The organism is Microlunatus sp. YIM B11417 (genome assembly GCF_059617205.1).
On record NZ_JCAMPJ010000002.1, the window covers coordinates 780300 to 837970 of the forward strand.

44 protein-coding genes (1 of these 44 only partly in view) are annotated in these 57671 nt (G+C 70.5%); 29 read left to right on the forward strand and 15 right to left on the reverse strand.

Annotated features, from left to right (window positions below; genetic code table 11):
• Positions 1 to 53: 53 nt before the first annotated feature.
• Together AC6CCG_RS14065 and AC6CCG_RS14070 are read left to right on the forward strand one after the other, a co-directional pair.
• Positions 54 to 1544 carry an arylsulfatase gene (locus AC6CCG_RS14065; RefSeq protein ID WP_496655162.1) on the forward strand — a complete coding sequence of 497 codons (1491 nt, stop codon included), beginning with the start codon at positions 54 to 56 and terminating at the stop codon, positions 1542 to 1544.
• 94 nt (positions 1545 to 1638) lie between these two features.
• Entirely contained in the window at positions 1639 to 2034 is a 396-nt protein-coding gene (locus tag AC6CCG_RS14070; protein ID WP_496655163.1) for a VOC family protein, read from the forward strand.
• Between the two features lie 6 nt (positions 2035 to 2040).
• On the opposite strand, the gene AC6CCG_RS14075 is transcribed toward AC6CCG_RS14070, so the two are convergent.
• Positions 2041 to 3228: an enolase C-terminal domain-like protein gene (locus tag AC6CCG_RS14075; RefSeq protein ID WP_496655164.1), complete on the reverse strand. Its 1188-nt coding sequence runs from the start codon at positions 3226 to 3228 to the stop codon at positions 2041 to 2043.
• Between the two features lie 147 nt (positions 3229 to 3375).
• On the opposite strand from AC6CCG_RS14075, the gene uidA reads away from it, so the two are divergent.
• Both uidA and AC6CCG_RS14085 read left to right on the forward strand, forming a co-directional pair.
• Positions 3376 to 5163, forward strand: coding sequence for a beta-glucuronidase (uidA, locus tag AC6CCG_RS14080; protein ID WP_496655165.1), 1788 nt, complete (start codon positions 3376 to 3378; stop codon positions 5161 to 5163).
• The gene (locus AC6CCG_RS14085; protein WP_496655166.1) at positions 5160 to 6140 is read left to right on the forward strand and encodes a glycoside hydrolase family protein; all 981 of its coding nucleotides are present in this window, start codon (positions 5160 to 5162) and stop codon (positions 6138 to 6140) included. The genes uidA and AC6CCG_RS14085 overlap by 4 nt, the downstream gene beginning before the upstream one ends.
• Here AC6CCG_RS14085 and AC6CCG_RS14090 read toward each other — a convergent pair whose 3' ends face one another.
• Positions 6141 to 9203 carry an exo-alpha-sialidase gene (locus AC6CCG_RS14090; protein WP_496655167.1) on the reverse strand — a complete coding sequence of 1021 codons (3063 nt, stop codon included), beginning with the start codon at positions 9201 to 9203 and terminating at the stop codon, positions 6141 to 6143.
• Positions 9204 to 9228: 25 nt separating this feature from the next.
• Positions 9229 to 11973: an FG-GAP-like repeat-containing protein gene (locus AC6CCG_RS14095; protein ID WP_496655168.1), complete on the reverse strand. Its 2745-nt coding sequence runs from the start codon at positions 11971 to 11973 to the stop codon at positions 9229 to 9231.
• A 142-nt stretch (positions 11974 to 12115) separates the two neighbouring features.
• On the opposite strand from AC6CCG_RS14095, the gene AC6CCG_RS14100 reads away from it, so the two are divergent.
• The 11 genes from AC6CCG_RS14100 to AC6CCG_RS14150 all read left to right on the forward strand — a co-directional run bounded on the left by AC6CCG_RS14100 (position 12116) and on the right by AC6CCG_RS14150 (position 23360).
• Positions 12116 to 12829, forward strand: coding sequence for a FadR/GntR family transcriptional regulator (locus tag AC6CCG_RS14100; RefSeq protein WP_496655169.1), 714 nt, complete (start codon positions 12116 to 12118; stop codon positions 12827 to 12829).
• 201 nt (positions 12830 to 13030) lie between these two features.
• Positions 13031 to 14647: an ABC transporter substrate-binding protein gene (locus AC6CCG_RS14105; RefSeq protein ID WP_496655170.1), complete on the forward strand. Its 1617-nt coding sequence runs from the start codon at positions 13031 to 13033 to the stop codon at positions 14645 to 14647.
• Positions 14644 to 15597: an ABC transporter permease gene (locus AC6CCG_RS14110; protein WP_496655171.1), complete on the forward strand. Its 954-nt coding sequence runs from the start codon at positions 14644 to 14646 to the stop codon at positions 15595 to 15597. The genes AC6CCG_RS14105 and AC6CCG_RS14110 overlap by 4 nt, the downstream gene beginning before the upstream one ends.
• Before the next feature lie 12 nt (positions 15598 to 15609).
• Positions 15610 to 16521, forward strand: a complete 912-nt coding sequence (locus AC6CCG_RS14115; protein WP_496655172.1) for an ABC transporter permease — start codon at positions 15610 to 15612, stop codon at positions 16519 to 16521.
• Complete coding sequence (locus AC6CCG_RS14120; protein ID WP_496655173.1) at positions 16518 to 17537, forward strand: ABC transporter ATP-binding protein; 1020 nt, start codon at positions 16518 to 16520, stop codon at positions 17535 to 17537. The genes AC6CCG_RS14115 and AC6CCG_RS14120 overlap by 4 nt, the downstream gene beginning before the upstream one ends.
• A complete protein-coding gene (locus AC6CCG_RS14125; protein WP_496655174.1) occupies positions 17534 to 18529 on the forward strand; it encodes an ABC transporter ATP-binding protein in 996 nt (331 codons plus the stop codon). The genes AC6CCG_RS14120 and AC6CCG_RS14125 overlap by 4 nt, the downstream gene beginning before the upstream one ends.
• The gene (locus AC6CCG_RS14130) at positions 18526 to 19617 is read left to right on the forward strand and encodes a pyridoxal-phosphate dependent enzyme (RefSeq protein ID WP_496655175.1); all 1092 of its coding nucleotides are present in this window, start codon (positions 18526 to 18528) and stop codon (positions 19615 to 19617) included. Before AC6CCG_RS14125 ends, AC6CCG_RS14130 begins: the two co-directional genes overlap by 4 nt.
• Positions 19614 to 20585 carry a succinylglutamate desuccinylase/aspartoacylase family protein gene (locus tag AC6CCG_RS14135; RefSeq protein ID WP_496655177.1) on the forward strand — a complete coding sequence of 324 codons (972 nt, stop codon included), beginning with the start codon at positions 19614 to 19616 and terminating at the stop codon, positions 20583 to 20585. Before AC6CCG_RS14130 ends, AC6CCG_RS14135 begins: the two co-directional genes overlap by 4 nt.
• Positions 20582 to 21559: a dihydrodipicolinate synthase family protein gene (locus AC6CCG_RS14140; protein ID WP_496655178.1), complete on the forward strand. Its 978-nt coding sequence runs from the start codon at positions 20582 to 20584 to the stop codon at positions 21557 to 21559. The genes AC6CCG_RS14135 and AC6CCG_RS14140 overlap by 4 nt, the downstream gene beginning before the upstream one ends.
• 10 nt (positions 21560 to 21569) lie before the next feature.
• Positions 21570 to 22553 carry a Gfo/Idh/MocA family protein gene (locus tag AC6CCG_RS14145; protein WP_496655179.1) on the forward strand — a complete coding sequence of 328 codons (984 nt, stop codon included), beginning with the start codon at positions 21570 to 21572 and terminating at the stop codon, positions 22551 to 22553.
• A gap of 18 nt (positions 22554 to 22571) precedes the next feature.
• Positions 22572 to 23360, forward strand: coding sequence for an SDR family NAD(P)-dependent oxidoreductase (locus tag AC6CCG_RS14150; protein ID WP_496655181.1), 789 nt, complete (start codon positions 22572 to 22574; stop codon positions 23358 to 23360).
• On the opposite strand, the gene AC6CCG_RS14155 is transcribed toward AC6CCG_RS14150, so the two are convergent.
• The 7 genes from AC6CCG_RS14155 to AC6CCG_RS14185 all read right to left on the reverse strand — a co-directional run bounded on the left by AC6CCG_RS14155 (position 23326) and on the right by AC6CCG_RS14185 (position 31134).
• Positions 23326 to 23964, reverse strand: a complete 639-nt coding sequence (locus tag AC6CCG_RS14155) for a hypothetical protein (RefSeq protein WP_496655182.1) — start codon at positions 23962 to 23964, stop codon at positions 23326 to 23328. The genes AC6CCG_RS14150 and AC6CCG_RS14155 overlap by 35 nt on opposite strands.
• Positions 23965 to 24011: 47 nt before the next feature.
• Positions 24012 to 24788 (reverse strand): SDR family NAD(P)-dependent oxidoreductase, encoded by a 777-nt coding sequence (locus tag AC6CCG_RS14160; RefSeq protein WP_496655184.1) that lies wholly within the window; start codon positions 24786 to 24788, stop codon positions 24012 to 24014.
• 81 nt (positions 24789 to 24869) lie between these two features.
• On the reverse strand, positions 24870 to 25997 hold the full coding sequence (locus AC6CCG_RS14165) for a glucuronyl esterase domain-containing protein (protein ID WP_496655185.1): 1128 nt from the start codon (positions 25995 to 25997) through the stop codon (positions 24870 to 24872).
• 46 nt (positions 25998 to 26043) lie between these two features.
• Positions 26044 to 27981 (reverse strand): alpha/beta hydrolase family protein, encoded by a 1938-nt coding sequence (locus AC6CCG_RS14170; RefSeq protein ID WP_496655186.1) that lies wholly within the window; start codon positions 27979 to 27981, stop codon positions 26044 to 26046.
• A gap of 25 nt (positions 27982 to 28006) precedes the next feature.
• A complete protein-coding gene (locus tag AC6CCG_RS14175; protein ID WP_496655187.1) occupies positions 28007 to 29695 on the reverse strand; it encodes an extracellular solute-binding protein in 1689 nt (562 codons plus the stop codon).
• A gap of 53 nt (positions 29696 to 29748) precedes the next feature.
• On the reverse strand, positions 29749 to 30363 hold the full coding sequence (locus AC6CCG_RS14180; protein ID WP_496655188.1) for a 2'-5' RNA ligase family protein: 615 nt from the start codon (positions 30361 to 30363) through the stop codon (positions 29749 to 29751).
• Between the two features lie 9 nt (positions 30364 to 30372).
• Positions 30373 to 31134 (reverse strand): phytanoyl-CoA dioxygenase family protein, encoded by a 762-nt coding sequence (locus tag AC6CCG_RS14185; protein ID WP_496655190.1) that lies wholly within the window; start codon positions 31132 to 31134, stop codon positions 30373 to 30375.
• 128 nt (positions 31135 to 31262) lie between these two features.
• On the opposite strand from AC6CCG_RS14185, the gene AC6CCG_RS14190 reads away from it, so the two are divergent.
• Together AC6CCG_RS14190 and AC6CCG_RS14195 are read left to right on the forward strand one after the other, a co-directional pair.
• The gene (locus tag AC6CCG_RS14190) at positions 31263 to 32126 is read left to right on the forward strand and encodes a helix-turn-helix transcriptional regulator (RefSeq protein ID WP_496655191.1); all 864 of its coding nucleotides are present in this window, start codon (positions 31263 to 31265) and stop codon (positions 32124 to 32126) included.
• A 38-nt stretch (positions 32127 to 32164) separates the two neighbouring features.
• On the forward strand, positions 32165 to 33328 hold the full coding sequence (locus AC6CCG_RS14195; protein ID WP_496655192.1) for a glucuronyl esterase domain-containing protein: 1164 nt from the start codon (positions 32165 to 32167) through the stop codon (positions 33326 to 33328).
• Between the two features lie 32 nt (positions 33329 to 33360).
• On the opposite strand, the gene AC6CCG_RS14200 is transcribed toward AC6CCG_RS14195, so the two are convergent.
• Entirely contained in the window at positions 33361 to 34098 is a 738-nt protein-coding gene (locus AC6CCG_RS14200; RefSeq protein WP_496655194.1) for a FadR/GntR family transcriptional regulator, read from the reverse strand.
• Between the two features lie 129 nt (positions 34099 to 34227).
• Between AC6CCG_RS14200 and AC6CCG_RS14205 the strand changes: the two genes are divergently transcribed.
• The 9 genes from AC6CCG_RS14205 to AC6CCG_RS14245 all read left to right on the forward strand — a co-directional run bounded on the left by AC6CCG_RS14205 (position 34228) and on the right by AC6CCG_RS14245 (position 48851).
• Positions 34228 to 36360, forward strand: coding sequence for a dipeptide ABC transporter ATP-binding protein (locus tag AC6CCG_RS14205; RefSeq protein WP_496655195.1), 2133 nt, complete (start codon positions 34228 to 34230; stop codon positions 36358 to 36360).
• On the forward strand, positions 36357 to 37250 hold the full coding sequence (locus tag AC6CCG_RS14210) for an ABC transporter permease (RefSeq protein ID WP_496655196.1): 894 nt from the start codon (positions 36357 to 36359) through the stop codon (positions 37248 to 37250). Before AC6CCG_RS14205 ends, AC6CCG_RS14210 begins: the two co-directional genes overlap by 4 nt.
• Positions 37247 to 38194 carry an ABC transporter permease gene (locus tag AC6CCG_RS14215; RefSeq protein ID WP_496655197.1) on the forward strand — a complete coding sequence of 316 codons (948 nt, stop codon included), beginning with the start codon at positions 37247 to 37249 and terminating at the stop codon, positions 38192 to 38194. Before AC6CCG_RS14210 ends, AC6CCG_RS14215 begins: the two co-directional genes overlap by 4 nt.
• A 26-nt stretch (positions 38195 to 38220) precedes the next feature.
• Positions 38221 to 39774 (forward strand): ABC transporter substrate-binding protein, encoded by a 1554-nt coding sequence (locus AC6CCG_RS14220; protein WP_496655198.1) that lies wholly within the window; start codon positions 38221 to 38223, stop codon positions 39772 to 39774.
• Between the two features lie 9 nt (positions 39775 to 39783).
• On the forward strand, positions 39784 to 40713 hold the full coding sequence (locus tag AC6CCG_RS14225) for a dihydrodipicolinate synthase family protein (protein WP_496655199.1): 930 nt from the start codon (positions 39784 to 39786) through the stop codon (positions 40711 to 40713).
• The gene (locus tag AC6CCG_RS14230; protein WP_496655200.1) at positions 40713 to 42215 is read left to right on the forward strand and encodes a sulfatase family protein; all 1503 of its coding nucleotides are present in this window, start codon (positions 40713 to 40715) and stop codon (positions 42213 to 42215) included. The genes AC6CCG_RS14225 and AC6CCG_RS14230 overlap by 1 nt, the downstream gene beginning before the upstream one ends.
• A complete protein-coding gene (locus AC6CCG_RS14235) occupies positions 42212 to 44206 on the forward strand; it encodes a LamG-like jellyroll fold domain-containing protein (protein WP_496655201.1) in 1995 nt (664 codons plus the stop codon). Before AC6CCG_RS14230 ends, AC6CCG_RS14235 begins: the two co-directional genes overlap by 4 nt.
• 358 nt (positions 44207 to 44564) lie before the next feature.
• Positions 44565 to 46685, forward strand: a complete 2121-nt coding sequence (locus AC6CCG_RS14240) for a DUF6351 family protein (protein WP_496655202.1) — start codon at positions 44565 to 44567, stop codon at positions 46683 to 46685.
• Between the two features lie 42 nt (positions 46686 to 46727).
• Positions 46728 to 48851 (forward strand): sialate O-acetylesterase, encoded by a 2124-nt coding sequence (locus tag AC6CCG_RS14245; protein ID WP_496655203.1) that lies wholly within the window; start codon positions 46728 to 46730, stop codon positions 48849 to 48851.
• Between the two features lie 3 nt (positions 48852 to 48854).
• On the opposite strand, the gene AC6CCG_RS14250 is transcribed toward AC6CCG_RS14245, so the two are convergent.
• Complete coding sequence (locus AC6CCG_RS14250) at positions 48855 to 49562, reverse strand: FadR/GntR family transcriptional regulator (RefSeq protein WP_496655204.1); 708 nt, start codon at positions 49560 to 49562, stop codon at positions 48855 to 48857.
• Between the two features lie 141 nt (positions 49563 to 49703).
• On the opposite strand from AC6CCG_RS14250, the gene AC6CCG_RS14255 reads away from it, so the two are divergent.
• Positions 49704 to 50582 (forward strand): amidohydrolase family protein, encoded by an 879-nt coding sequence (locus tag AC6CCG_RS14255; protein WP_496655205.1) that lies wholly within the window; start codon positions 49704 to 49706, stop codon positions 50580 to 50582.
• Between the two features lie 90 nt (positions 50583 to 50672).
• Here the strand turns inward: AC6CCG_RS14255 and AC6CCG_RS14260 are convergent, their stop codons facing one another.
• From AC6CCG_RS14260 to AC6CCG_RS14270, 3 genes are read right to left on the reverse strand one after another with little or no spacing between them, the layout of a single operon-like run.
• A complete protein-coding gene (locus tag AC6CCG_RS14260; protein ID WP_496655206.1) occupies positions 50673 to 51644 on the reverse strand; it encodes a hypothetical protein in 972 nt (323 codons plus the stop codon).
• 21 nt (positions 51645 to 51665) lie between these two features.
• Positions 51666 to 52841, reverse strand: a complete 1176-nt coding sequence (locus tag AC6CCG_RS14265; protein WP_496655207.1) for a hypothetical protein — start codon at positions 52839 to 52841, stop codon at positions 51666 to 51668.
• Positions 52838 to 53431, reverse strand: a complete 594-nt coding sequence (locus AC6CCG_RS14270) for a SigE family RNA polymerase sigma factor (RefSeq protein ID WP_496655208.1) — start codon at positions 53429 to 53431, stop codon at positions 52838 to 52840. The genes AC6CCG_RS14265 and AC6CCG_RS14270 overlap by 4 nt, the downstream gene beginning before the upstream one ends.
• A 421-nt stretch (positions 53432 to 53852) precedes the next feature.
• On the opposite strand from AC6CCG_RS14270, the gene rpoB reads away from it, so the two are divergent.
• Positions 53853 to 57335 (forward strand): DNA-directed RNA polymerase subunit beta, encoded by a 3483-nt coding sequence (rpoB, locus tag AC6CCG_RS14275; protein WP_496655209.1) that lies wholly within the window; start codon positions 53853 to 53855, stop codon positions 57333 to 57335.
• Positions 57336 to 57423: 88 nt separating this feature from the next.
• Positions 57424 to 57671: the 5' portion of a DNA-directed RNA polymerase subunit beta' gene (locus tag AC6CCG_RS14280; protein ID WP_496655211.1), read on the forward strand. 3610 nt of this gene lie beyond the right edge of the window; 248 of the gene's 3858 nt are visible here — the first part of the coding sequence; the start codon lies at positions 57424 to 57426; its stop codon lies off the right edge, out of view.

The window sequence follows — 57671 nt, forward strand, 5'->3', positions numbered from 1 at the left end:
GGTGATCAATTGACAGGGGGCCGGCGGTCCGCCTTCAATGGCACCAACCAATAATGCGTTTTATCACTCCCGGGGTGGTGATCCGGCTGACGACGACTCGGCCGAACCTTCTGCTCGTGATGGTCGACCAATGGCGTGGGGACTCGCTCGGCGTGGCCGGTCACCCGGTCGTCCGGACTCCGTACCTCGACGCACTCGCCGCCTCCGGGTCCCGGTTCACCAGGGCCTACTCGGCGGCGCCGACCTGCACCCCGGCCCGGGCGTCGCTGCTGACCGGGCAGCGGCCGGCGACCCACGGCCGGGTCGGCTACCAAGATCACGTTCCGTGGACCTACCCGGTCACGCTGGCTTCTGAACTCACTCGCCAGGGTTACCAAACCCAGGCGGTGGGAAAGATGCACTTCTTCCCGGAGCGCGCCCAGCTGGGCTTCCAGAACGTGATCCTGCACAGCCCGCTCGGCATCATCCGGTCGGCCCGGCGGCGGGGCCTCGATCCGGACCTGGTCGACGACTACCTGCCGTGGCTGCGGCAACGGCTCGGCCGGGACGCGACGTTCCATGATCACGGACTGGACAGCAACTCGTGGGTGGCCCGGCCGTGGGACAAGCCGGAGTCGGTCCACCCGACCACCTTCGTCGCCGAGCAGTCGATCGACTTCCTGCGCCGGCGCGACCCGACGAAGCCGTTCTTCCTGTTCACCTCCTTCAACGCGCCGCACCCGCCGTACGACCCGCCGGCCTGGGCGTTCGACCAGTACCGCGACGTCCAGGCGCCCGAGCCGCCGGTCGGCGACTGGGCCGACACGTTCGCGCCGGTGGCGACGCCGCACGACTCGCGGTCGTTCCACGGGCGGATCGCGCCGGACGACCTGCGCCGGGCCCGGGCCGGCTACTGGGGCCACATGTCCCATGTCGATCAGCAGCTGAACCGGCTGCTCGAGGAGCTGGTGCATTACGGGCTCCGCGACGACACGTACGTCTGCTTCGTGTCCGACCACGGTGAGCTGCTCGGTGATCATCTGCTGTTCCGGAAGGGCTTCCCGTACGAGGGATCCGCGCGGATCCCGCTGCTGCTCAGCGGGCCGGGTCTGCCGTCCGGTGGCGTTCATGATCAGCTGGTCGAGCTGCGCGACGTGATGCCGACGCTGCTCGACTGCGCCGGGCTGCCGGTCCCGGACGGCGTGGAGGGCCGCTCCCTCCTGCCGCTGGCCCGCGGCGAGGCTACCGAAGGACGGCCCCGGCTGCACGGGGAGCACACCATGCTCGGCCAGTCGTTCCAGTGGTTCACCGACGGCCGCGAGAAGTACGTCTGGCTCAGCGGCGACGGCCACGAGCAGTTGTTCGATCTGGCCGCCGATCCCGAGGAGCGGTGCGACCTCGCCGGCCGGCCTGATGCTGCCGACCGGCTGGCCCACTGGCGCTCCCTGCTGATCGAGGAACTGACCGGCCGCGAGGAGGGCTTCACCGACGGGCACCGGCTGATCCCCGGCCGACCGGTCCGGGCCACGCTGAGCGCTCCGGCGGCGCCGTCGGACCGCCCCTGAAGAGATTTCCCAAGAAAGTTCTCGGGGGCTGTCGATCGGGATGCGGTCGGGTCGTCATCCCGGTGTAAGCAACCACACCGAGGAGGAAACGATCATGAACGAATCGTCGAAGGCGCGGCTGGAGAGCGTACGGACCGTGGGCATCCCGGTCACCGACCAGGACCGGGCGCTGGCGTTCTACACCGAGGTGCTCGGCTTCGAGAAGCTGCTCGACACGCCGATGCCGCAGCTCGGCGGCCGCTGGATCGAGGTGGGGCTCCCGCGCTCCGCGACCACGGTGGCACTGATCCCGGCCGGCGAGGGCAAGCCCGCCGGAGTGGACACGGGGATCCGGTTCACCAGCGGGGACGCGACCGCCCTGCATGCCGACCTGACCGGTCAGGGTGTCTCGGTCGACGAGCTGCTGGCCTGGCCCGGCGTGCCGCCGATGTTCGACTTCCGCGATCCCGACGGCAACACGCTGTACGTCAGCGAGGCCCGCTCCGCCTGATCATGGTCACTCGACGACGAGCTGGGCCGAGGCGTGGCTGCGGATGTAGTCCCAGTCGTAGCTCACGCCGAGGCCCGGCCCGGTCGGCACCGGGAAGGTGCCGTCCGGAGCGACGTCGTCCAGGTGATCGGAATACCCGCAGGTGTAGACCGGTGCACTGAAGTGGGCGCCGGACGGGCCGACCATGGACAGTTCGTAGTAGTTCGTGTTGCGGATGGCCGCCATGCAGTGCCGCTGGGCCGGGCCCGGAGCGTGCAGCTCGACGTCGAGGCCGAGGGCCTCCGCGAAGTGCGCGATCTTCATGGTGCCGGTGATCCCGATGTCGAAGTCCGGATCGGCCCGGACGAAGTCGGTGCCGTCGGCCAGCACCAGGTTGGCCAGCGACTCCAGGCCGCGGACGTGCTCGCCGAGCAGCAGCGGGGTCTTGATCAACTCGCGGAGCCGGCGGTGCGAGTGCGCGGCCAGCCCGCCGTCGCTGTACGGATCCTCGTACCAGAAGAAGCCGGCCTCGTCGCAGGCCCGGCCCACGGCCAGGGCGTCGGCGAAGGTCCGGAAGCTGCAGCCGGAGTCGTGCATCAACGCCATCCGGTCGCCGACCCGGCGGCCCAGTTCGAGCACCGCGGCGCTGTCCCGCTCGATGCCGCCGTCCTGCCAGCCGTGGATCTTGAAGGCCCGGTAGCCCTTGTCGTAGCAGGCTTCGGCGAAGTCGGCGTACGCCTCCGGGCTGGCCAGGCCGCCGGTGTCGCCGCCGAACCAGGTGCTGGCGTAGGCCTTCAGCCGGTCCCGGCCGCCGCCGAGCAGGGCGGAGACGGACGCGCCGAGCCGTTGACCGGCCAGGTCCCAGAGGGCGATGTCGATCACCCCGGCACCCATCCGGTCCTCCTTGCGGAGCTGCCGTCGGATCCGTTCGTACGCGAGCTCGCGGGCGAAGCAGTCCAGGCCGATCACCGCCCGGGCGCAGGCGGCGGCCTGGGCCATCGAGTTGGCCTGGCCGCCGACGTAGCTGCCGACCGCGCCGTCGGCGGTCTCGATCGTCACGGCCATCCGGCTGCGGTGACTGGTCACGCCGGGCTGGTCGACGCCGCCGGCGACCCCGACCATCGGGTAGCTGAACATGATCAACTCGACCCTGGTGATCTTGGTTGCGGGCGATGCCGCCGTGTCGCGGGCCGTGGTCTGCTCTGACTGCGCCATCGGGGCCTCCGGGGTCTGGGATCTCCGCAGCATCGTAGGCAGGCCGTCCCGGCCGCGACCGGTCTCGTCCTTCCTGCCGGGACATGGTGGTGATCATCGCCGGTCACGTACCTTGTCCTGGACGCCCACGACGAGGAGGACGCGACGATGCTCAAGCCCCGGGACACCGCGACCCGCGAGACGATCAAGCTGGACGGCCTGTGGCGGTTCGCCCTCGATCCGGGCGACGGGTCCGAGCCCTGGCGCGGGCCGCTGGACGGCACCCTGGAGGCGGCGGTCCCGGCCAGCTACAACGACCTGTTCGTCGACCCGGCGATCCGTGATCATGTGGGCTGGGTCTGGTACCAGCGGTCGGTCCGGGTGCCGCGCGGCTGGACCGGCGAGCGGGTGCTGGTCCGGGTCGACGCCGCCACCCACGCCGGCCGGGTCTACGTCGACGACACCCTGGTCGCCGAGCACACCGGCGGCTACACGCCGTTCCAGGCCGACATCACCGACCTGGTCCGGCCGGGGTCGGAGTTCCGACTCAGCATCGCAGTCAGCGGGGAGCTGACCAACACGACCATCCCACCCGGCCGGGTCGAGACCACCGCGGCGGGCCGGCGCCGGCAGACCTACCTGCACGACTTCTACAACTACGCCGGACTGCCGCGTTCGGTCTGGCTGCACAGCGTGCCGCCGGTGCACGTCGACGACGTCACGGTCACCACGACGATCGAGGACACGACGGGAGTGGTCGGCTACTCGGTCGAGGTCGACGGTACGGCAGCGGTCCGGGTCCGGCTGTCCGACGCGGCCGGTGATCAGGTGGCCGAGGGGACCGGTGCGACCGGTGCGTTGCGGGTGCCGGACGCGACCCTGTGGCGGCCCGGCGCGGGCTACCTGTACACGCTGCTGGTCGAGCTCGTCGAGGGAGCGGAGGTGCTGGACAGCTACGCGCTGCCGGTCGGGATCCGCACCGTTGAGGTGCGGGGCACCGAGTTCTTGATCAACGGAGATCCGTTCTATTTCACGGGATTCGGCAAACACGAGGACTCGGCGGTGCGCGGCAAGGGCCACGACGACGCCTACCTGGTGCACGACTTCCAGCTGCTCGACTGGATCGGCGCGAACTCGTTCCGCACCTCGCACTACCCGTACGCGGAGGAGGTGCTGGACTACGCCGACCGGCACGGGATCGTCGTGATCGACGAGACGGCTGCGGTCGGGCTGAACCTGGCGATGGGCGGCGGACTGACCGGCCGGCCGCCGCTGCCGACGTTCTCGCCGGAGACGATCAACGACGAGACCCGGGCCGCCCATGCACAGGCGATCCGGGAGTTGATCAACCGGGACAAGAACCATCCGAGCGTCGTGCTGTGGTGCCTGACCAACGAACCGGCCTCCCAGGAGGACGGTGCCCGGGCCTACTTCGAGCCGCTCGCCACGCTGGCCCGGGAACTCGACCCGACCCGGCCGATCACGTACGCGAACGTGATGTTCGCCGGGCCGGACCAAGATCAGATCGCCGACCTGTTCGACGTGATCTGCCTGAATCGCTACCACGGTTGGTATGTGGCCAACGGCGACCTGGCCTCCGCGGAGGTCAGTCTGGAAGCGGATCTGCGGCGCTGGGTGGAGCGGCACGGAAAGCCGATCATGATGACCGAGTACGGGGCGGACGCGATGCCTGGGCTGCACTCGGTCTGGGACGTGCCGTGGACGGAGGAGTACCAGGCCGATCTGCTCCGGCTGTACCACCGGGTCTTCGACCGGATCGACGGCTTCGTCGGGGAGCAGGTCTGGAACTTCGCCGACTTCCGGACCGCTCCCGGCATCCATCGCGTGGACGGCAACAAGAAGGGCGTCTTCACCCGGACCCGGGACCCGAAGGCGGCCGCCCATATCCTCCGGGAGCGCTGGACCGCGCCGGGCGGGCGCGGCACACCGCGATGATCAGCTACCCGGACGGGCGGCCCGGTTGCCGACTCCGACTGCCGGCCCGTGATCATGGCGTGGTGCTGCGGCACGGCGACGCCTGGGACGCCCTCGGCGCGCGGGAGGCCTCGATCGCGATCGAGGACGGTGTCTTCCACCTGTTCTACGACGGTGCGGGCCCGACCGGTTGGCTGGCCTGCCTGGCGACCAGCACCGACCTGGTGCACTGGACCAAACGCGGCCCGGTGCTCGAACTCGGACCGCCCGGGTCCGACGACTCGGCCACCGCCTCGTCACCCTGGGTGATCAAGGACGGCGGCCGCTGGCACATGTTCTACGTGGGTTCGCCCAACGCCACGCCGCCGCCCGGTCGGATCCCGGCGTTCCCGTACCTGACCTGCGCGGCGACCAGTGATCAGCTGGCCGGTCCGTGGCGCAAGGAGCCGGAGCGGATCCCGTTCCGCCCGGCGCCCGGCACCTACTACGCCGACACGGCCAGTCCCGGCGCGATCATCGCCGTCGACGGTGAGTTCCTCCAGTTCTTCTCCGCCTCCGCCGGCGGCGATCGGCCGCTCCGTACCCTCGGGCTGGCCCGGACCCGTGATCTTGCCGGCCGCTGGGAGATCTCGCCGGAGCCCATCCTGCCGCCGGCCGAACAGATCGAGAACTCCACGCTGCACTACGAACCCGGCAGCGAGACCTGGTTCCTGTTCACCAACCATGTCGGCATCGACGAACGGGGCGCGGAGTTCACCGACGCGATCTGGGTCTACTGGAGCCGCGATCCGCGATCATGGAATCCCGACCACAAGGCGGTCGTCCTGGACGGGGCGAACTGCTCCTGGTCGCACCGGTGCATCGGCATGCCGACGGTGATCAGGTACGGGGAGCGGCTGGCGCTCCTCTACGACGGCCCGGGTGGCGACGGCCGAGATCACCTGCACCGCGATCTCGGCCTGGCCTGGCTGGACCTGCCGCTGGCCCCGCCGCGTTGATCACCCGCCCTGGGCCGGCGGCCCGATCCGGGTGATCGACGGCAGCCCGCGGGTGGTGTCCTGCACGAGGAACTCGGCCACGCACACCTCGGTGCGGCCGCCGGTCTCGGTCAGCAGCAACAGGTGGGTGAGCGTCTCGGCGGCCCGGAGCACCGGGAGTTCCGCGACGGTCCGGCCGTTGATCATGGTGGCCACGCTGCCGTCGTCGAGGTCGACGTCGAACCGGAACGTGTGCCAGACGTCCGGCGTCAGCGTGGTCGGCTCGGGCAGCGGGCCGAAGTCCTGCGGGTGTTCCAGGTCCGGCCGTTCCGGCAGCACCCGGACCAGCTGTTCCAGGTCGTTGGCGTAGGTGAACGCCTTGTCCGCGTACGGCTGGGTCAGTTTCAGATACCGGGTGCTGAAGGCGGGTCCGGTGAGGGTGATCACCAAGCCGTCCTTGGTGCCGGACCAGCCGGTGATCTCGCGCCAGTCGCCGCGGTTGGTCTCGGACGCCCAGACCCGTACGTCCGCGGGCTCCAACCTGGTCGAGGTGCCGCCGGTGGCGAACCGTTCCAGTCCGGTCAGCACGATCGAGGCGACCTCGCGGGGCTGCTGAAGATCAAGTCCGACGCTGCGCCGGTTGTAGTCGAAGGCGACCGGGAGGATCTTCAGCAGACCCAGGTTGCCGGTCGCGGGGTCGACGTCGTTCTCCAGGAACCCGCCGATCGGGACGGCGTCGTAGACGTCCTCGGTGGTCACCCGGACCTCGCCGTCGGCGGCGAGCCGGAACTGGGCGATCGTGCCGCGGGCGTTCGCGCCGACGTTGGGCACGTCGGGCGCAGCGAACCCTTCCTGAAGGGCGATCCGCAGGCCGGAGCCGAGCTCCGACCAGCGCAGCCGGAACCGGAGCCTGGCCTTCCGCGCGCCCGGGAACAGCCGTGACGCAGCCGCCGGCAACGCCGGCTCGCTGGTCCGCAGCCGGACCGCCCGGCCGGCCGCGTTCGGGCCGGGCACCAGGTCGAGTTGACCGCCGCGGGTGCTGCGCCACCACCGGGACTGGGCGAGTTCCCGTCCGCCGTCGACCACGGTCGGATCGAGGTGGCGCGGCACGTCCAGGGCTCCGTGGCTGCGGTACAGGAAGCGGTCCAGGTCCTCGATCAGCAGAGTCGACCCGGCCGTCACGGGCCCGGAGGCCCAGCCGAGGAGCAGATCGTGATCACCGGCCGGAACGATGAACGACTCGACCATGAGCCGTTGCTCCCGGGTGTCCTTCCAACCGGGCGTGGACAGGCTGGTCGCCCCGGTCACGTCCTGATGGCCGAGGAGGGTCCGGCCGTCGTCGCGGGTGGCGGCGAGCGTGAAGTTGTTGCGCCGATAGCTCTTCTGGCCGAACGCGTTGTGCCCCGGCCAGCCGATGATCACGTCGTCCCCTCGGTTCAGCGTGGTCGGCTGGGTGTTGCTGGCCAGGATCCGGCTGTCCGTGAGCTCGGCCCAGGTGATTCCGTCGTCGGTCGAGGTGCTGGTGCCGAAGTGGTACTTGGTGTCGGTCTGCTGCCGGGCGTAGATCACCAGAGTCCCGGACCGCAGCTGCAGGATCGTCGACTCGCTGACGCCCTCCTCGAACCCGGCCACGCTCAGGGTGAGCGGCGTCGCGCTCTGCCGCCAGGTCGCGCCGCCGTCGGTGGAGCGCAGCACGGCCAGGGCGAACTGCCCATCGGGCCGGAAGATGTAGGGCACCGGAACCACGTAGGCGCCGGAGGCCGTCTTGATCGGATCGGTGTACGTGATCGTCCACGAGGCGGGCCGCCCGGTCTCGTGATTCATGATCACCTGCGGCCGCGGCGTGCCGAAGACCGGCTTCCGGTCGACGTAGCGGTCGGCCTGGGCGACCCAGACCTGGCACAGATGCTGGCTCGGGTCGGTCCAGTCGTTGCCGTTGGAGACACCGACCGAGTAGAGGATCGCGGTCAGCACGCCGGTGTCGGGGTCGACCAGGAAGCCGCCGGCCCGGTCGGTGCCGCGGGCCGGGTCGCCGGCGGTGATCATCGGCTCCGGTGTGGTCCAGGTGCGGCCGTCGTCGAAGCTGTAGCGGGCGTGGATGCCGCCGGCCGCGGTGGTGTTGGACGCGATCAGCAGGGTGCCGTCGGGCAGCCGGACCGGATGGAGTTCGCCGCCGAAGGACAGTCCGGCGGCGGACTTCGCCGACTGCGGCTGGAACGTGCGATGCCCGTACTCGACCTGGAGTGCGGTGGCGTCGGCGAGCACGCTGGTCGCGTCCGGATTTCCGCTGTGGAGATGGAGGGTGCGGGTCTCGCCGGCCTCGAGGCGCGGCACCCGGACGAAGATCCCGCGGCCGTCGCAATAGGCCGGCAGTTGTCGGCCCTCGACGGTGGCGAAGCGCAGGTCGGACAGGTCCGCGGCGGCCTTGCGGGTCTTGATCATGGCCGGTACGCCGAGCTGGGCCAGCGACACATAGCCGGCCCGGTCGTCCAGCGCCTCCGGCCCGTCGTTGATCACTCTGAGCTCGGTACGGTACGGCCAGCGGCCCGAGCCCGCGATGAAGGAGCCGGCCGGGATCCGGTGGACGGTCATCAGCCGTTGCAGGTTCGTGTTCGCGAAGGTGGCGACGCTGCCGGGTCCCTCGCGGTGGCAGTGCACGGCGACGTAACGGGCCTCGGCGTCGAGGTTGTAGAGCCAGATCGCCGTCCCGAGGTCGAGGAAGTCGGCGTCGACCTTGCGCCAGGCGGCGTTGTCGTCGCTGACGTACACGGCGAGATCACGGGGGTTCAGCCGGTGACTCGGCCGTTCACTGATCAGCTCGACGGCGTTGATCAAGGTCCGGTTGCCGAGGTCGGCGCCGACGGTGCGGTGGAGGCAGTCCAGGGCGAAGCCGCCGCTGTGGCCGAAGTTCCGCAGCGGCCCGGTCCGTGGATCGAGGTCGTTGTCGGCCCAGCCGACGGAGCCGGGCAGCGCGGTCGCGGCCGCCGCGCCGGGCGTCGCGGCCGCCGGCGAGGTGACGGTGAGGCCCAGGGCGGCGGAGCCGGCGGCGACGCCGCCGGTCTGAAGGAATCGTCGTCGATCCATGATCACTCCTGCGGGTTTCGGTCGGTCAGGGTGCGGGCGAGGAGACGGTGAGCTCGACTCCGGTCAGCCGTGGGGTGGCGACGCTGTTGGTCGCGCCGAGCGCAAGGCGGTACTGCACGAAGCGCTGCACCGGGATCGATGGCTCCGGACCGACCGGAACCCAAGGTGCCTGAGCAAGATCAGCCGGCGATCCGGCCGAGCGGAGCCAGGCGGTGACCCAGGTCTTGGCCGGCACGTCACCGGTCCAGTCGATCTTGGTGCAGTGGCCGGGTCGAGTCAGCTCGAAGACGCGGGATTCGAAGTATTCTTCGGGTCCGCGGTCGTAGACGTTGCCGAAGTCGAGATGGCTCAGCCCGTGCGGACCGGCGGTCGGCAGTGCCGTCCGGCGTTCCGGCGAGAAGCCGTCCGGCCCGTTGTGCCAGACATAGGACTCGCCCGGATGATTGCCGTACGTCTTGTGGTTGGCGATCGCCAGGTCGACGTAGCCGTCCTCGTCGAAGTCGCCGAGCAGGACGCCGCACGCCGAGTGGTGGAACAGCCGGGTGATCCGGTGCGGATGGAAGTCCCCGTCCGGGCCGCCCCAGTAGATGTAGCTGTCCAGGTCGCGGTTCTGGTGCCCGTGATAGTTGGTGACGACGAGGTCGAGCCGGCCGTCGTTGTCCAGGTCCGCGACCCCGACGTCGACCGGGAAGTTGGCCGGCAGCTGGGTCCGGCGGTCGTTGCGGAACCCGTCCGGCCCGCCCCAGTAGACGTAGACGAAGGTGCGGTAGTCGTCCCGCGGGTCGTCGCCCTTGAAGCCGCCGATGATCAGATCGAGCCAGCCGTCGCCGTCCAGGTCGGCGACCCGGGAGGAGACCGCGGTCCCGCAGTCGAGCACCGTGGAGCGTTCCGCGTTGAAGCCGTCCGGGCCGCCCCAGAGGATGATCACGCCGCCGTGACGGCCGAGCTCGGGAATGATGAGATCCAGCCAGCCGTCCCGGTTCAGGTCGGCCAGGCTGAGGTAGCGCGGCTGATCGTAGGTCCGGCCGTCGAGGGTGAGCTTGATCCGTTCCGGCGCACCGAAGCCGTCCGGGCCGCCGCGGAAGATCACGATCTCGTCCTGGCCCCAGCCCGTCGTGATCAGGTCAAGGTAGCCGTTCCGGTCGAGGTCGGCGATCACGCCGGACATGTTGTGCTCGGTCGGTAGTTCCACCCGGTCGGTGAGCGGGAACGCGTCGCCGTTGCGGTAGTAGACGAACGAGCCGTTGCTGACGTCCAGCCAGTTCTCGTTGGAGTTGGCGACGTAGACGTCCGGGGCGCCGGAGTCGGTGAAGTCGACGAACTTCAGCTCGGTCGCCGCCCAGCCGGGGAACTCCAGCCGCCGGTCGGCCGCGTAGCCGTCCGGGCCGCCCAGATAGACCACACTGTTGACGTTGCCGCGCACGGTGTTGCTGAGATGGTTGACGAAGACCGGCTTCGGCCGGCCGTCCCCGGGCCAGCGGATGATCATCACGTCCAGTGCGCAGTGGGTGAGCAGCCGGCGCGGATCGGCCGCGGGTCCGTCCGGTGTGCCGGCGAAGATCAACGACTCGTGCGTGTACGAGTCCGGCAACTGGTCCTGGCAGACGATCACCTCGCCGCGACCGTCGCCGTCCAGGTCGGCGATCACCACCTCGTTGGCGGACCGGGTGGCAATCATGATCGGCTCGGTGGCGAACCCGCCGTCCACCGTCCCGGCATGGAACCTCGACTGCTCGACCCCTTCGGTGACCTGCCGGGTCGCCAGCACCAGGTCGGGCCGGCCGTCGCCGGTGACGTCGCCGACCGCGGCACTGATCACCGGGCCACTGTCCAACCGCAGCGTGACGGCCGGCTCCCGTACCGCATCGAAGGCGATGAACGACGTCGTCGCGTCGGGGCACAGGAAGAGCTGCGTCCGGCCGCCCATCTCGATGATCTTGAGCCGGCTCGCCGTCGGCGGCCGGTAGACGAACAGTCCGGTTGCGCCGAGCCCCTCGCCGGCGGCCGCGGCGCCCATGGCGGCCGTGTCGATCCTGGTCTCGATCGGCGGCCCGTCGGTGAGCTCGGCGGGCAGCAGGGAGTGCCGGTCCGGATCGAGACCACCCGGTCCGCCCCAGAAGACCCGGACCCGGCCGTCCGGCGCCCGGACCACGAGGTCGTCGACGCCGTCGCCGTCCAGGTCACCGGCCACCACCGACTCGATCCCTCCCGGCAGCGCAAGATCATCGAACCGGCGGGCGGCGAAACCTCGATCATCCTGAGTGAACCGGCGCAGCCGCTCCCGGGACACGAACAGGATCGACGGCCGGTCGCCGGGCGCGAAGGTGCCGAGCACCACGTCCTTGCTGGACGGCGCCCACAGCTGCAGCATCCGCTTCCGCCGATAGCCGTCCGGGCCGCCGAAGTAGACCTGGCCGTACAACTCGTTGGTCGCGCCGTCGTACTGGTTGGCGATCACCAGATCGTCGTAGCCGTCGCCGGTCAGGTCGCCGGCCGCGCCCGCGTACGCGCCGAAGGTGTCCAGTTCCAGCCGTTCGTCGGAGTTCAGCGGATCGAGATAGACGTACGCCGGCAGGCTGACCCCGTCGTCGTGGGAGTTGGCGAACGGCAGATCGACGTAGCCGCTGCCGGTCAGGCTGGCGTACGCGATCCGCTGCAGCACGCCGGCCCGCGAGACATAGAGGTTCTGGCCGGCGTTGCCGAGCGTGCCCCGGCTGAGATCGGCGAAACCATGATCACGAAGGATCGTCGGTTCGGTGGGTGAGGCCATCGACGGCTCCTGAGGATGGTTCATTCAGTGGAATGAACGTTTCTTTACCTGCGACACGGTAAGCGTGCCGGCTCGGCGGTGTCCATGATCGGGACCACTTTGTGGGACGTGGTACCTCCGACAATGGTGTTAGGGTCGTGCTGTGTCTGGTGCAGCCGCAGAGGAGCGTTCGTACCGACGGCCCGCGCCGCCGAAGGTCGAGGACCTGCTCAAGGCCTACATCATCGATCACGGCTTCCAGCCCGGTGACCGGCTGCCGACCGAGGCCGCCTTCGGCGAGGCGCTCGGGGTCTCCCGGAACGCGATCCGCGAGGCCATGCGGTCGCTCCAGTCGCTCGGCATCCTGGAGATCCGGCACGGCTACGGCGCCTACCTGGCCGAGGTTTCCCTGCCCAGGCTCGCCGACGGGCTCGCGTTCTGGGGCAAGCTGCTCAGTCGCGACGGTGGTGATCATGTGATCCGCCGGATCGCCGAGGTGCGCAGTCTGGTCGAGGCGAGCCTGGTCACCGAAGTGGCCGGCCGGCTCACCGAGGCCGACTTCGCCGACCTGCGGGAGAGCATCGAGGAGATCGAGGCGGCTGCCGAGCAAGATCAACGGGCCTATGACGCCGACCGGCGGTTCCACGAGATTCTCTATCGCCCCTTGGACAACTGGGTCCTGATCGGCTTTCTGCGTTCGCTCTGGGACAGCACCCGGGAGATCACCCAGGAACAGCCGCCGGGGCCCGATCTTGCGCTGGCCCCGCGGCATCACCGCGCCATCCTCGAGGGGCTCGAGGCCGGCGACGGCGCGGCCGCGGCCGAAGCGATGCGGGAGCACTTCGGGCCGATGCTCCGCGGCGACTACGACACCTGATTCCGCTGAATTGCTCTCTTGACCGGGATTGACCCGGCTCGTAGCATGTACAACATCCTACAATCCTAGGTACGGAAGCGACGGCCACCGCCGGCCGTCGCGGGACCGTCCCGATCCGGCTCGACCAGAGCCGTTGCCTGCTCGTTGCCGTACCCGGCCGCCGTGGCGTTCGCCCGTCCGGCCGTTCTCGAAGGAGCTTCCATGATCGGAACCGCGCGCCGGGGCAGAGGCATCGCCGCCCGCCTGGCGACCGCGCTGGCCCTCGCCGCGCTGGCCCTGACCGCCTGTGCCCCGCCGGGGGCCGAGCCCGACCCGGGGCCGGGCGCCGGCTCGTCGTCGGCCAGTCGTGATCTTCGCTATCACCTCTACCAGGCGCCGACCAGCTTCGATCCGTTCAATGCCCTGCAGGGTGCGGACGGTGAGATCTCGGCGCTGCATTTCCGGCCCCTGGTCCGCAGTGAGCAGGCCACCTTCGTGCCGGGCCTGGCCAAGTCCTGGGAACCGTCGGAGGATGCGAAGACGTACACGCTGACGCTGCAGGACACCCGGTGGAGCGACGGCACCCCGTTCACCTCGGCCGACGTGCTGTTCAGCCTGGAGAGCTATGCCGACCCGAAGACGAAGTCGATCTTCAGCGGCCAGCTGTCGCCGGTGGCCGGGTTCGCGGAGTTCCAAGCCGGCAAGGCGAAGGAGCTGTCCGGGATCACGGCGCCGGACGAGCACACGGTGATCATCGAGCTGGCCGAGCCGAACGCCGCGTTCCTGGCCAACCTGGTGCCGCTGCTGATCGTGCCGAAGCACGTGTACGGCTCGTTGGATCGCGCGAAGTTCAAGGGAGCGAAGGAGTTCCGGGAGCCGAAGGTCGGCATCGGGCCGTACGTGTTCAGTCGGTGGGTGACCGATGATCAGATCGAGTTCGTGCCCAACCCGGAGAGCGACGAGGCGCATCCTCTTGATCATGTGTACGCCCAGTACCTGGCCGGCGACGTCGCCCGGGCGCAGCTGGAGACCGGCGAGATCGACATCGCCCAGGTCGCCTCGGCCGATGTGGCCTCGGTCCAGAAGACCGGCAAGATCACCGTCCAGAAGGCACCCGGTACCGCCGTGATGTCGCTCTACACGGCGCTGAACAGCGGCAAGCTGGCCGATCCCAAGGTGCGCCAGGCGGTGCTGTACGCGATCGACCGGCAGTCCATCGTCGACAACGTGCTGGCCGGCAACGGAACGGTCGCGCAGTCGATGCTCTACCAGCCCGACTGGGCGGTGCCGGACGACCTGATCACGTACGACTACGACCCGGCCAAGGCCAAGCAGTTGCTGGCCGAGGCGGGCTGGAAGTCCGACACCGTGGTGAACCTCGACATCGTCCCCGGCCAGGCTGACCGTGACGCCGTGATGAACATCATCGCCGGCCAGCTGCAGGCGGTCGGGATCAACGCCAAGCTGCATCCGCTGCAGCCGGCCGAGCTGACCAAGCTGGTGGAGCAGGAGAAGTTCGACCTGTTGATCACCGTGTTGGCACTGGCCCCCGGCGAGCCGGGAACGATCAACGTCCGGTTCACCTGCAAGGGTGCGCTGAACCTCTCCAAGTACTGCAATCCCCAGCTGGACAAGGAACTGCAGGCCGGCATCGCGACCACCGACCAGGACGGGCGGGCCAAGCACTACCAGGCCGCGGCCCGGATCCTCAACACCGACCAGCCGGCGCTGCCGCTCTTCGTGGCCAACCAGCCGTGGGGTTCGACGACCCGGGTCAAGGGCTTCGACCCGGCGCTCGGCGGACTGGCCGCGGCGCACCACTGGGACCTCGCCTCGTGATCTTGTTCGTCGCCCGGCGGCTCGGTGTCAGCGCGGTCACGCTGGTCGGGATCAGCGTCGCCCTGTTCGCGCTGACCCGGGCGATCCCTGGTGACCCGGTCAGCATGTACTTCGACCCGCTGAACTTCGCCGGGGACCGGGAGGCGGCGATGGCCGCGCTGCGCCGGGAGCTCGGCCTGGACCAGCCGCTGCCGGTGCAGTACCTGGCCTGGGCCGGCCAGGTCCTGCAGGGCAACCTCGGCTACTCGATCACCACCGGCCGGTCGGTCAGCGAGCTGATCGCCGGCCGGCTCGGGGCGACCGCGTACCTGATGCTGGCCGGGACCGCCCTCTCGCTGTTGATCGGGATCACCGGCGGGATCATCGCGGCCTTGCGGAAGAACACGGTGACGGACTACCTGATCCTGCTGTTCAGCCTGATCCTGATCTCGGTGCCGAGCTTCTTCGTCGCCATGGTCTGCATCTACGTCTTCGGACTGCAGCTCGGGATCCTGCCGACCGCGGGGATCAACACGCCGGGCGGCGGTTGGGGCGAGGCGTTCCGGCACCTGGTCCTGCCGGCCGGGATCCTCGGCCTGGCCGGGGCGGTCGGCTACGTCCGGTGGGCCCGGTCCAGCATGCTCGACGTCCTCGATCAGGACTACTTGATCACCGCCCGGTCCAAGGGCCTGTCCCGGCCCCGGGTGGTGCTCCGGCACGGGCTGCGCAACGCGCTGATCCCCCTGGTCACGGTCGTCGCGATGAGCATCCCCGGGCTGTTCGGCGGTGCCGTGATCATCGAGCAGCTGTTCGCCTGGCCGGGCACCGGCCGGATGGCCGTCGACGCGATCGCCAATCGGGACTATCCGGTGCTGATGGGCTTCGTCCTGCTCACCGCCGTGCTGGTGCTGGTCTGCAACCTGGTCGCCGACCTCACGTACGGACTGATCGATCCACGGATCCGGCTCTAGGAGGTGTTGATCATGAGCGATGCCGTCGTCGATGCGGGAACCGAACCGGACCTGGAGGCGCTGGCGCCGCCGGCGGTGCGGCCGGCGCGGGCCGCCTGGCAGCGGTTCCTCCGGTACCGGCTGGCGCTGCCCGGCGCCGTCGTGCTCGCGGTGATGATCGTCGTGTCGTTCGGCGGTCCGCTGCTCCACGGGATCGACCCGAACGCGGTCGATCCGGCCCAGTACCGCCGGCCGCCGACGGCCGAGCACTGGCTCGGCACCGACTCCGCGGGCCGCGACGTGCTGGCCCGGTTGCTGGTCGGCGGCCAGGTGTCGTTGCTGGTCGGCCTGGCGGCCGCGCTCACCGCGACCGTGGTCGGTGTCCTGCTCGGCGCGCTGGCCGGCTTCCTGCGCGGCTGGGCGGACGCCGTGCTGAGCCGGATCGCGGAGGTGGCGCAGGCCTTCCCGACCCTGATCGTGATCATCACCGTGGCCGCCCTGATCGGGCCGAGCCTGCCGGCCATGATCATCGTCATCGCGCTGATGGACTGGACCGGCGGGTTCCGGGTGGTGCGCGGGCTGACCCTGGCGCTGCGGGAGCAGGACTCGATCCTGGCCATCACCGGGCTCGGGGCCCGGAACAGCCGGATCATCGGCCGTCATGTGGTGCCGGCCGTGCTCGGACCGGCCACGGTCGTCGCGACAGGGATGGTGGGCACCGTGATCATGCTGGAGGCGGCCCTGTCGTTCCTCGGCCTCGGGGTGCCGCCGCCGACATCGAGTTGGGGTTCGATGCTGAACCAGGCCCAGTCGTTGGCGATCCTGGAGAGCATGCCCTGGATGTGGCTGCCACCGGGGCTGGCCATCGCGGTCACGGTGCTGGCCGTGAACTTCGTCGGCGAAGGCCTGCGCAACGCCGTCGATCCCAAGCAGGGGCAGCGATGACGGGCGGGGCGATCGCGCAGCCGGTGCTCCGGGTCGAGGACCTGACCACCGAGTTCGACACCGCGGGCGGCACCGTCCGGGCCGTCAACGGGGTCGGGTTCGCGGTCGGGGCGGGGGAGACCCTCGGTGTGGTGGGCGAGTCCGGCTCGGGCAAGAGCATCACGCTGCTCTCGCTGCTCGGGCTGCTCCCGGCCAACGGCCGGGTGGTGTCCGGGTCGGTCCGGTTCGGCGACCTGGAGTTGATCAACGCCTCGGAACGGAGGCTGCAGCAGGTCCGCGGCGGCGGCATCGGGATGATCTTCCAGGATCCGATGACCGCGCTGAACCCGGTGATGACCATCGCGCAGCAGATCGACGAGAGCCTGCGCCGGCACTCGCGTGGACTGGGCCGCCGGGCCCGGCGGGCACGGATCGTCGAGCTGCTGGACCAGGTCGGGATCCCGCGCGCCGCGCAGCGGGCCGATCAGTTCCCGCACGAGTTCTCCGGCGGCATGCGGCAGCGGGCCATGATCGCGATGGCGATGGCGAACCGCCCCGCGGTGCTGCTGGCCGACGAACCGACGACCGCGCTCGACGTCACCGTGCAGGCCCAGATCCTCGACCTGCTGCAGGATCTGCAGCGCGAGACCGGCACCGCCCTGGTGTTGATCACGCACGATCTCGGCGTGATCGCCGAGGTGGCCGACCGGGCTGTCGTGATGTATGCCGGCCGGGTGGTCGAGGAGGGTACGGTGGCACAGTTGTTCCACGCGCCGCGGCATCCCTACAGTCGGGGGCTGTTGCGCTCCCGGCCGACGCTGGCCCGGGCGACCGGGACTGAGCTGCCGGCCATTCCCGGCCAGCCGCCGAACCCGGCCCGGCTGCCGGACGGCTGCGCGTTCCGGCCGCGCTGCGATCGTTCGGGCAGCCGGTCGGAGTGCCTGGTCCGGCCTGAGTTGATCATGATCGGGGACGGGCAGGCGGCGGCCTGTCACTTCGCCGCCGAGGCCGAGTTGGAGGGGCTGAGCGCCCGATGACCGAACCCTTGCTCGAGGTCGCCGATCTGGTGGTCCACTATCCGGTGAAGCGCGGCGCGCCGTGGCGGCCGCGCCAGTTCGTGCATGCCGTGAACGGGGTCTCGTTCGCGATCGGCCGCGGCGAGACGCTGGCCCTGGTCGGCGAGTCCGGCTGCGGCAAGTCCACCGTCGGCAAGACGATCATGCGATTCCAGCGGCCGACCGGGGGCACCGTGCGGTTCGCCGGCCAGGACGTGCACGCGCTGGACGCCGGCTCGCTGCGGCGGCTCCGCCGCGACCTCCAGTTCGTCTTCCAGGACCCGTACGCCTCGCTGCCGTCCCGGCTGAGCGTGGGGGAGATCATCGCCGAGCCGTTGATCATCCACGGCGTCGGTACGGCGGCGAGCCGCCGCGACCGGGTCCGGGAACTGCTGCACCTGGTCGGACTGCGTCCGGAACTGATCTCCCGCTATCCGCACGAGTTCTCCGGCGGGCAGCGGCAACGGGTCGGCATCGCCCGGGCGCTGGCCCTGCAGCCGAGCCTGTTGATCTTGGACGAGCCGGTGTCGGCGCTGGACGTGTCGGTGCAGGCGCAGGTGGTCAACCTGCTCGGCCGGCTCCAGTCCGAGCTGGGGCTGTCGTACCTCTTCGTCGCACACGATCTCGCGGTGGTGCGGCAGCTGGCGCACCGCGTGGCGGTGATGTATCTGGGGCGGATCGTCGAGCACGGCGGCACCGACGAGGTGTTCGACCGGGCCCGGCATCCGTACACCCAGGCCTTGCTGTCGGCGGTGCCGATCTCCGATCCGGACGAGCGGGGCCGCAGTGCCCGGATCCGGCTGCAGGGCGACCTGCCCGATCCGCTGGACCTGCCGTCCGGCTGCGCCTTCCGGACCCGGTGCCGGCAGGCGGAGGATCGTTGCGCGACCGAACGGCCCGAGTTGATCACGAGCCCCGGAACCACCGCGGCCTGCCACTTCGCTGGGCCGCTGGCCGTACGGACCGCTTCATGATCACCGGCGGGATGTGGCGGTGGGCGGAACGGCTGCCGGCGCGGCGGCCCGAGTGCGCGGTGTCGCTCGGTGAGGGGGACACGCCGCTGGTCGAGCTGAGCCGGACGGTCGGCGTCCGGATCGGGCTGGATCGGCTCTGGCTCAAGGCGGAGGACCGCAACCCGACCGGGTCGTTCAAGGCCCGGGTCGCCTCGGTGGCGTACACGTTGATCAAGGAACGCGGCCTGGCCGGCGCGGTCGGCACGTCGTCCGGGAACGGCGGTGCGGCGGCCGCGGCGTATGCGGCCGCGGCCGGGTCGCGGGCGATCTTGTTCACCCTGTCCGACATCGTGGCGCCGAAGCTGCGCGAGATCGTCGCGGTCGGCGGGGTGGCCCGCAGGGTGGTCGGGATCGGGCACGACGCCGCGGCGACCCGCCGGATCGCGGACCGGATCGCCGCGATCGCCGGCCGGCTCGACTGCTATCCGTTGCTGACCGGCTTCCACTACGCGCCGGAGGCGATGACCGGCGTGCAGACGATCGCGTACGAACTCGCGGAGCAACGGCCCGAGCCGGCGGCGATCTACGCGCCGGTCGGCGGCGGCGGCCTGCTGACCGGGCTGCACCGCGGCTTCGCCGAGCTCGGTCCGGTGCCTCGGCTGATCGGCGTCCAGCCGAGCGGCGGAGCTTCCTTGCGGCGAGCGCTGGCCGGTCGCCCCGAGGGACTTGATCAGCCGGTGACGACGGCCGTGTCCGGGCTGCAGATGGCGGTGCTCTACGACGCGGCCGGGGCGGTCGCCGCCGTCCGGGACAGCGGCGGTCACGACGTGATCGTCGACGACGCCGACATCCTCGCGGCCCAACGGATCCTGGCCGACGCCGGGCTGCTGGTCGAGCCGGCCGGAGCCGCCGCGCTGGCCGGTGTGATCGCCGACCTGGCCGCGGGCCGGCTGGACCGCGCCGAGCCCGTCGTCGTGATCGCCACCGGGGCCGGCCACAAGGACACGGCGGCCCTGGACCGGCTGGCCGACGCGGCGCCGGTGCCGGTGATCGCCGCGGACCGGATCGACGACGAACTCGCGTCCCTGATCGCCGGAGCACGACCATGATCGTTTGGACCACTCGACGGGTCGGCGCACCCGAGCCCGGGATCGGTGTGACGGTGCACCGGCTGGACTCCGGCCGGCCCGGGCCGCGGCTGCTCGTCGTGGGCGGCGTCCACGGCAACGAGATCGGCGGGATCGTCGGCGCCGGCCGGCTGACCCGGCAGCCCTGGCCGTTGATCGCGGGCAGCCTCGAGGTCGTACCGGTGCTGCACGAGGCGGCCCACGCCGCGTTCGTGAGGACCGGGCCGGCCGATGGCCGTGATCTGGCCCGGACCTTCCCCGGCGATCCGGCCGGCAGCCCGACCGAACGGCTGGCCCACCTGGTGCTGACCGAGTTGATCACGGGCGCTGACGGCCTGATCGATCTGCACACCTCCAGTCCTGACGCTGATCTACCGTTCTTCGCCGGTGCGTACGGCGGCGGCAGCCCGGTCGCGCAGCGGTCGACGGCGATGGCCCGGGCGTTCGGTCTGGAGGTGCTCTGGACCCATCCGACCGTCGGCGCCGGCCGTACCCTCAGCGTGGCGGCCGAGCTGGGCATCCCGGCGATGTATGTCGAGTCGCGGACCGGCGGCGTGCTGGCGGAGCCGGTGATCGCCGCGTACAGCGAAGGAGTGCTGCGGGTCTGCGAGGCGTGGGGCCTGCTGCCGGCCGGCACCGCGCCGCCCGGGGTGCCGGTCCGGCTGTGGCTGCACGGCTCCGGCGACACCGACACCTTCACCCCGGCGGAGCGGGACGGCTACTTCCTCGCCGAGGTCGAGCTGCTGGACCCGGTCCGTGCCGGCGACCGGATCGGCCGGGTGATCGACTTCGCCGACCGTGTGGTCACGCCCGTGCTGGCCGCCGCCGACGGCCGGGTCGTCTTCCTGCGCCGCGCCGCCAAGATCACTGCCGGCACCCCGCTGGTGTCGGTGTGTCCCGAACATCCCCCCGAGATCCCTGCTCCCGCTCCCCAAGGTGGAAACCGATGACCGCTCCCGTGCTGGCCGCCGAATCGCTGAACGCCGTACCGACCGCCGGCGTGGTCCCGCCCATGATCACGCCGCTGCGACCGGACGGTGAGGTCGACGTGGCGTCGACCGCCGAGTTCAGCCGGTTCCTGATCGACGCCGGGGCGACCGGGCTGCTCGTACTCGGCTCGTCCGGCGAGAACGCCGCCCTCTCCGCGGACCAGCGACGGGCCGCGGTGCAGGCCGTCGTCGAGGCTGCGGCCGGTCGGGTACCGGTGCTGGCCGGGGTGGCGGCACTGGGCACCTCGGACGCGGTCCGGGACGCCGCCGACTTCGCGGCGCTCGGGGCGGATTCGCTGCTGGTGTCGGCGCCGTTCGGCTTCGAGCACTCGCCCGACGAACTGGTCGGCCACTTCGCCGCCGTTGCCGCGGCGGCCGAGCTGCCGGTGCTCGCGTACGAGGTGCCGAGCCGGGTCAAGGTGTCGCTCGGCGTCGACCTGGTCGTCCGGCTGGTCCGGGAGTCGATCATCGTCGGGTTGAAGGACTCCAGCGGCAACCTCGGCGCAGCCCGGCTGCGCAGCGCGGCGCTTCGTGATCTTGCGCTCGGTGATCCCGGCCGGGAGGTGCCGCACTTCACCGGTTCGGAGGAGTGCATCGACGGCTTCCTGCTCGGCGGGGGCTCGGGCTGTGTGCCGGGGCTGGCCAACGTGTTCCCGGACTTCCACGTGGCCCTCTGTGATCACGCCGCGGACGGCGACTGGGTCCGGGCCTCGGCCGTGCAGGGCCAGATCGCCGGACTGCTGGACCTGTACTGGCGGCCGATCCCCGGCGGCAGCTTCACCGCCCAGTTCCTCGCCGTGGTGAAGGAAGCGCTGGTGCAGCTCGGAGTGATCGAACACAACACGGCGGCCGCACCGTTCCGGCAGGCCGATGACGAGGTGACCCGGCACGTGGCCGAGGTGCTCAAACGGGCCGCCGACCTCACCCCCGCCTGAGTTGTCGATCATGGCGGAACCGTGGATAGCGATCAGCGGGTTGGGCTCGATCGGCCGGCAGCACCTGCGGGCGCTCCGGGAGGCCGGAGCCGGACCGATCGTCGGGTACGACGCGTCGGCGGAGATGCGTGCCGCGGCGGCAGAGTTGGATGGTGAGCTGCGGCTGGCCGGCTCGTTCGAGGAACTGCTCGACCACGAGCCGGTGGCGGTGATCGTCGCCGTACCGGACCATGATCATCTCGATCAGCTGACCCGGGCTGCACGGACCGGAGCCGCGGTGCTGGTGGAGAAGCCGCTCGGCCCCTCGGTCACCGAGGCCCGGGCCGCTGTCGCCGACCTCGGTGCCCTGGGTGAGCGGAGTCTGGTCGGGTACGTGCTCCGGCACCGGACCGTGGTCCGGCGAGCGGGCTCACTCCTGGCCGCGGGAGCCATCGGCGAGCCGACCGGGTTCCAGGTGCTGCTCGGCGCGTACGGAACGATCACCGCGGCGGCCAACCGGTTCGCCCGGCCGGAGCCCGGCCGGCTGTTCCGCGACTACTCGCACGAATGGGACTATCTCGCCTGGTTCTTCGGACCGGTGACGCGGGTGCTGGCCGCCGCCCGGACCAGTCGGCAGGTGCCGCACGTCGAGCAGCCCAACCTCGTCGATGCCCTGCTGGAGCTGGAATCCGGGCTGATCGGGGCCCTGCACGTCGACTACGTGGATCGGCGTGGGCTGCGCCAACTCTCGGTGATCGGGACGGACGGGTCGCTCACCGCCGATCTCGGTGCCGGGACGATCACCGTACGGCGGACCGGGGCGGGGGATGATCACCTCGATCACGCCGAGCCGGCGCAGGCCGCCCTGCGCCGGCAGGCCGAGCACCTGCTCGCGGTGGCGGCCGGCGACCAGTCGCCGGTGGTCACGCTGGCCGACGGCCTGGCCGCCCTGGTCGTCGCCGACGCCTTGCGGACCTCCGCTGCGGACCGCAGCGGGGTCGACTGCGCCTACTGAGCCGGAGGAGAGACGATCATGGACGAATTCACGATGGACGCCTTCCGGCTGGACGGCCGGTTGGTCGTGATCACCGGCGGTACCGGTCTGTACGGCACCAGGTTCGCCGAGGCCCTGGCCGAGGCCGGGGCCACCGTGGTGCTGACCTCGCGGGACGGTGCGGCGGCCGATGCCGCGGCGGCGCGGCTCTCCGGACCGGGCCACCAGGTGATCGGGGCAGAGCTCGACCAGGGTGACGCGAAGTCGATCACGGCCTTCGCCGACCGGCTGCGCGGTGATCACGGTCGGGTCGACGTGCTGATCAACAACGCGGTGCACCGCGCCGGCGGTGGCTTGTTCGAGACCAGTGCCGCGGACTGGGACGCGACCTCGGTGGTGAACTCCCGCGGCCTGTTCCTGCTCACCCGGGAATTGGCCGCGATCATGGTCGAGCAGCGGTCCGGCTCGGTCGTCAACATCGGCTCCATCTACGGTCTGGTCGGGCCCGACCAGACGCTCTATCCGGGGACCGGCGTCGCCCCGTACGCCTTCTACAGCTACGACAAGGGCGGCATGATCGGGTTCACCCGCTACCTGGCCGGCGAGTTGGGGCCGTACGGGATCCGGGCCAACTGCCTGTGCCCGGGCGGCTACAACCCGACCGGCGAGGACGGCGAGTTCGCCCGTGGCTACGCGCTGCGGACCCCGCTGCGCCGGATGGCGGCCGGGCACGACGTGAGCGGCGCCCTGGTCTTCCTGGCCTCGCCGGCGTCGGCGTACGTCACCGGGGCGATCATCCCGGTCGACGGCGGCTGGACGGCTCGCTGAGCCGAGCCCGGATCGCGGCCGCCATGCCGCGCGGATCGTCGGCGTAGCACCGAACCTCCATGATCTCAGCCGGTCCTGCCGGCAGCTCGACGGTGATCGGTTCGGCCAGCCGGACCTCGACGTTGGTCTGCCCGGTCACGGCGATGATCAAGGCGGTGCCGCCGGTCGTCGGCTGGAGCTGCACCGCCCGGCTCGATTCGAGTGAGCGCAGCCGGGAGACGACCGACGTCATCGCGGTGAGTGGGACGGCCAGGTCGATGCTCGTCGTGTGCCGGAACCGGACCCGGCGATCATCGACGAGATGCGGCCCGAGCCGCACCGCCGCCAACAGCCCGAACATCCAGAGCAGTCCCCAGATGCCGATGATCAACGCGACGATCTCCAGCCACAGCCAGGGAATCAACAGATGCACCACCGGGATCTCGATCGCGGACACGACGATGAACGTGATCACGACCGGCATCATGGCCGAGGCGTAACCGAAGCCGCTGGCGCCGGCGGGCACGGCGGGTTTCCGGGTGATCCAGCGGAACAGGTGTGACCAGGTGGCCCGCTCCATGGCCGCGGCCCGGTCCACGAGGTTGGGTCGGCGTACCGTCGTCATGTAGTGAATGATATTCACTATGTTGGTTACTCACAAATGACGCTGGGTCAGCGCAGCACCCAGCCCCCGTCGACGTTGATCACCTGACCGGTCACGAACGCGCTGTCGTTGCCGGCCAGGAAGGCGAATGCGCCGACCAGGTCGGCGGCCACGCCGCGGCGGGGAATCGCTTGCACGGCGAGGAGTTGAGGGTCCACCGCGGCGGCGTCGGGGAACAGTTCGACCTCGTCCTCGGTGCGGATCGCGCCGGGCATCACGGCGTTGACCCGGATGCGGTCCGGGCCCACCTCGCGAGCCAGCGCCCGGACCAGGCCGATGATCGCCGTCTTTGAGGCCGTGTAGTGGAGCGCGCCCGGCTGGCCGGTCTCGGCCATCACCGACGTGACCGCGATGAACGACGGCGCGGGCGCCCGGAGCAGCCAGGGATGGCTCTCCTGGGCCAGCAGGAAGGTGCCCCGGACGTTCACCTGCTGCACCCGGTCCCAGTCGGCGATCGACAGTGTGCGCCAGTCCGAACGGCCGGAGGCTGCGGCGTTGGCGATCACCACGTCGAGTCGGCCCCAGGCCTCCGCGGACCGGCGGACCAGGTCGGTGACCTGGGCGGGGTCGGACAGGTCGGCGGGCAACGCGATCGCGGTCCCACCGGCGTCGGTGATCTTGCTCAGCACGGTCGCGGCCTCGGCGGCCCGGTCCGGGCGTGGCTCGTGGGCGAGGACCACCCGGCCGCCGCGCTCGGCCAGCCCCGCGGCGACCGCGGCCCCGATGCCACGAGAGGCGCCGGTGATCAACACGACGCGGTCGGTCAGCTGCCCGGAAGAGTTCATGGCGTCCTTCGGCTCAACGGACGGTCCAGTTTTGAAATGTCTGAACCGCTGGGTGAGACCGATCCTACGGGCCCGGAGGACTCAGCGGACCCAGCGGTCGGCGAAGTCGAGCCAGGCCTGCCAGTCGAACGGGAAGACGTCGTGGCCGCCGTCCCGCAGGTGATAGCCGAGCGGTACGTCCGGAGCCCGCCGCTCGCCCGGCTCGGGGAACGCGCCCGCGGTGGCCGCCGCCCCGCCAGGCCAGGCCGACGAGGCGCGCTGCCAGGCCAGGAACTCGGCCTCCGGGTCCGCCCAGGCGTCCTCGGAGGCGCTCGCGACGTACAGCGGGCGGGGCGCGATCAGGGCCAGCAGGTCGGGCTGGTCGGGCAGGTCAGGATCGGGCGTCCCGTCGAACACGGCACGCCAGCGCGGCAGCACCTCGGCGAAGCTCGGCGCCACCCAGTGCGGGAACCGCTCGGCCAGCGCGGCCGGTGTCTCGCCGCGCTCCCGGGTCAGGGCCGCGCCGAGGCAGCCGGAGTCGTTGCTGATCACCGCCGCGAAGCGCTGATCCTCGACCCCGGCCCAGATCGCCGTCTTGCCGAGCCGGGAGTGTCCGTGGGCGATCACCCGGCCGGCGTCGATCTCCGGCACCAGGCCCGCCGCCAGCGCGTCGAGGACCCGTGACATGGTCCAGGCCCAGATCCCGATCGCTCCCCACTCCTGCGGATCGCGCTCGGTCAGCCGGTGGGCCGAGAACAGCCGATGCGGACCGATCTCGAGCAGTCCCGGATCGTCCGGGCCGAGCTGCAGATAGCACCAGGTCACGCTCGCCCAGCCGCGGTCGGTGACCAGCCCGAACGGCCACCGGTGGGCCTGCTCGCCGCGCTCCACCTGGGTCGCTCCGGCGGCCCGGCACAGCGGGTCGCCGACCTCGGGCTCCGCGTTCGGATCCAGCACCGCCGGGTCATCGGTGCAGGCGTGGTTGCCGCGGAAGTTCATCCCACAGAACGCCGGTACGCGAGCGTCGGGCCGGGCTCCCGCCGGGAGGTGGACCAGCAGCGTGAGCCGTACCTGATCACCGCCCGGCGCGGTCAGGTCGAGCCGGAGCTGACGTCGCAGTCCGCCCTCCGGAGCCGGCCCCTCCTCCAGGACGGACCACGACTGTCGTACCGAGGCGCCGGCCGGCGGCCGTCCGTAGACCCGGTCCCCGAAATGCTCCCGTACGTTCACTGGCTCTCCTCGGTTCGGCCGGAGACGATCATGGCAGGCGAGTTGATCATGGAAGGCGCAGTCGACCGCCCAACGCGGCGGCCAGGACCGCCGGCGGCGCGTACCGGGCCATTCCGGGGATGATCAACACCGCGTCCCGCTCGCTGCCGTGGAAGGACTCGGTGACCTCTGCGGTCGGGTCGAAGGGCGGAGTGAGGCAGGTGACACCGGCGATCCGAGAGTCCAGCGCCGCCGCGGCCACCGCCAGGAACGCCCCGTGGCCGTGGCCGGAGAGGCCGATCTCGGGCCGCTGCAGATCGAGGCCGGCCGGATCGGTGATCAGGTCCAGGACCCGGAGCAGGTCGTGGATCCGTCCGGCGGCGAGGCTGTCACCGAGCGCGATCAGGTCACTGGTCATCCGGAACAGCGTCCCGTAGTGCGCCTCGAGATCGTGGGCGTTGTCGCTGCGCGGCGAGACCCCGCCGCTGCCGCGAAGATCGGGAACGATCACCGCGGTCCCCGCCTGCTGGCGGGTCCGGCAGCGGCCGAGGTGGTCGGGCAGATCATCCGTCCCGTGATCGAGCAGGAGGATCTCGACGCCCTCGACCGGGCCGGCCGGATCGAACACCACGGCCGAGTTGAGCAGATCCGCCTCGGCCCACCAGATCACCTTGCGGACCCCGGCTGCGGGGCTGTCGAACCAGCGCGGGAACAGTTCCGCGGCCGGACGCCGACCGGCTGTCACCCGGTCACGGAGCCAGGCGACGGCCGCGTCCGGGTCCGGCGCCGGTCGCTGCCGGAGCCGGCCCGAGATTCCGTCGCGTACTCGGATCGGGCGGCCGTCGAGCGCCGACTGGCCGGAACTCGTGCAGCGCAGCGCATCCTCGACAGCCGGTGTCTCGGGTTCGGTGGTGTCGGCGGCGACGGCACCGAGGTGTTCGGCGAAGAACTCGGCGGCGGCCCGGGCCAGCCGGTCGCTCAGGCCGTGCGTCCCGTCGTCGCGGACGTGGCGCAGCCGGTCCGGCGCCTCGGCCAGGCCGAACCACCGGCGGGCCCGTTCGACCGTACGGACCGTACCCTCGATCGGGAAGAAGTCGGAGTTCTTGGACAGGACGAGCGTCGGCCGCGGGACCATGGCCAGCAGTACGTCGTCATGATCGATTCCGGCGGCCACGCCGCCCATGATCACCTGCTCCGGATCCTGCGCGTGGCCCGAGTCCTGGATCTCCTCGATCCCGGTCAGGAAGCAGCTGATCCCGGCGGCGGCCAGCCTCGGCTCGACCAGCGCGAGCCAGCTGACCATCGTGCCGCCGCCGCTGTTGCCCAGGGCCGCGATCCGCCCGGGATCCACCTCCGGCCGGGACGCCAGGTAGTCCAGCGCGCGCCGCGCATCGGCGACGAACGCCCGAGCCGAACTCTCACCGGCCCACCAGGCCTTGACGCCGAGGTGGTTGTGCTGCGGCACATTGGCCGGGATCACCGCCCGGCCGGCGCCGTCGAGCAGGTCGACGCGTTCGCCCTGCCCGATCGTGTCGTGGACCAGCACGACGAAGCCGCTGCGGGCCAGGATCGCGCAGGCGCCGTGGTAGGCCGGGGCGGCCTTGCCGGCGAGCGCGTGGCCGCAACAGAACAGCACCGCGGGGAGCGGCCCGGTCCGGCCCGTCGGCCGGTACAGGTTCGCCGTGAGGACCGTGCCGTCACCGCAGTCCAGCAGCAGCTTGTCGATCACGTAACCGGAGCGGGACAGGGTGCCCCGGTGGGTCGCCGTCGGGACCGACCGGTCCGCCGGCAGCCCGTCCCCGATCTTCTCGAGGACGAAACTGCGCAGCCAGGCCTGGCGTTGCCGAAGTTGATCTTCCGACCCGATCGCGTCCTTGGCCCGCCGACCGGCCGCCAAGGCCTCTGTGGTGCGTCGCCGGAGATGGCGGCGCAGTTGATCGGCGACGTCGTAGTGGCCGTCCAGGTGCGGACCCAGGGCGACCTCGGTTCCTGCGCGTGACGGCACCGTGCCGTCTCCCTTCCGTGACGGGTCAGCGATCCGAACCCTGCAACGATTCCTCGAACTCCCGACGGATCTCGTCGCCGCCGGTGCGGCGCCAGGTCTGCACCGTCTCCTCGAAGGTGTCGACAGGCTTCTTACCCGCGACGATCGCGTTCACCGCGTCCGTCACCAGGGAGGTGAGTTCCTGGGACTTGTTCTGTTCGGTCTCGGAGAGCAGCCCGACGGTGGGATCGTCGACGATCAGGTCCTGGACCCGCTTGCCGTAGTCGTACCGGGCCTTGGTCACCTCGGGCTGTCCCGGCTGATAGGTGACCACGGGCGGCGTGCCCACGTACCGCATCATCAGCGCGGTCTCGGCAATGCCCTGCTCGGTCGGAATGGGTTCCGACCCGTCGAACGTGAAATCGACGCCTTCGACCCCGAAGGTCTTGAGCAGGTATTCCTTCGAGCCGAACGGTGCGTACAGATAATCGAGGACGCGCAGCAGTTCGCGGACACGATCGGGTTCGGCCTTCGGCATCAGCATGAGCCGGAACCAGGGCTTGCTGATGGCCGACGTACCCGGCCCGCCGTCGAATCCCGGCGGCACGATGCAGGTCAGATTCTCGGCGAGTTTGGCCTGCTTGAACACGTCGTCGGTCCAGGCGCCGATCGCGTCCCAATGCAACGCGATCGATCGGGCGACCAGCCAATGTTTCTGGCCCACCGTGTCCGAGGCCAGCGCATCCGGATGGAACAGACCGTCGGCCCACAGGGAGGTGGTTTCGGACAGTGCCTGCCGATATTCCGGAGTCTCGAGTTGGGCGGTGAACTTTCCGCCTTCTTCGCTCCAGGCGTTGGGCCGGCCCAGCATCGACAGAATGAACTGCACGACGCCGGGAACGCTACCGAGCGCCCAGCGATTCTCGGCCGGCCGGGACAACGCGACCGCGATCTCCCGGAATTCCTGGAACGAAGTGCATTCCGCGGTCACGCCGGCCTCGGCCAGCAGATCCTTGCGGGCGAACATCACCGACGGCATCGGTTCCTTCGACTGCGGGATCGCGAAGATCCTGTTGTCGAAGGTCGCGCCGCGCCAGGCACCGGTGGCCACGTAGGCGAGGTTCGGGTACTCCTCGATCGCCGAGCCTGCGACGAACTCGGTCAGGTCGGTGAATTTGGCCTTCAACAACTGTGGCAGTCGCGGGTACGTGCTCGGGGCCGCGACCAGGTCCGGGAGATCGCCGCCGGCCACGAGCACCGAGAATTTCGCCGTGTAGTCGCCGGCCGGAATCAGGGTGGCCCGGAAGTCGGTGTTCAGTGCCTTGTTGATCGCCTGCCAATAGGCATTGCGCTCGACCGGTGGTGGCGTGCCGCCGGAGATCGGGTAGGCCGCGCTGATGGTGCCCCCGGCTGCCGGCGAGGGCTCGGCCATCGAGGGCGGATTCTTCGGGTACGACAGGTAGCCCGCGGAAAGCCGGCCCGGAATGCCGGGATAATCCGGAGTCGGCAGGCCCTGAGGTTCTTTCCAGGCCGGCAACTCGACGGCCGGGCCGGAATTTCCGTCGCCGGTGCTACCGGAATCGGCCTGGCCACAGCCTGCCAAGCCCATTCCGAGTGCCGCCGTTCCCGCGGCACCGAGCAGGCTACGACGTGAAACACCTCTCGCCGAATGGGCGATCATGATCTCTCCTTGGGAGGCACGATGAGAAATCGTTTCCCCACAGAAGATGATCATGCTGAAAACCGTGCGTCAACCCGTGATCAACTGCGTCTTGCATCCTGGTCCGGTCAAGTGAGGGGCAGCGCGGTCACAACCCTCCACTCGTACATGCCGTTGTCGCGGTGCTGCTCCAGCAAGGTCACCGCGTCGATGATCGTTTCGGCCGGCTCGGGCCGGATGCTCTCGACGGCGGCCACGACCTCGGCCGCCGGCTGGTCGGTGTTGACGTAGGCGAAGCTGACGTGCGGAGAGAAATGATCATGCCCCGGCGTCGCGCCGGTGACCGCTCCGGTCAGCTCCCGCAGCCTCGCCCGCAGCGCCTCGAGCCGTTCGGCCGGCGTCGGTACCAGTACGACGGCCTCGCCCCAGACCAGCACCCGGTCGAACCGCACGCGGATCGGGCCGAGGTCGGCCACGGCGGCTCGGGCGCGGTCGGTCAGGGCCGCGAGTTGATCATCGGAGACCTCATCGGCGAAGCCGATCCCCTGCAGGGTCATGTGCAGCCAGGGTCGCGGGATCGGGTCCAGCCCGGGGAACGGAGCCAGCACCGCCTGGTACTCGTCGACCAGCCGGTGCAGCTCGGACTGTCCGTCCCAGGTGAGGTGCCAGTAGTAGCCGCGGGTGCCGACCCGCCAGCCCGGTCGCCAGTACCAGTGATTCCGGAGTTGCTCCGCGTGGGTCATCCGGCCAAGCTAGCCGACCGGCGGGAAATGATCATCCGGAAGCTGCTGGCCGACCGTGAGGTTCAACGGATCGGTGCACACGTGTGGTTTGCCGTCGTACGTCAGTTCACGATCGGCATAGATGTTGATGTGCGCGTACCGGAACTCATCGGTGTTGTTGGAGTTCGCGGTGTGCGGTGTGTAGCCGTTGTGGAACGTGACGTCGCCCGCCTGCAGCGGGATGGTGACCCGCCGGTGCCAGGTCAGGTCCGGTGCAGCCTCGAACAGGTCGTGCGCGTCGGACAGATCGATCGGGCGGATGTCGCGCCGCTCGTGCTGCCCCGGGATGAACGTCATGCAGCCCCGTTCGACCGGCACGTCGACCAGGGCGACCCAGGCGGACAGGCTGTGCCGGCAGTTCGCGTGCGGCCAGTACGGCGCGTCCTGGTGGAACTCCGTCGGCGCCTGGTTGTGCGGCTTCTTGATCAACAGGTGGTCGTGCCAGATCCGGACCGGCAGGCCGGCCAGCTCGGTCGCCAGCCGGGCCAGCTTCGGGTGCAGGGTGAGGTCGCGCAGGGTCTCGTCGGAGGTCCAGACGTTGACCACCTGTTTGAAGATCTGGTCGTCCCGGTTCAGCGCGGTGCCGGTCTCGTACTGCTGCTTGGCCGCGTCCCGGAAGCGCTCCACCTCCTCCGGCGTGAGCACCCCCTTGATCCGGACGAAACCGTCACGGCGGTAGTCGGCGACGGTCTCGGGGTCCAGCAGGTTGGTGTCCGGCGCAGTCGTGGTCATCGCGCCCAGCTCCTTTGCTTGCAGGAAAGTCGGTGGACCTCCATCCTGGTCTGGTCAGCCGGGCCGGGGACAGGACAGACTCGGCCCGTCCTAGCACGATCCTGCACTCAGCGAAGGGTACGGGCGCGATGACGTTGCTCCGGCGGGAACCGAACGTGTTCACCGAAGCGGACTATCCGATCCTGGCCGACCGGGTTTCGATCCCCGAACCGGTCGATCCGCACATCCACGACTTCATCGAGCTCGCCCTGGTGGTCGCCGGCCGGGCCGTGCACCGGACCGCCGACGGTGATCGCATGATCATCCCCGGCCAGGTCGTCGCGGTCCGGCCGGGCAGCTGGCACGCGTACCTGCAACCGGAGCGGTGCACCGTGATCAACGTCTATGTCGGGCCGCGGCTGCTGCTGACCGACCTGGCCTGGTGCCTGGCCCATCCGTCGCTGGTACGGCTGCTGCTGCACGGCGGGGCCTCGACGGACGCGCTGGCGCCGGACCGGCTGGCCGAGGTGACCGGCTGGCTCGACCAGCTGGCCCGGCCGCGGCGCGGGCGGCCCGAGCCCGGTCCGGAGGAGGCGATCGTGCGGCGGAGCCTGCTCGGCTGCGCCCTGGGCCGGCTGGCCGGGCTGACCATCGCCGCGGCCGGCACGTCCATGATCACCAGACCGGTCCAGCTGGCCCTGACCGCGATGACCGGCGATCTGGCCCGGCCCTGGACCGTCGCCGACCTGGCCCGGGCCGCCGCCGTCTCGCCGTCCCGGCTGCACCGGCTGTTCCGGACCGAGGTCGGCAGCACGCCGCTCGGCTGGCTGACCCGGAGCCGCGCCGAACGCTTCGCCGTCCTGCTGCTCGGCAGCGACGACACGATCGCCGTCCTCGGCCGCGCCGTCGGCTGGCCGGACCCGAACTACGCCAGCCGCCGGTTCCGCCAGGTCTACGGGATCTCCCCCTCCGACTACCGCCGCCGCCTCGCCTTCGACCGGATCGCCACCTAGCACGGCATGATCACGAAGCGTCGTTACAGTGATCAGCCGTGATCCAGCCCAGCACGGTGCGCCAGTTCTTCGCCGACCGGATGTACGGCGACCCGCCTGCGACCGCGTCCGCCGTGGCGCTGTCCTGGCGGTTGCTCGAGGAGGGCCCGAGTTCCGACGGTGGCCTCCGGCGCCAGGTTCGGCTCGACCTGTCGGCGCCGACCGGGCCGCCGACGCGGATCACGCTGTTGGTGCACCTGCCCGACGGCGCCTCGACCGAGCAGCCGGCTCCGGGCTTTCTCGGGATGAACTTCGGCGGCAATCACGCCTGCACCACCGACCCGGCGGTCCTCGATCTCTCGGATCCTGTCAGCGACTCCGCTGCCGGCGACCGGATCGGCACCTCGCTCGCACGCGACGGCGTTGCCGAGCGGGTCGAGCGTGGCCACCAGGCTCACCGGTTCGACTTCGCGGCGATCACCGCGCGCGGGTACGCGTCGGTGACCTGGTGCTACCGCCAACTCGGGCCCGACACCCCCGAGGTCTTCGCCACCGGCCCGCACCGGATGCTCGGCGGCTCACCGTACGAGGAACGCCGGCCGACGGAGTGGGGTGCGATCGGGATCTGGGCCTGGACCATGTCGCGGGTCCTCGACGCCCTCGAGGCCGGGATGGTGCCGGAGATCGACTCGGCCCGGGTGATCGCCCACGGCCACTCCAGGCTCGGCAAGACGGCACTGTTCTCCGGTGCCTGCGACCCCCGCTGGGCCGCGGTGATCAGCAACGACTCCGGCTGTACGGGCGCGGCTTCGTCGCGGGCGGTGGGCGAGACGCCGCAGTTGCTGGCCGAGGTCCGTCCGTACTGGTACACACCGCGGTTCCAGCAGACCGCCGCGGCGTGGCAGCGGATCCACGAAGGCGCACCTCGCGAGATCCCTGATCAGGCCGACCTGCTGGCCCTGGTCGCGCCACGACCGCTGTACGTGGCCAGTGCGAGCGAGGATCCCGGCGCCGACCCGGAAGGAGAATTCCTTTCCTGGCAGGGGGCTTCGGCCGCCTGGCCGGGCGGTGTCGAGGCGACGGCGGGCGGGTTTCCGTTGCCTGGAACGATCCTGCAGCCCGACGCCGTGCCGCTCGGGTACCACCTGCGCGACGGCAGGCACGACGTGTTGCCGTTCGACTGGGCAGCCTGGCTCGACTTCACCGACCGCTGGGTGCGCTGACCCGGACCCGGCGGGCGAGGCGCTCCGGTCGCTCAGGGAGTCAGGCCCGGCTCTGCCTCGGCCGGGTCGGCGAGCTTGGCCTCGATGCCGCGGTAATGATCATGGACCGCTGCTCGGGCCCGGGCGCGGTCACCGCTCCGGATGGCGTCGAGGATGGCGGCGTGGCTGCGGTAGGCGTCCTGCGGGGTACGGCCGCGCAGGGGTGGCGTGGCTGCGTGGAAGGCGAGCCAGAACTGGTCGAACAGGCGGAGCAGCATGCTGTTGCCGAGATCCCGGAACAGCAGCTGGTGGAACCGGCGGTCCTGCTCGGCGAAGCCGGCACCCTGCTCGGCCAGGGTGCGCATCGCCTCCAGGTTCTCATGGAGCGCGGCGACGGTCGCGGGTGACATGACCCGCATCGCCTCCGCGATCAGGTCGGCCTCCAGCGCCTTGCGCAGGGCTACCAGCTCGCGCAAGGCTCGGTGGTCCTGCAGCAGGCCGTAGTGCAGGTGGTCGAACAGGGGAGCGAAGGAGAAGTCGCAGACGTACACGCCGCTGCCGCGCCGGGTCTCCAGGATCCCGATCGACTCCAGGGCCTTGACCGCCTCGCGGACCGAACTGCGGCTGACCCCGAAGAGGCGGGCCAGTTCGGCCTCGGGCTTGAGCGGGTCGCCGGGCCGTAGCCCTTGGTCGAGGATGTAGGCCCGGATCTCCTGCTGGACGACCTGGTGCAAGGGGCGTGGCTGGTCCAGGCGACGGAATGCCGGCTGTCCGGCCTCGTGCTCGGCCACCTCGGCGCCACCTTTCGTACCAGAATTTGTAGGATATCTATCAGACTCTTGACGTTCGAGAAACCGTAGCCTACAGTCCTGAAGCTGTAGGACATCTTGCAGAAGTGTGGAGGCCGAAGGAGGCCGTCGGTGTCAGGTGGAGCCCTGGATGGTGCTGTCCGGGACGGGATCACCGAACGTCGGGTCGTCGTGCCCGGCCGCGACCGCCCGGTGCTCGAGGTCCGCGACCTGGTCGTCGAGTTCGCGACACCGGCGGGCGTGGTGCGTGCGGTCGACGAGATGGCCTACGAGGTGTACGGCGGCGAGACGCTCGGCGTGGTCGGGGAGAGCGGCTCCGGCAAGAGCGTCACCGTGCTCGCCGCACTCGGGCTGCTGCCGCGCTCCAATCTGCGCCGTGTCTCCGGTGAGGTGACGCTCGGGGGAGTCGACCTGCTCGGGCTGCCGGAGCCCGAGCTGCGCCGCCGACTCGGACGAGACGTCGCGATGATCTTCCAGGACGCGATCTCGGCGCTGAATCCGGTCCAGCGGGTCGGTGATCAGATCGCCGAGGCGCTCCGGGTGCACGACCGGGTCCTGACGGCCGGCGCCGCCCGGGACCGGGTCGTTCAGTTGCTTGAACTGGTCGGTGTGCCTCATCCGTCGGCCCGGTACGACCAGTACCCGCACCAGTTCTCCGGCGGCATGTGCCAGCGGGTCATGATCGCGATGGCGATCGCCAACCGGCCCAAGGTGCTGATCGCCGATGAGCCGACGACGGCGCTGGACGTCAGCGTGCAGGCGCAGATCCTCGACGTGCTGCGGCTGGCCCGGGAGGAGACCGGGGCCGGCGTCGTGTTGATCACGCACGACCTCGGTGTGGTCGCCGAGACCGCGGATCGGGTCGCCGTCACCTACGCCGGCCGGATCGTCGAGACCGGTGACGTCACGTCGATCTTCGCCCGGCCGCGGCATCCGTACACGGCGGCGTTGCTGCGGGCGTTGCCCCGGCTCGACGCGTCCGCGCAGCGGCTGCTGCCGATCCCCGGCCAGCCGCCGGATCTCACCGAGCTGCCGGCCGGCTGCGCGTTCGAGCCGCGCTGTCCGGTCGCCCGCGGGCGCGATCTCTGCAGGACGACCCGGCCGGAGCTGCGGGCCGGCCGGGACGGTGCGAGCGCCTGCCACTTCCCGGAGGAGGTGGCGGGGTCGAACACGTTCCCTGAGCTCGTCGAAGGGCAGGGCGAGGTCCGGCTCGGCACCTCGACAGGCACAGTGCACGTTCGGAACGACCCTGCGGCGATGAAGGGCGGCGTTTCGGTGTTGGAGGTACGCGAGGCGGTGGCCCGGTTCCCGGTGCGGACCGGGGTGCTGGCCCGGGCCACATCCTGGGTGCACGCGGTGGACGGGGTCTCGCTGCGGATCCCGGCCGGCGGCACGCTCGGCCTGGTCGGCGAGTCCGGCTGCGGCAAGACCACGCTGGCTCGGCTGGTGCTGCGGCTGGTGGAACCGGCCGGCGGCCAGGTCCTGGTCGAGGGGGAGGACGTCGGGAAGGCGGGCCGCGCGGGCTTGCGCCGGATCCGGCGGCGGGCGCAGTTGGTCTTCCAGGACCCGTACGCCTCGCTGAATCCGCGTCTTTCCGTCGGCGACAACGTGGCTGAACCGCTTCGTTTACAAAGGTTGCCTCGCCCACAACGCGGAGCCGAGGTGCGTGAGCTGTTCGATCGGGTCGGGCTGCGGCCCGAGTACGTCGACCGCTACCCGGCCGAGTTCTCCGGCGGGCAGCGGCAGCGGGTCGCGATCGCCCGGGCGCTGGCCTCGAAGCCGCAGTTGTTGATCTTGGACGAGCCGGTCTCGGCCCTCGACGTGTCGGTGCAGGCGCAGGTGCTGAACCTGCTGGCCGACCTGCAGCGGGAGTCCGGGATGGCCTACCTGTTCGTCAGTCACGACCTGTCCGTGGTCCGCCAGGTCGCCGACGAGGTCGCGGTGATGTATCTCGGCAAGATCGTCGAGTCTGGTCCGGCGGCCCGGGTGTACGACGACCCGCGGCACCCGTACACCCGCTCGCTGCTGGCGTCGGTGCCGGTCGCGGACCCGGTCGGCCGGGAGGACCGGCGCCGGGTGCCGCTCGGCGGCGACGTGCCGAGTCCGGTCGATCCGCCGTCGGGGTGCCGGTTCCGGACCCGGTGCCCGATGGCGGCGGTCCGCTGCGTCGAGGAGGAGCCCGCGTTGCGGCCGGTCGCCGGTGGGCTCACCGCCTGCCATTTCGCCGAGGAGATCAGTTCATGATCACCACGACCCCTCTGGTCCCGCAGCGACAGCGGTTCGGTGCGGTGCGCCGGTTCGCGGCGTCACGGTCCGCGGTCGTCGGCGCCGTGGGGCTGGCCACGATCGCGTTGCTGGCCCTGCTGGCGCCGGTCGTCGCGCCGTACGACCCGGCCGCGCAGGGCGGCACGCCGCTGCTCGGCCCGTCCGGCGCCCACCTGCTCGGCACCGATCAGCTCGGGCGGGACATCGCCTCGCGGATGATCCACGGGGCGCGCGCGTCCTTGATCGTCGCCGCGGGTGCCGCGGCCGTGGGGGCCGGGATCGGCGTGCCGCTCGGCCTGGTGGCCGGCTACCTGGGCCGGTGGACCGACGCGGTGGCGATGCGGGTGGTCGACCTGCTGCTCGCCGTACCCGGGATCCTGCTCGCGTTGGTGATCATCGCTGTGCTCGGCCCGGGCCGGCTGAACCTGATCTTGGCGATCGGCATCGGCGCGATCCCGGAGTTCGCCCGGCTGACCAGGGTGGCCACCTTGGAGGTACGGGAGCGCGACTTCGTCCTTGCGGCCAAGGGCATGGGCGCGAGCACGCCGGACACGATGGTCCGTACCGTGCTGCCGAACGTGCTCGGCCCGATCCTGGTCCAGTTCGTGATCACCGCGTCGATGGCCGTGGTGGTCGAGGCCGGGCTGAGCTTCCTCGGCCTGGGCACACCGCCGCCGGCACCGTCCTGGGGTGGCATGCTGCAGGACGCAAGGTCGTACCTCTATCAGAGCCCGACGTACGGGCTGTTCCCCGGCCTCTGCCTGGCCGCGACGGTGTTCTTCCTGGACCGGATCGGGCGCGGCCTGCAGCTGGTGGTCGGGGGCGGCAGCCGCGGCACGACCGGCGGCCTGGGCGGGGGTGCGGTGTGACCAGCTATCTGATCCGGCGGCTGCTCCAGTTCGCGGTGGTCCTGCTGCTCGGCTCGATCGCCGTCTGGGCGTTCGTGCTGCTGCTGCCCGGCGACCCGGCCACGGTCCTGCTCGGCCCGGACGCCTCCGAGGCGGAGCTCGCCGCGACCCGGGCTCGGATGGGGCTCGACCAGCCGTTCCTGGCGCAGTACGGGGTCTGGCTGAGTCACGCCCTCGGCGGCGATCTCGGGGTCTCGTACTACTCCGGCGAGCCGGTGCTCACCGGGCTGCTCGAGCGCATTCCGGCCACCGTTCAGCTGGCGGCCTTCACCCTGCTGCTGACCTTGATCATCGCGGTGCCGGTCGGCATCGTGGTGGCGCTGCGGCCCCGGTCGCTCGCCGGCCGGCTGCTGCAGGGCTATCTCACGGCCGGGCTGGCCGTGCCGGCGTTCTGGCTCGGCCTGTTGTTGATCATCGTGCTCGCGGTGCAGTGGCGCTGGTTGCCGGCCTCCAGCGACTTCGTGCCGTTCTGGCAGAACCCCGTCCTCGCCCTGCGCAGCACGATCCTGCCCGCGGTCGCGATCGCCGTCCACACGTCGAGTGTCACCGCGAGGTTCCTGGCCACCTCGCTCGGCGAGGTGATGGGCAAGGACTACATCCGGACCGCGCGGGCCAAGGGTGTGCCGGAGCGGGACGTGATCGGCAGGCACGCGCTGCGCAACGCCGCCCTGCCGACGGTCACGATCGTCGGCCTGCAGCTCGGCGGCTTCCTCGGTGGCACCGTCGTCATCGAAGCCGTCTTCAACTACCCCGGCCTCGGCCGACTGCTCTACACCGCGATCGGGGAACGCGATTACGCCCTGGTCCAGGGCGGCGTGCTCTTCGTCGTCGCCACCTTCCTGCTGCTCAACCTGCTGGTCGACGTGCTGTACGGCCTGCTCGATCCTCGCATCCGACTCACCTGATCCTCCTTCACCGCAGAGGCAACATCATGATCAACTCTCCACGCGAGTCCCGGCTCCTGTCCCGCCGCGCCCTGCTCGGGGTCGGCCTGGCCGCCGGCGGCGCGCTCGCCACCGGCCCGCTGAGCGCTTGTGCCCCCGCCACCGAGGGCAGCCCGGGCGGTGCGGCCGGCACGGGCAAGCTCACCCTCGGCACAACCAAGATCATGCAGTTCGATCCGTACCTGACGAACACGGACATCCACATCCACGCCTTCTACACCTATCTCGTCGACTACCCGACGACCGGCGAGTACGAGGCGATCCCGGCGGGTGCGGAGAAGTGGGAGTTCGCCGATGATCATGGATCGGTCACGGTGACGCTGCGGGAGGCGACGTTCCACTCCGGTGCGCCGGTCACCGCGGACGACGTCGTCGCCGGCGTCGAGCGGGCGCTCGATCCGGATGCCGCGTTCACGCTGGCCCAGCCGTCGGCCTTCATCAAGCATGCGGCGGCCGTCGACGACCGTACGGTCAAGATCGACTTCAAGGCGCCGACGCCGGAGTCGCTGGTGATCGACTGGATGTTCGCCTTCCCGCTGGTGCCGGCGGACAAGAACACGACGGCGCAGCTCGAGCACGAGCCGGCCGGGTCCGGCCCGTTCACCCTCGGCGAGTACAAACGCAACCAGAGCCTGACCTTGATCAAGAACCCGGACTTCTACGACGCCGGCAAGCCGTATCTGGACCAGGTCGACTACCGGTTCTTCACCGACGAGGACGCCCTGGTGGCCGCCCTGGAGTCCGGTTCCGTCGACGGCGCCGCCTACATCGGGTTCCGGCACTCGGCACGGCTGAAGGACCGGTTCACGCTGGTCGAGGGCAGCGGCCGGATGGTGCTGTTCTTCATGAACGCGACGATGCCGCCGTTCGACAACAAGCTGCTCCGGCAGGCGCTGGCCCGGGCGATCGACCGGGACCGGATCCTGCAGCAGGTCGCCTTCGGCGTCGGTGAGCCCGTCTACACCGCATTCATGCCGCAGTCGCCGGCGTTCGACCCGGCCTATCTCGAATCGCACGGTTTCGACCTCGACGCCGCCGCGAAGCTGCTGGAGCAGTCCGGCGGGGAGCGGAAGGCGGTCGCCGGGGTCACCTCCGGTTCGCCGGCGGTGGAGATCCTGCAGATCATCCAGGCCGACCTGAAGAAGATCGGTTTCGAGTTGGAGATCGCGCCGCAGGAGGAGGCCGCCTATCTGGAGGCGCTGTTCGCCAGCAAGCTGCAGTGCACGGTGGCCAATCAGCCGAACAACCTGCAGAGCCCTTCCTTGATCGCCCGCGGCCGGCAGATGCTGCCGGGCAAGGAGAACACGACGTTCCGGGACAAGGTGCCGCCGAAGTACGTCGACGCGGTGGCCGCGGCTGGTTCGGCGCTCACGCCCGATGATCAGAAAGCGGCCTACGCGGCGTTGAACGAGGTGCTGGTCGACGAGTCCTGGGCGATCGGGATCTCCACCCAACCGTCCTTGTTCGCGCTGAACCAGCGGGTCACCGGCCTGGCCACCGACCCGCGCGACTTCGTCACCCTGATCAACACCAAGGCCTGAGGGGCATCCATGATCGAACTCCGCTATCCCGCCGCCGACAACGGCATGGCGTTGCTGACCGCCGTCTTCACGCCGTTCGACGAGCACGGCGGGCTGGACCTGGACACCGTCGCGAAGCAGGCCGACGACCTGGTGGCCTGGGGATCGCCGGCCGCCTACGTCGGCGGTACGGCCGGTGAGGGTGCCGCGCTCACGACGGACGAGCGGATGGCACTGGCCGAGCGGTGGATCGAGGTCGCGGACGGCCGGCTGGACGTGATCATCCACGTCGGGCACGCCAGCCTCGGCGAGTCCCGCCGGCTGGCCGGTCATGCCGAACGGATCGGTGCCCGGGCGATCTCCGCCGTCGCCCCGTACTTCCACCGACCCGGCTCGGTCGGCGCCCTGGTGGACGCCTGTGCGGCGATCGCCGAGGCGGCGCCGACGCTGCCGTTCACGTACTACCACATCCCCTCGATGACCGGCGTGAACCAGAAGGCCAGCGAGATCTTGATCATGGCCCGGGAACGGATCCCGACCTTCGCCGGGGTGAAGTTCGCCGACAACGACATGGTGGACCTGCAGCGCTGCCTGCAGCTGGCCGGCGAGGGTGGCCAGGAGGTGTTCGTCGGCGTGGCGAAGTTGATCTTGGCGGCCTGGCAATGGGGTGCCCGGGTGGCGATCGGTTCGGTGTACAACTTCGCCGGTCCGCTGTTCGGCCGGCTGGTCGATCATGCAGCTCGTGGCGAGATCGACGAGGCGCGGCAGCTGCAGTTGCTGGCCCTGCAGGTGATCGACGCGGCCGCGGCACCGGCCGGCGAACTGGCCGGCTTCAAGGCGCTCGGTTCCGTGTACGGGGTCGACTGTGGCCCGGTCCGGGCACCGCTCGCCCCGGTGACGCCGGAGCAACTGGCCGCCCTGCGGGCCGAGGTGACCAGGCTCGGGTTCGGAGCCGGCTGATGCCGCCGAACGTGTTGATCATCCAGGCCGACCAGTTCCGGGCGGACTGCTTCGGCGCGGCCCGACACCCGGACGTCCGGACACCGGCGCTGGACCGGCTGGCGACCGACGGCGTCCGCTATCGCCACGCCTACAGCACGTTTCCGGTCTGCACGCCGTCGCGGTACTCGCTGCTGTCCGGCCTGCAGGTACGCCAGCACGGCGGCTGGACCAACCGGTGCACGCTGGCGCCGGGGATCGACACCTTCCCGCGGGCGCTGCGCCGGGCCGGCTACCGGACCGCCGCGGTCGGCAAGATGCACTTCACGCCGACCCACCTCGACGTCGGGTACGACAGCCTGCAGTTGGCCGAGCAGGACGGCCCCGGTCGCTACGACGACGACTATCACCGGGACCTGGCCGCGGCCGGGCTGGCGCCGGTGACCGACCTGGTCGATCAGGAGCGGGAGTTTCGAGCCTCGGCGCCCGCCTCCTACTGGGAGACGTACGGGAGCGGGACGTCCGACCTGCCCGACGCGTGGCACTCGACCACCTGGATCGGCGAGCGGGCCCGGCGTTCCGTGGCGGCGTGGTCGACCGACGCGAGCGAGCTGCTGCACGTGTCCTTCGTGAAGCCGCACCACCCGTTCGACCCGCCGGCCGGCTGGGCGGGGGCCTACGCCCCGGCAACACTGACCCCGCTGCCCGGCTGGACGGAGGAGATCCCGGCGGCCGACGAGCGCTACCGGCGCCGCTACTTCGACTACGGCCCGCTGACCGAGCCGATCCTGCGCCGGGTGATGGCGCACTACTACGCCACGATCACTCACCTTGATCATCAGGTCGGGCTACTGCTGGACGAGTTGCGCCGGGCCGGCCGCTACGAGGACACCTTGATCATCTTCACGGCCGATCACGGCGAGTACCTCGGGTTCCACCACCTGCTGCTCAAGGACGGACCGATGTACGACCCGGTGATCAAGGTGCCGCTGCTGATCAAGTTCCCCGGATCGCGGCGATCCGGCGAGGTGAACGACCGGCTGGTCTCCATGATCGATCTCGCGCCGACGATCCTGGCCTGCTGCGGTCTCGAGGCCGGGCTGTCCTTGCCGGGAAGGGACCTGGGTGATCCGGCCGCCGGGCATCCGTACGTCTTCGCCGAGGACCGCCGGCACGAGTCCGCGATCATGATCAGGTCCGAGCGGTACAAGCTGCTCTGGTCCGACGCCGCCGGCGAGTCCCTGTTCGATCTCGCCGCCGACCCGTACGAATTCGACGACCTGGCCGGCGATCCAGAGCACGCCGATGCGCTGGCCGAGCTGCGCGAGGCCAGGGCGGCCTGGGCGTTGCACGAGGCGACCCCGCCGACCTACCTGGACCCCGATGCCCCGGCGCGAACCAAGATCACCGACGACGAACGCCACCACCGCCGCGACGAGTTCGCCACCGCCGTCGAAGGGCGGTTGCGCCAGGACTCAGCGCGCGTGGGTGTCCCCGAACTCGAAGGAGAGAGACGACCGTGAAGATCCCCAAGAAGAGGAGCGGGCTCCGGCTCCAGGTCGGCCTGCTGGCCCTGGTCGGCGCGGCGGCCCTGCTGCCGGTGCCGGCCGCCGGCGCCGCGCCCATCGACCCGTTCGCGGCCCGAACCACCGTGCTGTTCGGTACCTCGCACGTGCCGTCCGGCTGTTACCGGATACCGGCCATCGTCCGCGGCGCGGACGGTTCGCTGCTGGCCTTCGCCGAACACCGGTTCCACACCTGCGCCGACAAGTCCAACATCGAGACCGTGGTCCGGCGGCTGCCGCCGGGCGCGACGGAGTGGGGGCCGATCGAGACCGTGGTGCGGGGCGAGCCCGGCGACCCGACGGCGCCGGCCACCCGCGGCAACCCGGGCCCGGTGGTCTACCGGAAGCTGCCCGGAGCGCCCCGGGTCGACGCCCCGGACGGCCGGATCGTCATGCTCGGCATGCACAACCCGGTCGACCCGGCCAATCCCGGCGGCAACCAGCGAACCGCGCCGCGCACCCCGTACGTGCTGCACAGCGACGACAACGGCGCGACCTGGACCGCCCCGGTGCTGCAGCCGCAACTGGACGATCCCGCCTGGGGCCACTACGCGACCGGCCCGGTGCACGCGCTCCAGCTCACCCGCGGTGATCATCGGGGGCGGTTGATCGCGGGGATCAACTACAACGACGACACCGGTTCCGGGGCGATGCTCGTCTACAGCGACGACGCCGGCGTCACCTGGGAGCGCGGCGCGCACGTCCACTACACCAAGGACCGGCAGCTGATCCCGCAGGAGATCAGCCTGGTCGAGCTGGTCAACGGCGACGTGATGGCGTGGGCCCGCCAGGAGTGGCACGGCGGCACGCCGGAGGAGGAGGCCGACCCGAACGTCCGGCCACACCGGGCGATCGCGATCAGCAAGGACGGCGGCGCGACCTACCACCAGGACTACCAGCTGGTCCGCGGCTATGAGGCGCCGTTCATCCAGTCCTCGTCGCTGCGCTACGGCGCCACCGACACCGGCGGCGCGTTCAACCGGATCCTCACTCTGGCGCCGTCGGTGAACACCGAGCCGCGGATCCGGCCGACGATCCGGGCGACGTTCGACGAGGGTCTGAGCTGGCAGACGGTGGACACCCCGGGCGACTCGACCGACGAGGGCCTCCAGGTGTACGGCAGCAACGACCGCAGCCTGTCCGTCGAGGAATGCGCCTGCTACGGCGGCTATTCGGACATGGTCCAGCTCGCCGACGGCGGGCTCGGGCTGCTCTACGAGCGCGGGCCGACCGACTACCGGTCGGAGATCGCGTTCGTCCGGCTGGACGCGCGCGACCTGCCGACGCCGGCGTCGACACCGGACCTGCCGGGGCGGTCGGCGCTGGTCTTCGACGGCGTCGGCCTGACGAAGGGCCGATTCGGCCGGGCCTTCGCCTTCGACGGCGACCGCGGCCGGGTCCAGCTCCCGTACCGGACCAGGCCGGTCCTCGGCGCGGGCGACTTCACCGTCTCGACCTGGTTCCGGTACGACGACGCGATCCGGAACCAGGCCCTCTTCTGGGCGTATGGCCTCAACGGTGCACCGGAGGTCTGGCTGCGCGCCGAACCCGGCATGAACCGGCTCCGCGGCACGGTGACCACGTCGTCCGGGTCGGCCACGGTCACCTCTCCGAGCGCGTACGCGGACGGCCGGTGGCATCAGGTCGTGCTGCAGCGACGCGGCGGCACCGTCACCCTGCACGTCGACGGCGACCGCATCGCGGAGGCGACCGGCGCCGCCGGTTCGGTCAGCGGCGACGACCCGACCCCGATCTATCTGGGCCAGCGGCTCGACGGGGCGGACCGGTTCCACGGGGCGCTGGACGACTTCCGGATCTACGACCGGGCGCTGACCGACGCCGAGCTGAGAGCGGTACGGGCCGGCGACGCAGACCGCCTGCGCGGCCTCACCGCGCGGCTGGCGATGGACGCCATCGTGCCGGCCCCGCGCCGGGGCGGGGGCCGCTAGCCCTGGTGTCGATCCACGGTCGAGGACAAGGGCTGTCGCCGGCACCGGCCTGTCGGCGATCATGGAATTCATCCCGACCGAGGCGCGCTGCCTGCGGCTGTTGATCACCGCGACCCGGGCGCCGAACGTCACCCGGCCACACCACGCAGCTCGCCGATTTCGCCGTCCACTCCGCCCACCGTTGAGTCAGGAGTCCGCCATGTCGTACGCAACGCGCACTGAGCCCGTCGAAGGGCCAGGGCACACGCACCGCGCACCGAGCTTGTCGAAGCGCCAGGACACATCGGCCTTGGCCCTTCGACAAGCTCAGGGACCGGTCCGGCCTCGCCCTTCGACAGGCTCAGGGAACGTCTTGAGGGTGTGCCTGCTGGCGCTCGCGCTGCTGGCGATGTCCCTCGTCGCCGTGCCGCAGCCTGCGACGGCGGCCGACGGCCTCCGGCTGACGGCCGTCTCCGCCCGCCCGGACCTGATCACCGCCGGGGACGTCCTGGTCAAGGCCACGGTGCCGAAGGACCGGCCGCTGGACCGGGTCCGGTTCAGTCTCGACGGCGCCGACGTCACCGCCGCGTTCCGACCGGATCCGGCAACCCACACCCTGACCGGCCTCCTTGATCAACTCCGGCTCGGCCCGAACCAGCTGGTCGCGACCGTCGGCACGCTGCGGACACAGTTGATCTTGACCAATCATCCGGCCACCGGGCCGGTGATCAGCGGCCCGCACGAGTCTCCGTACCTCTGCACGACGGACCGGTTCAAGCTGGTCGACGGCAGCACACTGGGCGCGCCGCTGGACGAGGACTGCTCCACGACGACCCGGGTCGACTATGCCTACCGGTCGACCGCGGGCAAGACACTCCCGCTGCCCGACCCGACAGTCCGACCGGATGATCTTGCCTGGACCACGACCAGCACCGGCGCGAAGGTCCCGTTCCTGATCAGGATCGAGACCGGCACGCTGAACCGGGCGATCTATCAGATCTCCATGCTGCACGACCCGGCCACCGACGCACCGTCGGCCTTCCACCGCAGCCAGGGCTGGAACGACCGGCTGATCTACACGTTCGGCGGCGGCTGCCGGCGCGGCTGGTACACCCAGGGCACCAACACCGGCGGCGTGCTGGACCCGACCATGCTCGGGCGAGGTTACGCGGTCGCGTCGGCGTCGCTGAACGTCTTCGGGAACAACTGCAACGACCTGCTCGCGGCCGAGACGATGATGATGATCAAGGAACGGTTCGTCGAGCTGTACGGCGATCCGCTCTTCACGATCGGCTGGGGATCCTCGGGCGGCTCGTACCAGAGCCATCAGATCGCCGACAACTATCCCGGCCTGCTGGACGGCATCGTGGTCGGCCAGTCGTTCCCCGACGTCACGTCGGCGACCAACTTCACCTTGTTCGACTCCCGGCTGCTGCACCGCTACTTCACCGAGGTCGCGCCGGAGGCCTTCACCCAAGATCAGCAGCGCCGGGTGGCCGGCTTCCTGAGCTGGGGCAGCATCAAGAACCTCAGCGACGGCGCGAAGCGGCTGGACCCGGTCGCCGAGTTCCCGGACGGGCTGCCCACCGAGCTGCGCTACCACCCGGAGACCAATCCGGGCGGCGCCCGCGCCGACGTCTACGACCACACGGTCAACGTGTACGGCCGCGACCCCGAGACCGGCTTCGCCCGTCGGCCGCTGGACAACGTCGGCGTGCAGTACGGCCTTGTCGCGCTGAACGCCGGCACCATCACGGTCGAACAGTTCCTCGATCTCAACGAGGGCATCGGCGGGCTCGACCTCGACGCCAAGCCGACCCCGCAACGGACCGCGGCCGATCCTGGTGCCCGGTCCGCCGCCTACCGCACCGGCCGGATTCTCAACGCCGGCGCAGGCCTGGCCGGGACGCCGATCATCGACTACCGCGCGTACTCCGAGGACGCCGTCAACGGCGACATCCACATGACCACCCATGGGCACGCCACCCGGGCCCGGCTGACCGCGGCCAACGGTGACGCGGACAACCAGGTGATGCTCCTGGAGGACAACCGGTACGGCGGGTTCAGCCTGAACAGCCCGACGCTCAGGTACGCGCTGACCAGCATGGACGCCTGGCTGACCGCGCTGGTCCGGGACGACCGCCCGGGCTCGGCGCACGGGCGGGCGGTCCGGTCCAAGCCGTCCGGGCTGACCGACGCCTGCTGGAGCCGTGACGCCGAGCCGCGGAAGATCGTCCAGCCGCTGACCCCGGACAACGCGGGGGAGTGCGGCGAGCTGTATCCCGTCCACAGCACCCCGCGCCTGGTCGCCGGCGCTCCGGTGGCCGACGACGTGGTCAGTTGCCGGCTCAAGCCGGTCGACCCGGCCGACTACGCCGTCCCGTTCAGTGCCGGCGAGCGAGCCCGGCTGGCGAAGGTCTTCCCCGGCGGCGTCTGCGACTGGACGAAGCCCGGCGTCGGGCAACAGCCGCTGCAGGGCACCTGGCTCGCCATCGGCTGACCGCCGCCCACCACCCGTTCCCAGACTCACCGAGGAGTTCCCATGCCACGACCTCTGATCGGTCTGCTCTCAGCCGGCTGTGCCACCGTCCTCCTGGCAACGGCGCTGGCTCCGCCGGGCGTGGCGGTCGCCGATCCGGCCGAGGCCTGGTCGACCTCCTGCGACGCCGAGGCGACCGGCTATCTCCCGGTCCGCGGGCTCGACCTGCCGACCTCGGCGGGCTGGCGGGACACCACGCCGCCGTACGCCTTCGACGACACCGAGGCGATCGCCGACGGCTTCGACCGGATCGGCTACTGCCTGGAACTGACCACGGAGGCGGGCACCCGTTGGGTCTGGACCTCAATGGAGGCGCTCGGCGACGATCCCGCCGACGTCGGGCTGCCCACCCGGATGGAACAGTCCCGGCACCAGTTCGTCGACGACCTGACGGTCGCCTCGAACGTTTCGGAGGTACGGGAGTTGACCGGCGGTTCGGGCTGGCTCGAGCAGTGGCCGAATCAGTACGACGGGACGGCCAACGGACAGGTACCGGGCGCCTCCGACACCGCCCGCGACGCCGACGACGCCCTGCTCCGGGCTAACGGCTACGGCTCGTTCCAGGTGCACGCGTTCGCCGACGCCGCCGACGCCCGCGGCCCGCGCGAGGCCTCCGGGCCGACCGCGACCCCCGTACTCGCCGTCAACGCCTTCACCGCCGGGACCCAGCCGCTCGACCTGGGCATCGGCGCCGCGCCGGACGGCAACTCGGACTGGACCGGTGCCGCCAACGCCGCCGACTTCACGGCCCGCCGGCTCACCTTCTTCGCCCGGCCCAGCCTGGTCCGGCTGGACACCGCACCGGAATCCCGGCAGCTGGTGCCGCGCCCGGGCCGGACCGCGACCAGCGTGACGGTGCCGATCCAGGGCGCGGCCGTCGATCCCGAGGTCACCGCGGTGGAACTCTCGGTCCGTCGGGATGGCCGGACGACCCGGCAGCGGGCCGCCGTGTCGCCGGCGAAGCCGCGATTCTCGTTCACCGTCACGCTGCCGGTCGCCCGCACCGCGACCGACCTCGAGCTGATCGCCGTCACGGCCGACGGCGAGCGACGCCGGATCCACCGGGCGGTCGACGTCGTCGCCGGGGACGTCATCGTCATCCAGGGCCAGTCGAACGCCCAGGCCGGCCGGCTGCCGACGGCGAACTCGTCGAACCCGGACCGCTCCCGCTGGGTCCGTACCTTCGGGACGTCGAACAACAACCTCTCCCGGCTGGCCGGCGTCGGCCGCTGGACGTACGCGGCCGGCGACAACGTCCAGCGGGTCGGTGCCATCGGCCAGTGGGCGGTCCGGATGGGCACCCTGCTGTCGGACGAACTGGGGATCCCGCTGGCTGTCGTCAACGGGGCCCGCGGTGGTCAGCAGATCGGCTACTTCGCCCGCAACGACAGCGATCCCGCCGACGGCACGACCAACTACGGCATGCTGCACCGGCGGCTGGTCCGGTCCGGGCTGGCCGGTCCGGGCGCGATCGACGCCATGCTCTGGTACCAGGGCGAGGCGGACCGGGACAACGCCGCGAAGCACGTGGCCGGCTTCACCGAGCTGGTCGCGGACTGGCGCACGGACTACGGCGCCAAGCTGCCCGTCTTCGTCGACCAGGTCCGGAACTCGCCGTGCAACGAGCCCGACCCGGTGGCGCTGCGGGACGCACAGCGGCGGCTGCCGGAGACCATCGACCACCTGCGGGTGCTGTCGACGACCGCGCTGAACAACCACGACGGCTGTCATTTCGGGTACGAGGACGGCTACCGGACCCTCGGCGACCACACCGCCGCCGTCCTGCTCGCAGCCCTCTACCGGCCGGACGGCCCGCCGGTGGCGCCGCCGAACCCGAGCCAGGCCCGTCGCGTCGACGACCGGCCGGATCAGGTGGTGGTGGCGCTGCGTTCGCCGGCCGGGCCGCTCACCGTCGAGGACGGCGCCGCGGCCGACTTCCGGGTCCCGGGTGCTGTGGTCGAGGCGGTCGAATGGCGTCGCGGGGTCGGCCTGGTGCTGACTCTGGACCGGCCGGTGCCGGCCGACGCGACCGTCGCGTACGTCAGCCACCGCGGCCCCGGCCCACGGCTGACGGACGCCCGCGGGATGGGGCTGCTCACCTTCCGGATCGGCGTCGGCGACGCCTGACGCTCAGTCGCGGAGGCGGTCCTCGATGCCGGTGTAGTGCTGCTGGACCGCCTCCTGCGCCTGCCGGAGATCTCCGGCGACGACGGCGTCGAGGATCGCGACGTGGTTCTGGCACACCTCGGCGGGTTCGCGGCCGGGCATCGGCGGCGCCGCGCGGTTGTACGCCATCCAGAACAGGTCGAACAGCTGCAGCAGCATCGCGTTGCCCAGGTCGCGGAACAGCAGCCGGTGAAACTCGCGGTCCTGGTCGGCGAACGGCCGGCCGGCCTCGGCGTGCCGGCTCATCTCGGCCAGCACCTCCCGCATCGCGGCTTCGGTCTCCGGCTTCATCGCCGCCATCGCGTCGCCGATCATGGCCGACTCCAGGGCCTTCCGCAGCGCCACCAGCTCCCGCAGCGCCCGGCCGCCGTGCATCAGCCCGTACGGAAGATGATCAAGGAGTGGCGCGAACGAGAAGTCCCGGACGTAGACCCCGCTGCCGCGCCGCGTCTCCAGCACCCCGGTGGACTCCAGCGCCTTCACGGCCTCCCGGACCGAGTTCCGGCTGACCCCGAACTCCCGGGCCAGTTCCGCCTCGGGCTTGATCGGATCGCCCGGCCCGAGCCGGTTGGCGACGATGAAGTTCCGGATCTCCTCCTGCACCGTCTGGTGCAGCGGCACCGGCGACTTCAGCCGGCGAAACGAGGTCCCCGCACCCTCCTGCTCAGCCATGCCACCTCCGTCGTCCTTGTCGATGAGCGAGCAGCGTAGCGCTCCGTGCCTACGAGATCAGATCTGTAGGATATCTCGCCGTTTGATACCGCTGTTTCCGCGAGGGCGGCCGGATTCCAGGCCCGCTCTAGGATCGTGACCATGATCATCGACGCCCACCAGCACATCTGGGACCTGGACCGCGTCCAGTACGACTGGCTGGGGCCGGAGGCGGGGCCGATCTTCCGGACGTTCACCCAGGAGGACGCGAACGCCGAGCTCAAGGAAGCGGGCGTGGACGGTTCCGTGCTGGTGCAGGCGGCGGACAACGCCGAGGACACCGACGCCATGCTCGAGGCGGCTCGTGATCATCGCGAGGTGGTCGCGGTGGTCGGCTATCTGCCGCTGGAGCAGCCGGACCGGGTCGCGGCCGGGATCGAGCGGCTGGCCGGCGATCCGTTGCTCGTCGGCATCCGCAACCTCATCCATGATCGCGAGGACCCGGACTTCCTGATCTTGCCCGAGGTGATCGAGAGCCTCGGCCTGCTGGCCCGTGCCGGACTGGCGTACGACGTCGTCGCGGTGCTGCCCCGGCACCTGGAACACGTGTCCACCCTGGCCGAACGGCACCCCGACCTGCGGTTGATCATCGACCACCTGTCCAAGCCGCCGATCGATGATCATGGGCCGTTCGGCCCCGCCGCCGACGGCCGCTGGACGGAGTTGATCAACCGCGCCGCCGAGCATCCGAACGTGTTCGCGAAGCTCTCCGGTCTCTATTCGGTACGGGATCCGCAGGACTGGACGACCGCCTCGCTCCGCCCATTCGTCGACCAGGCCCTGGCGGCGTTCGGCCCGGCCCGGCTGATGTACGGCGGCGACTGGCCGGTCTCGATCACCGCCGGCGGCTACCAGCGCACCTGGCAGGGCCTCCGCCCGCTGATCGACGCCCTGTCCCCGGCCGACCGTGCCCGGGTCCTGGCCGGCACCGCCATCGAGGTCTACCGGATCGACTCCGACCGCCTCGACGCTCTCACCTAGGACCGGTGTCGTCAGAACTCCTCAACTCGAGCGCTGGAGCGTCATACGGCCTCCAGCGTCCGAGTTGAGGAGTTTTCGCGACAAGTGACGCTAGGTCCGACAGCGGTCGAAGACCGATTGGCCGCCGAAGCCGAGGCGCAACGGCAGGGTCAGCACGGCGCGGCAGGTCTCGGCGGTCGCCGTCCGAACCGTCCGCCCGTCGTCGAACCCGCCGGTCACCACCGGCCCGATGTTCTCGCAGCTGCCCAGCCGCATGATCAGCTCCTGGAGTCCGGTTGCGGTGTGCACCTTGAGGACGACGGTGACGTCGGGACCGGCCCGTTCCTCGCCGGCCGGACAGGCCGGACCGTCCCAGGCCGGAGCAGCGGTGATCCCTGCGATCAGCTTCGTGGCGTCGGCGCCGCTGAGCGCTCCGGCCGCCCGGACCCCGCCCCAGCCGCTGCCGCCGTCGGGCTCGTATTGACAGAGGATGATCCGGTCAGCTGTCCCGAGCTCGTCGGCCGGTTCCGGGCGGTAGTCCAGGTCGGCGACCACCGGGTGGTCGGGGTCGCAGGGAGCGGTGTCGTCGGCCCGGACCGCGGAACCGACGATCCGCTCCGCCAGTCGGACGTCCTGGCTGACCGCGCGCAGCCGTAGCGACTCGACGGTCCGGATCGCCTCCCAGAACCCGGCCTGGACCCGATAGAGCCCGTCCGACCGGGGATCGGGTTCCGGCCAGGAAGCCGGATCCGCCGAGGAGATGACGACGTGCTCCAAAATCAGGGCATCGGGGATCGCGGGGCAGGGGATCGAAAGTCGGAGCGTCTCGCCGCCGAGCATCACATACGGCCGTCGGTGAACGGGATCCGGCCACTTACGGCCGCACCAGTCCGGTCCCGGCTCGCCGGAATAGCCCCAGTCGGCCGGCACCTGGAACACGACATCGCGATACTGCTCGATCCGCCAGCCGGCCGAAGCCGGGGCAGGACGTTGCAAGCCGAGTCCCACGGCCGCCACGACCAAGATCAACACCAGCCCGCCGGCCAGGATCAGCCGGTCCCGGCGCAGCTTCGAGCCGTTCATGACCGAAGCCTGCCATGGGGATCAGCGTCCGCGGACGCAGCGCTCGTAGACGGAGCCGCTGGCGGCCTGGATCGACACCGGCGGTACGAACACGGCCTGGCAGGTGGCCTTCGTGGCGGCGTGCAGGGTGGTGCCGTCGTCGAAGCCGCCGAGCACGGTGTCGCCGCCGTTCGGGCAGCCCTGCTGGCGCAGCACGATCTCGTGCAGGCCGGTCGAGCTCTGCACTCGGAGCACGGCGGCCACGTCCAGCCCGCCCTCCGGATACGGCGGCGGGTCGCAGGTGGCGTCGTCGTTGGCGGGCGCCTTCGCGATCCCGTCGATCAGCTGCTGCGCCTGGTCGCCGGTCAGCACGGCCGCGGCGCGGAGGCCGGACCGGCCCTCCCCGGTGTCGTACTGGCAGACGGCGATCCGGTCCACCGCGCCGTACTTCGTGACGTCGGAGGCCTCCGCCGGCCGCGCCTCGAGGTTCTCGGTGATCGGGTGGTCCGGCCGGCAGAGGTCGTCGTCGCCGGCTTCGCGTGCGGTGTCGGCGATCCGCTGGGCCAGTGCGGAGTCCTGGCTGACCACCCGCAGCTTCACCGCGCCGACGGTCTTGGTGACCTCCCAGAAGCCCCGGGCGAGCTCGAACCGCCCGTCGGCCCGCTTGTCGGCCGGCTGGATCGCCTCCACATGCTCGGTGATCAGGGTGTCCGGCATCTGCTGGCACGCGATCGCCGGGATGGCGTCCGGCTCGCCGAGCGACACGTACGGCTTGCGGTGCTCGGGCCGCGGCGCCTTCCCGTCCGATCCGGCACACCACGCCGACCCGGGCGCATAGGCATAACCCCAGTCGGCCGGCACCTGGAACACCAGTTCCCGGAACTGCTCGGTCCGCCAGCCGCTCGGCGCCGGATCGCCGGGCAGCTTCTCCGGGACCTTGGCGATGGTCGGCTGACCGGCCGGCTCGATCCCGGGCCCGGTCCCGAACAGGTTCGGCAGCACGACCGCGCCGACGGCCACGATCAGGACCAGCACCAGCCCGCCGAGGGCGAGCCGGGCGTTGCGGCGGGCACCGGCCCGGCGGCGGGCCGCGTCGGAGTCGAGCTCGCCGGGCGTCCGCAGGTCCGACATCGCTTCGCGGAAGGCTGCCGCGGCACGGGCATTCTCGGAGCCGGCGTCGTCGGGGGTGTTCGGGTCGTGCTGGGGGGAGTCGTTCATCGGGTCACCTCGTCCGAGGGGGATACGGGATGCGGCGGTTCGGGCAGCTCGCCGAGCCGGCCGCGCAGGGCGGCCAGGGCGCGGTGCACGTACGACCTCGCGGTGCTCTCGGTGCAGTGCAGGATCTCGGCGATCTCGGCGAACGGCAGGTCGTCGTAGTAACGGAGCACCACTGCGGCCCGCTGTCTGGTCGGCAGCGTGCCGAGCAGTTGCCGGGCCACGACGGCGTCGCTGACCGGCCCGGAGGGGTCGCCCGCGGCCCGGTCCGGCGGCTCCACCGGCGGCAGTTCCGCGGCGTCGATCAGGTACTCCCGGCGGGTGAACTTGCGCCACCACGACACCGTCCGGTTGACGATCACCCGCCGCGCGTACGCGTCCGCACCGATCGTCCGGCCGCCCGGAGTCGGCTCGCGGAGCCGATTCCAGCGCGGGCAGACCGCGACCAGGGCGTCCTGGACCGCGTCCGCGGCGTCGTGACCGCTGCCGGTCACCATGTGGGCGAAGCCGAGCAGGGACGGACCGCTGGCCGCCACCCACTCGGAGAAGTCCGGCGCCGGGTCGGCTTCCGCGGGTCGCGGGCGTCGAACCACCGTCGGCACCTCCGTCCTGGTCCCGTCGCCGAATGCCTGCGTGCCGATTGGCTGCATGGCGTATCCACGCGACAGCCTGTCAGTTCGTTGCACCCGATTCCGGAACCGCGCCGGGCCGCCCGCTTCGTCGGATGATTTCAAGTACCGGCGGCGGTTCTGCCGCTGCGAGCACTGAACAGAGGTATGCTTGCGGAACGCGGTCGATTTGACAGCGCTACTCAGTGCTGCCCGCAGGTGTTTACAAACGCCGTTCCAGTGGTTATGCTGGTTCCTTGCCCTCCGCATACTCGACGACCCGTTGAACTTGACACGGGCCGTTCGGCGTGCGCGGAGACCTGACCTGAACCTGTACGACCTCAACTGAATAGCACCTCGACTCACTCAGCACCGCACCCGCGAGTCTTTCGGAAGGACCCATCTCTTGGCCGCCTCGCGCACTGCCCAGAAGAACCACGTTGTCTCCAACACCGGTCGCATTTCCTTCGCCAAGATCGCCGAGCCCATGGAGGTCCCCGATCTGCTTGACGTGCAGATCGAGTCCTTCGACTGGCTGATCGGCAACGACGCCTGGCAGTCGCGCGTCGAGGAAGCGCTGGACGAGGGACGCACCGACGTCAACACCAAATCGGGGCTGGAGGAGATCTTCGAGGAGATCTCCCCGATCGAGGACTTCTCCCAGACGATGTCGCTGTCGTTCCGGGACCATCGCTTCGAACCGCCGAAGAACACGGTGGACGAGTGCAAGGACCGCGACGTGACGTACGCGGCTCCGCTGTTCGTGACCGCGGAGTTCATGAACAACGAGACCGGCGAGATCAAGAGCCAGACCGTCTTCATCGGCGACTTCCCGCTGATGACCGACAAGGGCACCTTCATCATCAACGGCACCGAGCGGGTCGTGGTGTCGCAGCTGGTCCGGTCCCCGGGCGTCTACTTCGAGACGACCGCCGACAAGACGTCGGACAAGGACATCTACACCTGCAAGATCATCCCGTCCCGTGGCGCCTGGCTCGAGTTCGAGATCGACAAGCGCGACATGGTCGGCGTCCGGCTGGACCGCAAGCGCAAGCAGAACGTCACGGTGCTGCTCAAGGCACTGGGCTGGACCGACGCCCAGATCCTCGAGGAGTTCGGCGAGTACGAGTCGATGCGGCTCACCCTGGAGAAGGACCACACGTCCACCCAGGACGAGGCGCTGCTCGACATCTACCGCAAGCTCCGCCCGGGCGAGCCGCCGACCCGCGAGGCCGCGCAGGCGCTGCTGGAGAACTACTACTTCAACCCGAAGCGGTACGACCTGGCCAAGGTCGGTCGTTACAAGATCAACAAGAAGCTGGGCCTGGAGCAGCCGTTCGACGCCCAGGTGCTGTCGATCGAGGACATCGTCGCCGCGATCCGCTTCGTCGTCGCGCTGCACGAGGGCAAGGAGACCCTGGACAGCCCGCGCGGTGAGCTGGTGGTCGAGGCCGACGACATCGACCACTTCGGCAACCGCCGGCTGCGTACCGTCGGCGAGCTGATCCAGAACCAGCTGCGCACCGGCCTCGGCCGGATGGAGCGCGTGGTCCGGGACCGGATGACGACCCAGGACGTCGAGGCGATCACGCCGCAGACCTTGATCAACATCCGGCCGGTGACGGCGGCGCTGAAGGAGTTCTTCGGCACCTCGCAGCTGTCCCAGTTCATGGACCAGATCAACCCGATCGCGGGCCTGACCCACAAGCGGCGGCTGAACGCGCTCGGCCCGGGTGGTATCTCCCGGGACCGCGCCCAGATGGACGTCCGCGACGTGCACACCTCGCACTACGGCCGGATGTGCCCGATCGAGACGCCGGAAGGCCCGAACATCGGCCTGATCGGCTCCCTGGCGAGCTTCGCCCGGGTCAACTCGTTCGGCTTCGTCGAGACCCCGTACCGCAAGATCGTCGGCGGCAAGGTGACCGACCAGATCGACTACCTGACCGCGGACGAGGAGGACCGGTTCGTCGTCGCGCAGGCCAACGCCAAGCTGACCGAGGACGGCAAGTTCGCCGAGGCCCGGGTGCTGGTCCGCAAGCGGCACGGCGAGACCGACGAGGTCAACGCCGACGAGGTGGACTACATGGACGTCTCGCCGCGCCAGATGGTGTCGGTGGCGACCGCGCTGATCCCGTTCCTCGAGCACGACGACGCGTCCCGCGCGCTGATGGGCTCCAACATGCAGCGGCAGGCGGTTCCGCTGATCCGTACCGAGGCGCCGCTGGTCGGCACCGGCATGGAGTACCGGGCCGCCGTCGACGCCGGTGACGTGACCGTCGCCGCGCAGGCCGGTGCCGTCACCTCGGTGACTGCCGACCTGATCGACATCGCGCACGACGACGGCACGTACAAGACGTACCGGCTGTCGAAGTTCCGCCGTTCCAACCAGGGCAGCAGCGTCAACCAGCGGCCGCTGGTGAAGGCCGGCGACCGGGTCGAGAAGGGCACGCCGCTGGCCGACGGCCCGTGCACCGACGCGGGCGAGATGGCGCTCGGCAAGAACCTGCTGGTCGCGTTTATGCCGTGGGAGGGCCACAACTACGAGGATGCGATCATCCTCAGCCAGCGGCTGGTCCAGGACGACGTCCTCACCTCGATCCACATCGAGGAGCACGAGGTCGACGCCCGGGACACCAAGCTCGGCGCCGAGGAGATCACTCGCGACATCCCGAACGTCAGCGAGGATCAGCTGGCCGACCTGGACGAGCGCGGCATCATCCGGATCGGTGCCGAGGTCGGCGCCGGCGACGTGCTGGTCGGCAAGGTCACCCCGAAGGGTGAGACCGAGCTGACCCCGGAGGAGCGGCTGCTCCGCGCGATCTTCGGCGAGAAGGCGCGCGAGGTCCGCGACACCTCGATGCGGGTCCCGCACGGCGAGTCCGGCACCGTGATCGGCGTCCGGGTCTTCGACCGGGACAACGACGACGAACTGTCGCCCGGCGTGAACCAGCTGGTCCGGGTGTACGTGGCTCAGAAGCGGAAGATCTCCGACGGTGACAAGCTCTGTGGCCGGCACGGCAACAAGGGCGTCATCTCCAAGATCCTCCCGGTCGAGGACATGCCGTTCATGGAGGACGGCACCCCGGTCGACATCGTGCTCAACCCGCTCGGCGTGCCGAGCCGGATGAACATCGGCCAGGTGCTGGAGACCCATCTCGGCTGGATCGGCAAGAGCGGCTGGGACATCTCCGAGGCCGAGGGCGAATGGGCCGACCGGCTCCGCGAGGTCGGCCTGGAGCGGGTCGAGCCGAACTCCCGGCTGGCGACGCCGGTCTTCGACGGCGCCACCGAGGAGGAGATCACCGGTCTGCTCAGCCACACCCTGCCCAACCGGGACGGCGTCCGCGTCGTGAACGGCGACGGCAAGGCGCAGCTGTTCGACGGCCGGACCGGCGAGCCGTACCCGGCTCCGGTGGGCGTCGGCTACATGTACATCCTGAAGCTGACCCACATGGTCGACGACAAGCTGCACGCCCGGTCCACGGGTCCGTACTCGATGATCACCCAGCAGCCGCTCGGCGGTAAGGCGCAGTTCGGTGGCCAGCGGTTCGGCGAGATGGAGGTGTGGGCGCTCGAGGCGTACGGCGCCGCGTGGGCTCTGCAGGAGCTGCTGACCATCAAGTCCGACGACGTGCCGGGCCGGGTCAAGGTGTACGAGGCGATCGTCAAGGGCGAGAACATCCCCGAGCCGGGCATCCCGGAGTCCTTCAAGGTTCTGGTGAAGGAGATGAAGTCGCTCTGCCTGAACGTCGAGGTGCTGTCCAGCGACGGCAGCACGGTCGAACTGAGGGATTCGGAAGAGGACAACTACCGGGCCAGCGACGAGTTCGGCATCGACCTCTCGCGTCGGCCGGGCGAATCCCTCAGCGGAGTCGAAGAGGTCTGATCCCTGTCCGACCCGTACCGGCGCAGGTCGGTGCGGGTCGGCACCAACGGCGAAGTAAACGAGCTACAGAAGAGAAGAGATAAACAACGTGCTCGACGTGAACTTCTTTGATGAGATCCGGATCGGCCTGGCGACCGCTGACGACATTCGCACCTGGTCGCACGGCGAGGTGAAGAAGCCGGAGACCATCAACTACCGCACGCTCAAGCCGGAGCGTGACGGGCTGTTCTGCGAGAAGATCTTCGGTCCCACCCGGGACTGGGAGTGCTACTGCGGAAAGTACAAGCGGGTTCGGTTCAAGGGCATCATCTGTGAGCGCTGTGGCGTCGAGGTGAC

Excerpts from the sequence above, each read along its gene's own strand:
- AC6CCG_RS14065 (WP_496655162.1), top strand. The coding sequence starts at position 54 with ATGCGTTTTATCACTCCCGGGGTGGTGATCCGGCTGACGACGACTCGG.
- AC6CCG_RS14070 (WP_496655163.1), top strand. The coding sequence starts at position 1,639 with ATGAACGAATCGTCGAAGGCGCGGCTGGAGAGCGTACGGACCGTGGGC.
- AC6CCG_RS14075 (WP_496655164.1), bottom strand. The coding sequence starts at position 3,228 with ATGGCGCAGTCAGAGCAGACCACGGCCCGCGACACGGCGGCATCGCCC.
- uidA (WP_496655165.1), top strand. The coding sequence starts at position 3,376 with ATGCTCAAGCCCCGGGACACCGCGACCCGCGAGACGATCAAGCTGGAC.
- AC6CCG_RS14085 (WP_496655166.1), top strand. The coding sequence starts at position 5,160 with ATGATCAGCTACCCGGACGGGCGGCCCGGTTGCCGACTCCGACTGCCG.
- AC6CCG_RS14090 (WP_496655167.1), bottom strand. The coding sequence starts at position 9,203 with ATGGATCGACGACGATTCCTTCAGACCGGCGGCGTCGCCGCCGGCTCC.
- AC6CCG_RS14095 (WP_496655168.1), bottom strand. The coding sequence starts at position 11,973 with ATGGCCTCACCCACCGAACCGACGATCCTTCGTGATCATGGTTTCGCC.
- AC6CCG_RS14105 (WP_496655170.1), top strand. The coding sequence starts at position 13,031 with ATGATCGGAACCGCGCGCCGGGGCAGAGGCATCGCCGCCCGCCTGGCG.
- AC6CCG_RS14115 (WP_496655172.1), top strand. The coding sequence starts at position 15,610 with ATGAGCGATGCCGTCGTCGATGCGGGAACCGAACCGGACCTGGAGGCG.
- AC6CCG_RS14120 (WP_496655173.1), top strand. The coding sequence starts at position 16,518 with ATGACGGGCGGGGCGATCGCGCAGCCGGTGCTCCGGGTCGAGGACCTG.
- AC6CCG_RS14125 (WP_496655174.1), top strand. The coding sequence starts at position 17,534 with ATGACCGAACCCTTGCTCGAGGTCGCCGATCTGGTGGTCCACTATCCG.
- AC6CCG_RS14130 (WP_496655175.1), top strand. The coding sequence starts at position 18,526 with ATGATCACCGGCGGGATGTGGCGGTGGGCGGAACGGCTGCCGGCGCGG.
- AC6CCG_RS14135 (WP_496655177.1), top strand. The coding sequence starts at position 19,614 with ATGATCGTTTGGACCACTCGACGGGTCGGCGCACCCGAGCCCGGGATC.
- AC6CCG_RS14140 (WP_496655178.1), top strand. The coding sequence starts at position 20,582 with ATGACCGCTCCCGTGCTGGCCGCCGAATCGCTGAACGCCGTACCGACC.
- AC6CCG_RS14145 (WP_496655179.1), top strand. The coding sequence starts at position 21,570 with ATGGCGGAACCGTGGATAGCGATCAGCGGGTTGGGCTCGATCGGCCGG.
- AC6CCG_RS14150 (WP_496655181.1), top strand. The coding sequence starts at position 22,572 with ATGGACGAATTCACGATGGACGCCTTCCGGCTGGACGGCCGGTTGGTC.
- AC6CCG_RS14155 (WP_496655182.1), bottom strand. The coding sequence starts at position 23,964 with ATGACGACGGTACGCCGACCCAACCTCGTGGACCGGGCCGCGGCCATG.
- AC6CCG_RS14160 (WP_496655184.1), bottom strand. The coding sequence starts at position 24,788 with ATGAACTCTTCCGGGCAGCTGACCGACCGCGTCGTGTTGATCACCGGC.
- AC6CCG_RS14175 (WP_496655187.1), bottom strand. The coding sequence starts at position 29,695 with ATGATCATCTTCTGTGGGGAAACGATTTCTCATCGTGCCTCCCAAGGA.
- AC6CCG_RS14180 (WP_496655188.1), bottom strand. The coding sequence starts at position 30,363 with ATGACCCACGCGGAGCAACTCCGGAATCACTGGTACTGGCGACCGGGC.
- AC6CCG_RS14185 (WP_496655190.1), bottom strand. The coding sequence starts at position 31,134 with ATGACCACGACTGCGCCGGACACCAACCTGCTGGACCCCGAGACCGTC.
- AC6CCG_RS14190 (WP_496655191.1), top strand. The coding sequence starts at position 31,263 with ATGACGTTGCTCCGGCGGGAACCGAACGTGTTCACCGAAGCGGACTAT.
- AC6CCG_RS14210 (WP_496655196.1), top strand. The coding sequence starts at position 36,357 with ATGATCACCACGACCCCTCTGGTCCCGCAGCGACAGCGGTTCGGTGCG.
- AC6CCG_RS14220 (WP_496655198.1), top strand. The coding sequence starts at position 38,221 with ATGATCAACTCTCCACGCGAGTCCCGGCTCCTGTCCCGCCGCGCCCTG.
- AC6CCG_RS14225 (WP_496655199.1), top strand. The coding sequence starts at position 39,784 with ATGATCGAACTCCGCTATCCCGCCGCCGACAACGGCATGGCGTTGCTG.
- AC6CCG_RS14230 (WP_496655200.1), top strand. The coding sequence starts at position 40,713 with ATGCCGCCGAACGTGTTGATCATCCAGGCCGACCAGTTCCGGGCGGAC.
- AC6CCG_RS14245 (WP_496655203.1), top strand. The coding sequence starts at position 46,728 with ATGCCACGACCTCTGATCGGTCTGCTCTCAGCCGGCTGTGCCACCGTC.
- AC6CCG_RS14250 (WP_496655204.1), bottom strand. The coding sequence starts at position 49,562 with ATGGCTGAGCAGGAGGGTGCGGGGACCTCGTTTCGCCGGCTGAAGTCG.
- AC6CCG_RS14255 (WP_496655205.1), top strand. The coding sequence starts at position 49,704 with ATGATCATCGACGCCCACCAGCACATCTGGGACCTGGACCGCGTCCAG.
- AC6CCG_RS14260 (WP_496655206.1), bottom strand. The coding sequence starts at position 51,644 with ATGAACGGCTCGAAGCTGCGCCGGGACCGGCTGATCCTGGCCGGCGGG.
- AC6CCG_RS14265 (WP_496655207.1), bottom strand. The coding sequence starts at position 52,841 with ATGAACGACTCCCCCCAGCACGACCCGAACACCCCCGACGACGCCGGC.